At 59.5% G+C, this 56,644-nt stretch carries 53 protein-coding genes (1 of these 53 cut by a window edge); 32 read left to right on the top strand and 21 right to left on the bottom strand.

Annotated features, from left to right (window positions below):
• The 3 genes in view from HMPREF3155_RS01360 to HMPREF3155_RS01350 are tightly spaced (at most 57 nt apart) and all read left to right on the top strand, a layout consistent with a single transcriptional unit that may run on beyond the window.
• Positions 1-861, top strand: partial view of a 5-oxoprolinase subunit B/C family protein gene (locus tag HMPREF3155_RS01360; protein ID WP_070432388.1) — the 3' portion only. The gene continues 693 nt to the left of window position 1, outside the view; 861 of the gene's 1,554 nt are visible here — the last part of the coding sequence; its start codon lies off the left edge, out of view; it ends in the stop codon at positions 859-861.
• A gap of 9 nt (positions 862-870) precedes the next feature.
• Positions 871-2,631 carry an acetyl/propionyl/methylcrotonyl-CoA carboxylase subunit alpha gene (locus HMPREF3155_RS01355; RefSeq protein ID WP_070432387.1) on the top strand — a complete coding sequence of 587 codons (1,761 nt, stop codon included), beginning with the start codon at positions 871-873 and terminating at the stop codon, positions 2,629-2,631.
• Between the two features lie 57 nt (positions 2,632-2,688).
• Positions 2,689-3,303 carry a GntR family transcriptional regulator gene (locus tag HMPREF3155_RS01350; protein WP_070432386.1) on the top strand — a complete coding sequence of 205 codons (615 nt, stop codon included), beginning with the start codon at positions 2,689-2,691 and terminating at the stop codon, positions 3,301-3,303.
• Positions 3,304-3,519: 216 nt separating this feature from the next.
• On the opposite strand, the gene HMPREF3155_RS01345 is transcribed toward HMPREF3155_RS01350, so the two are convergent.
• Complete coding sequence (locus HMPREF3155_RS01345; RefSeq protein WP_070432385.1) at positions 3,520-4,314, bottom strand: putative hydro-lyase; 795 nt, start codon at positions 4,312-4,314, stop codon at positions 3,520-3,522.
• 12 nt (positions 4,315-4,326) lie between these two features.
• Positions 4,327-5,490: an NRAMP family divalent metal transporter gene (locus HMPREF3155_RS01340; protein ID WP_096336535.1), complete on the bottom strand. Its 1,164-nt coding sequence runs from the start codon at positions 5,488-5,490 to the stop codon at positions 4,327-4,329.
• 297 nt (positions 5,491-5,787) lie between these two features.
• Between HMPREF3155_RS01340 and HMPREF3155_RS01335 the strand changes: the two genes are divergently transcribed.
• Together HMPREF3155_RS01335 and HMPREF3155_RS13405 are read left to right on the top strand one after the other, a co-directional pair.
• Positions 5,788-6,951 carry a thiolase family protein gene (locus HMPREF3155_RS01335; protein ID WP_070432383.1) on the top strand — a complete coding sequence of 388 codons (1,164 nt, stop codon included), beginning with the start codon at positions 5,788-5,790 and terminating at the stop codon, positions 6,949-6,951.
• Complete coding sequence (locus HMPREF3155_RS13405) at positions 6,952-9,135, top strand: 3-hydroxyacyl-CoA dehydrogenase/enoyl-CoA hydratase family protein (RefSeq protein ID WP_070432382.1); 2,184 nt, start codon at positions 6,952-6,954, stop codon at positions 9,133-9,135.
• Between the two features lie 121 nt (positions 9,136-9,256).
• Here the strand turns inward: HMPREF3155_RS13405 and HMPREF3155_RS01325 are convergent, their stop codons facing one another.
• Complete coding sequence (locus HMPREF3155_RS01325) at positions 9,257-10,207, bottom strand: DUF559 domain-containing protein (RefSeq protein ID WP_070455539.1); 951 nt, start codon at positions 10,205-10,207, stop codon at positions 9,257-9,259.
• Between the two features lie 402 nt (positions 10,208-10,609).
• Positions 10,610-11,785, bottom strand: a complete 1,176-nt coding sequence (locus HMPREF3155_RS01320; RefSeq protein WP_070432380.1) for an acyl-CoA dehydrogenase family protein — start codon at positions 11,783-11,785, stop codon at positions 10,610-10,612.
• Positions 11,786-11,879: 94 nt separating this feature from the next.
• Here HMPREF3155_RS01320 and HMPREF3155_RS01315 point away from each other — a divergent pair, with 94 nt between their 5' ends.
• Positions 11,880-12,437: a TetR/AcrR family transcriptional regulator gene (locus HMPREF3155_RS01315; protein ID WP_062035733.1), complete on the top strand. Its 558-nt coding sequence runs from the start codon at positions 11,880-11,882 to the stop codon at positions 12,435-12,437.
• A 3-nt stretch (positions 12,438-12,440) separates the two neighbouring features.
• Here the strand turns inward: HMPREF3155_RS01315 and HMPREF3155_RS01310 are convergent, their stop codons facing one another.
• Both HMPREF3155_RS01310 and HMPREF3155_RS01305 read right to left on the bottom strand, forming a co-directional pair.
• Positions 12,441-13,502 (bottom strand): hypothetical protein, encoded by a 1,062-nt coding sequence (locus HMPREF3155_RS01310; RefSeq protein WP_062035734.1) that lies wholly within the window; start codon positions 13,500-13,502, stop codon positions 12,441-12,443.
• The gene (locus HMPREF3155_RS01305; protein ID WP_256374600.1) at positions 13,495-14,004 is read right to left on the bottom strand and encodes an RNA polymerase sigma factor; all 510 of its coding nucleotides are present in this window, start codon (positions 14,002-14,004) and stop codon (positions 13,495-13,497) included. The genes HMPREF3155_RS01310 and HMPREF3155_RS01305 overlap by 8 nt, the downstream gene beginning before the upstream one ends.
• A 290-nt stretch (positions 14,005-14,294) precedes the next feature.
• On the opposite strand from HMPREF3155_RS01305, the gene HMPREF3155_RS01300 reads away from it, so the two are divergent.
• Positions 14,295-15,341 carry a ribonuclease HI gene (locus HMPREF3155_RS01300; protein ID WP_062035736.1) on the top strand — a complete coding sequence of 349 codons (1,047 nt, stop codon included), beginning with the start codon at positions 14,295-14,297 and terminating at the stop codon, positions 15,339-15,341.
• A gap of 573 nt (positions 15,342-15,914) precedes the next feature.
• On the opposite strand, the gene HMPREF3155_RS01295 is transcribed toward HMPREF3155_RS01300, so the two are convergent.
• The 7 genes from HMPREF3155_RS01295 to HMPREF3155_RS12425 all read right to left on the bottom strand — a co-directional run bounded on the left by HMPREF3155_RS01295 (position 15,915) and on the right by HMPREF3155_RS12425 (position 22,130).
• Positions 15,915-16,307, bottom strand: a complete 393-nt coding sequence (locus HMPREF3155_RS01295) for a hypothetical protein (RefSeq protein WP_062035737.1) — start codon at positions 16,305-16,307, stop codon at positions 15,915-15,917.
• 102 nt (positions 16,308-16,409) lie between these two features.
• Entirely contained in the window at positions 16,410-17,648 is a 1,239-nt protein-coding gene (gene galK / locus HMPREF3155_RS01290; RefSeq protein ID WP_062035738.1) for a galactokinase, read from the bottom strand.
• Complete coding sequence (galT, locus tag HMPREF3155_RS01285; RefSeq protein ID WP_062035739.1) at positions 17,641-18,732, bottom strand: galactose-1-phosphate uridylyltransferase; 1,092 nt, start codon at positions 18,730-18,732, stop codon at positions 17,641-17,643. The genes galK and galT overlap by 8 nt, the downstream gene beginning before the upstream one ends.
• Positions 18,732-19,013, bottom strand: coding sequence for a hypothetical protein (locus tag HMPREF3155_RS01280; protein WP_062035740.1), 282 nt, complete (start codon positions 19,011-19,013; stop codon positions 18,732-18,734). The genes galT and HMPREF3155_RS01280 overlap by 1 nt, the downstream gene beginning before the upstream one ends.
• A gap of 13 nt (positions 19,014-19,026) precedes the next feature.
• The gene (locus tag HMPREF3155_RS01275; RefSeq protein WP_062035741.1) at positions 19,027-20,682 is read right to left on the bottom strand and encodes a sodium:solute symporter family protein; all 1,656 of its coding nucleotides are present in this window, start codon (positions 20,680-20,682) and stop codon (positions 19,027-19,029) included.
• Positions 20,683-20,700: 18 nt separating this feature from the next.
• The gene (locus HMPREF3155_RS01270; protein WP_070432379.1) at positions 20,701-21,549 is read right to left on the bottom strand and encodes an aldose epimerase family protein; all 849 of its coding nucleotides are present in this window, start codon (positions 21,547-21,549) and stop codon (positions 20,701-20,703) included.
• A 104-nt stretch (positions 21,550-21,653) separates the two neighbouring features.
• On the bottom strand, positions 21,654-22,130 hold the full coding sequence (locus tag HMPREF3155_RS12425; protein WP_082787630.1) for a YdcF family protein: 477 nt from the start codon (positions 22,128-22,130) through the stop codon (positions 21,654-21,656).
• Positions 22,131-22,161: 31 nt separating this feature from the next.
• Here HMPREF3155_RS12425 and HMPREF3155_RS01260 point away from each other — a divergent pair, with 31 nt between their 5' ends.
• The gene (locus HMPREF3155_RS01260) at positions 22,162-23,139 is read left to right on the top strand and encodes a LacI family DNA-binding transcriptional regulator (protein ID WP_070432377.1); all 978 of its coding nucleotides are present in this window, start codon (positions 22,162-22,164) and stop codon (positions 23,137-23,139) included.
• A gap of 23 nt (positions 23,140-23,162) precedes the next feature.
• Here the strand turns inward: HMPREF3155_RS01260 and purE are convergent, their stop codons facing one another.
• Together purE and HMPREF3155_RS01250 are read right to left on the bottom strand one after the other, a co-directional pair.
• Positions 23,163-23,663, bottom strand: coding sequence for a 5-(carboxyamino)imidazole ribonucleotide mutase (gene purE / locus HMPREF3155_RS01255; RefSeq protein ID WP_070432376.1), 501 nt, complete (start codon positions 23,661-23,663; stop codon positions 23,163-23,165).
• Between the two features lie 78 nt (positions 23,664-23,741).
• Complete coding sequence (locus tag HMPREF3155_RS01250) at positions 23,742-25,022, bottom strand: 5-(carboxyamino)imidazole ribonucleotide synthase (protein ID WP_070432375.1); 1,281 nt, start codon at positions 25,020-25,022, stop codon at positions 23,742-23,744.
• Between HMPREF3155_RS01250 and budA the strand changes: the two genes are divergently transcribed.
• Complete coding sequence (gene budA, locus HMPREF3155_RS01245; RefSeq protein ID WP_070432374.1) at positions 25,008-25,727, top strand: acetolactate decarboxylase; 720 nt, start codon at positions 25,008-25,010, stop codon at positions 25,725-25,727. The two genes, HMPREF3155_RS01250 and budA, sit on opposite strands and share 15 nt — an antisense overlap.
• 58 nt (positions 25,728-25,785) lie before the next feature.
• Here budA and HMPREF3155_RS01240 read toward each other — a convergent pair whose 3' ends face one another.
• Positions 25,786-26,226: a hypothetical protein gene (locus tag HMPREF3155_RS01240; RefSeq protein WP_070432373.1), complete on the bottom strand. Its 441-nt coding sequence runs from the start codon at positions 26,224-26,226 to the stop codon at positions 25,786-25,788.
• Between the two features lie 45 nt (positions 26,227-26,271).
• Here HMPREF3155_RS01240 and HMPREF3155_RS13360 point away from each other — a divergent pair, with 45 nt between their 5' ends.
• Positions 26,272-26,406, top strand: coding sequence for a hypothetical protein (locus tag HMPREF3155_RS13360; RefSeq protein ID WP_256365606.1), 135 nt, complete (start codon positions 26,272-26,274; stop codon positions 26,404-26,406).
• A gap of 110 nt (positions 26,407-26,516) precedes the next feature.
• Here HMPREF3155_RS13360 and HMPREF3155_RS01235 read toward each other — a convergent pair whose 3' ends face one another.
• Positions 26,517-27,347, bottom strand: coding sequence for a biotin--[acetyl-CoA-carboxylase] ligase (locus HMPREF3155_RS01235; RefSeq protein WP_070432372.1), 831 nt, complete (start codon positions 27,345-27,347; stop codon positions 26,517-26,519).
• Positions 27,348-27,401: 54 nt separating this feature from the next.
• On the bottom strand, positions 27,402-28,022 hold the full coding sequence (locus HMPREF3155_RS01230) for a hypothetical protein (protein ID WP_070432437.1): 621 nt from the start codon (positions 28,020-28,022) through the stop codon (positions 27,402-27,404).
• Between the two features lie 47 nt (positions 28,023-28,069).
• Here HMPREF3155_RS01230 and HMPREF3155_RS01225 point away from each other — a divergent pair, with 47 nt between their 5' ends.
• The 16 genes from HMPREF3155_RS01225 (at position 28,070) to HMPREF3155_RS01150 (ending at position 42,893) form a co-directional block, all read left to right on the top strand.
• Positions 28,070-29,062, top strand: a complete 993-nt coding sequence (locus HMPREF3155_RS01225; RefSeq protein ID WP_070432371.1) for an ABC transporter ATP-binding protein — start codon at positions 28,070-28,072, stop codon at positions 29,060-29,062.
• A 176-nt stretch (positions 29,063-29,238) separates the two neighbouring features.
• A complete protein-coding gene (locus HMPREF3155_RS01220) occupies positions 29,239-30,522 on the top strand; it encodes an ABC transporter substrate-binding protein (RefSeq protein ID WP_062035751.1) in 1,284 nt (427 codons plus the stop codon).
• Between the two features lie 198 nt (positions 30,523-30,720).
• The gene (locus HMPREF3155_RS01215) at positions 30,721-31,677 is read left to right on the top strand and encodes a carbohydrate ABC transporter permease (RefSeq protein ID WP_061920767.1); all 957 of its coding nucleotides are present in this window, start codon (positions 30,721-30,723) and stop codon (positions 31,675-31,677) included.
• Positions 31,677-32,498, top strand: coding sequence for a carbohydrate ABC transporter permease (locus HMPREF3155_RS01210; protein ID WP_070432370.1), 822 nt, complete (start codon positions 31,677-31,679; stop codon positions 32,496-32,498). Before HMPREF3155_RS01215 ends, HMPREF3155_RS01210 begins: the two co-directional genes overlap by 1 nt.
• Complete coding sequence (locus HMPREF3155_RS01205) at positions 32,498-32,863, top strand: hypothetical protein (RefSeq protein ID WP_070432369.1); 366 nt, start codon at positions 32,498-32,500, stop codon at positions 32,861-32,863. Before HMPREF3155_RS01210 ends, HMPREF3155_RS01205 begins: the two co-directional genes overlap by 1 nt.
• Positions 32,863-33,048: a hypothetical protein gene (locus HMPREF3155_RS13190; RefSeq protein ID WP_061920760.1), complete on the top strand. Its 186-nt coding sequence runs from the start codon at positions 32,863-32,865 to the stop codon at positions 33,046-33,048. Before HMPREF3155_RS01205 ends, HMPREF3155_RS13190 begins: the two co-directional genes overlap by 1 nt.
• Positions 33,045-34,559: a maltose alpha-D-glucosyltransferase gene (treS, locus tag HMPREF3155_RS01195; RefSeq protein ID WP_070432368.1), complete on the top strand. Its 1,515-nt coding sequence runs from the start codon at positions 33,045-33,047 to the stop codon at positions 34,557-34,559. Before HMPREF3155_RS13190 ends, treS begins: the two co-directional genes overlap by 4 nt.
• Before the next feature lie 346 nt (positions 34,560-34,905).
• Positions 34,906-36,210, top strand: a complete 1,305-nt coding sequence (locus HMPREF3155_RS01190) for an inorganic phosphate transporter (protein ID WP_061920756.1) — start codon at positions 34,906-34,908, stop codon at positions 36,208-36,210.
• An 8-nt stretch (positions 36,211-36,218) separates the two neighbouring features.
• Entirely contained in the window at positions 36,219-36,521 is a 303-nt protein-coding gene (locus HMPREF3155_RS01185) for a hypothetical protein (protein ID WP_061920753.1), read from the top strand.
• Positions 36,522-36,727: 206 nt separating this feature from the next.
• A complete protein-coding gene (locus HMPREF3155_RS01180) occupies positions 36,728-36,979 on the top strand; it encodes a hypothetical protein (protein ID WP_061920751.1) in 252 nt (83 codons plus the stop codon).
• 163 nt (positions 36,980-37,142) lie between these two features.
• Positions 37,143-38,756, top strand: a complete 1,614-nt coding sequence (locus HMPREF3155_RS01175) for an acyl-CoA carboxylase subunit beta (protein WP_070432367.1) — start codon at positions 37,143-37,145, stop codon at positions 38,754-38,756.
• Between the two features lie 119 nt (positions 38,757-38,875).
• Positions 38,876-40,177 (top strand): metallophosphoesterase family protein, encoded by a 1,302-nt coding sequence (locus HMPREF3155_RS01170; RefSeq protein WP_070432366.1) that lies wholly within the window; start codon positions 38,876-38,878, stop codon positions 40,175-40,177.
• 80 nt (positions 40,178-40,257) lie between these two features.
• The gene (locus tag HMPREF3155_RS01165) at positions 40,258-41,592 is read left to right on the top strand and encodes a carboxyl transferase domain-containing protein (protein ID WP_070432365.1); all 1,335 of its coding nucleotides are present in this window, start codon (positions 40,258-40,260) and stop codon (positions 41,590-41,592) included.
• A 13-nt stretch (positions 41,593-41,605) separates the two neighbouring features.
• Positions 41,606-41,800, top strand: coding sequence for an acyl-CoA carboxylase subunit epsilon (locus HMPREF3155_RS01160; RefSeq protein WP_061920746.1), 195 nt, complete (start codon positions 41,606-41,608; stop codon positions 41,798-41,800).
• A 23-nt stretch (positions 41,801-41,823) separates the two neighbouring features.
• Positions 41,824-42,420 (top strand): Maf family protein, encoded by a 597-nt coding sequence (locus HMPREF3155_RS01155; protein ID WP_070432364.1) that lies wholly within the window; start codon positions 41,824-41,826, stop codon positions 42,418-42,420.
• A gap of 50 nt (positions 42,421-42,470) precedes the next feature.
• Positions 42,471-42,893: a DUF3151 domain-containing protein gene (locus tag HMPREF3155_RS01150; RefSeq protein ID WP_061920742.1), complete on the top strand. Its 423-nt coding sequence runs from the start codon at positions 42,471-42,473 to the stop codon at positions 42,891-42,893.
• A gap of 88 nt (positions 42,894-42,981) precedes the next feature.
• Here HMPREF3155_RS01150 and HMPREF3155_RS01145 read toward each other — a convergent pair whose 3' ends face one another.
• Positions 42,982-44,079 (bottom strand): DUF4282 domain-containing protein, encoded by a 1,098-nt coding sequence (locus tag HMPREF3155_RS01145; protein ID WP_070432363.1) that lies wholly within the window; start codon positions 44,077-44,079, stop codon positions 42,982-42,984.
• A 163-nt stretch (positions 44,080-44,242) separates the two neighbouring features.
• Positions 44,243-45,295, bottom strand: a complete 1,053-nt coding sequence (locus HMPREF3155_RS01140; protein WP_070432362.1) for a Cj0069 family protein — start codon at positions 45,293-45,295, stop codon at positions 44,243-44,245.
• A gap of 397 nt (positions 45,296-45,692) precedes the next feature.
• On the opposite strand from HMPREF3155_RS01140, the gene HMPREF3155_RS01135 reads away from it, so the two are divergent.
• From HMPREF3155_RS01135 to HMPREF3155_RS01125, 3 genes are all read left to right on the top strand, one after another.
• Positions 45,693-46,544, top strand: a complete 852-nt coding sequence (locus HMPREF3155_RS01135; RefSeq protein WP_070432361.1) for a sulfurtransferase — start codon at positions 45,693-45,695, stop codon at positions 46,542-46,544.
• A 151-nt stretch (positions 46,545-46,695) separates the two neighbouring features.
• Positions 46,696-48,465, top strand: a complete 1,770-nt coding sequence (locus HMPREF3155_RS01130) for an acetyl/propionyl/methylcrotonyl-CoA carboxylase subunit alpha (protein ID WP_070432360.1) — start codon at positions 46,696-46,698, stop codon at positions 48,463-48,465.
• A gap of 18 nt (positions 48,466-48,483) precedes the next feature.
• Positions 48,484-49,047 carry a GNAT family N-acetyltransferase gene (locus HMPREF3155_RS01125; protein WP_070432359.1) on the top strand — a complete coding sequence of 188 codons (564 nt, stop codon included), beginning with the start codon at positions 48,484-48,486 and terminating at the stop codon, positions 49,045-49,047.
• Between the two features lie 89 nt (positions 49,048-49,136).
• Here HMPREF3155_RS01125 and HMPREF3155_RS01120 read toward each other — a convergent pair whose 3' ends face one another.
• Positions 49,137-52,568, bottom strand: a complete 3,432-nt coding sequence (locus HMPREF3155_RS01120) for a pyruvate carboxylase (protein WP_062035766.1) — start codon at positions 52,566-52,568, stop codon at positions 49,137-49,139.
• Between the two features lie 323 nt (positions 52,569-52,891).
• Here HMPREF3155_RS01120 and HMPREF3155_RS01115 point away from each other — a divergent pair, with 323 nt between their 5' ends.
• The 3 genes from HMPREF3155_RS01115 (at position 52,892) to HMPREF3155_RS01105 (ending at position 56,460) form a co-directional block, all read left to right on the top strand.
• Positions 52,892-53,299 carry a peptidase inhibitor family I36 protein gene (locus HMPREF3155_RS01115; RefSeq protein ID WP_158510261.1) on the top strand — a complete coding sequence of 136 codons (408 nt, stop codon included), beginning with the start codon at positions 52,892-52,894 and terminating at the stop codon, positions 53,297-53,299.
• 70 nt (positions 53,300-53,369) lie between these two features.
• The gene (locus tag HMPREF3155_RS01110; protein WP_062035768.1) at positions 53,370-54,065 is read left to right on the top strand and encodes an ABC transporter ATP-binding protein; all 696 of its coding nucleotides are present in this window, start codon (positions 53,370-53,372) and stop codon (positions 54,063-54,065) included.
• Positions 54,066-54,111: 46 nt separating this feature from the next.
• On the top strand, positions 54,112-56,460 hold the full coding sequence (locus tag HMPREF3155_RS01105) for a hypothetical protein (RefSeq protein ID WP_141748366.1): 2,349 nt from the start codon (positions 54,112-54,114) through the stop codon (positions 56,458-56,460).
• Positions 56,461-56,644 lie beyond the last annotated feature (184 nt).

Raw genomic sequence — 56,644 nt, 5'->3', positions numbered from 1 at the left:
GGCCTTGTCACCCTCTTCCAGGACCAAGGCCGCCCGGGTCGTGGCAACTTAGGCGTTACCCCTTCGGGCGCGGCTGACCAGGCAGCAGCGGCCACCGCCAACGTCGCGGTGGGCAACCCGCGCGGTGCGACGGTGCTGGAAAACATCGGCGGCATTCGCCTGCGTGCCCTAACTGATACCGTCATTTGCGTCACCGGCGCCCAGGCCCGCGTGGTCCTCGAGGAGATGCCGGTGCACCTCGCGCGCCCCGTACTAGTTACCGCGGGTTCCACCGTGCGCGTCGAGCCCGCCACCTTCGGCATGCGCTCGTACATCGCCATCCGCGGCGGCATCGTGGCCGATAGCGAGTTGAGCTCCGCGTCCACCGACGTGCTCTCCGGGCTGGGCCCGGCGCCGGTGCGCCTAGGCGACATCATCGGCGTGTTGCCGCGTTCTACCGCCATGACCGACGCGCAGCTAACGAACCCGCTGCGCGTAACCGAAGGGTCCCGGGGACAGACCGAGGGCGTGCTGCGCTGCGTGCTGGGTCCGCGTGATGACTGGTTCACCAAGGAATCCCTCGAGAAATTCTTAAATACCGAATGGGAAGTTACTCCACAGTCCAACCGCGTCGGCCTGCGCCTTAGGGCCAGCGACGATGCGACCTTGTCACGGGCGCGCTCCGGCGAGCTCCCGAGCGAAGGAATGGTCGCCGGCTCCGTCCAGGTTCCGCCATCGGGTGAGCCGGTAGTCTTCCTGCGTGACCACGCCGTCACCGGCGGCTACCCCGTTATTGCCACCGTCCTCGAAGAGGACATTGATATCGCCGCACAGCTTCCACCGGGAGCCACGGTCCGCTTCGAACTCGCTACAACTATTTAAAGGTTAATCATGATTTCTGCAGTCCTTATTGCAAACCGCGGCGAAATCGCCGTCCGCATCGCTCGCGCCGCCCGAGATCTGGGCATTCGCTCCATCGCCATCTACTCCGAGGCAGACGCAGGCGCCCTGCATACCCGCGTGGCCGACGAGGCCTACGCCCTGCCTGGCAACACCGCGGCCGATACCTATATGAATGTCCCGGCATTGCTGGACATTGCGGTTCGCGCCGGCGCCGATGCCATCCACCCGGGCTATGGCTTCCTTTCTGAAAACGCTGACTTTGCCCGCGCCGTCGCCAGTGCGGGCCTGACCTGGATCGGCCCAACCCCAGAATCCATCGAGCTGCTCGGTGACAAAATTGCGGCCCGCCGCGTGGCCGAGGAGGTCGGCGCTCCTCTGGCACCAGGCACCTCGGATCCGATTGATGACTGGCAGGAGGCCCGGGCCTTCGCCGAAAAGCACGGTCTACCGATTGCCATCAAAGCTGCATATGGTGGCGGTGGACGCGGCCTAAAGGTCGTGGAAAACTTGGAAGACATTGAGGCAGCTTTCAACTCTGCAGGCCGCGAGGCTAAGGAAGCCTTCGGCCGCGCAGAGTGCTACGTGGAGAAGTTCCTGACTCACCCACGCCACGTCGAGGCGCAAATCCTCGCCGATACCCACGGCAACGTCGCCGTGCTCGGCACCCGCGATTGCTCCACGCAGCGCCGCTTCCAGAAGCTCATCGAGGAAGCCCCTGCCCCAGCGCTTAGCGACGAACAGCGCAAGGGCATCCACGAAGGCGCACGCGCCATCTGCGCCAAGGTGGGGTATACCGGTGCCGGCACCGTGGAGTACATCGTTTCTGAGGACGGCACCATCTCCTTCCTCGAGGTCAACACCCGTGTGCAGGTTGAGCACCCAGTCACTGAGGTCGTGACCGGCGTGGACATCATCGCGGAGCAGTTCCGCATCGCAGCGGGTGAGCCACTTTCCATCTCGACTGATCCGGAATCCACCGGCCACGCTTTCGAATTCCGCATCAACGCCGAGGACATCCTGAACGGCTTTGCGCCATGCCCTGGCACCATCGTGCGCTTTGAGCCGCCGACGGGCCCTGGCATCCGCGTTGACGCCGGCGTGCGCTCCGGCTCCATCGTGCCGCCTTATTACGACTCACTGATTGCCAAGCTGCTGGTGTGGGGCCCAACTCGTGAGATCGCCCTGGCTCGTGCAAAGCACGCGCTCGAGGAGTTCGATATCGAAGGCGTGCGCACCGTCCTGCCTTTCCACCGCGACATGGTCTCCTCCCAGGTCTTGGCCGATCACGGCGATGCTGAGGCACAAGCCGGCATCTACACCGACTGGTTGGACCACAACTACCGCCCTTCTGCAGAGGCTACGAGCCACATCGCGCCGGTGGAAGCCATCTATGCCAAGCGCACCCAGGTGGCCATCGAAATCGACGGCAAGCTGGTTAGCGTTGGTCTGCCAGAGCGTCTGCTTTCCGGTGTGGCTGCCGGCGCTGCACCATCTGGCACGGCAGGCAACGCAGCATCTGCCGGTGAGGGCGGCAGCACGGAGGGTGCTGTCACCGCGCCTTACGACGCCAACCTCGTGGCCTGGAACGTCGCCGACGGCGACACCGTCGAAGAAGGCGATGACATCGCCACCATCGAGGCTATGAAGATGGAATCTGTTGTAAAGGCTCCACGCGGCGGCACCATCAAGCTGTTGGCCAAGGAAGGCGACCGCTTGGATCCGTCGAAGGTCATCGCGACTATCGACTAATGGCCGTGACCTTCTTTTTCGAGCGACCTCCGCGCCCAATGAGTTAAGCTGTCTGGCATGCTTTCTCAGTCCGTGGCGTCGAAAATTCGCGATGGCATCTCGGCCGGCGAGTTCATGCCTGGCCAACAGCTCAGCGAGGTGAAAGCCGCTGAGCGCTTCTCTTGTTCCCGCAATACTCTCCGCGAGGCCTTCACAGAGCTCGCTGCGCAGCGCCTCGTGGAGCGCATCCCTAACCGAGGCGTCTTCATTGCGACGCCGGATGCCGATTACGTGCGCGACCTGTTCATCGCACGCGCCGCTATCGAGCCATCCGGTGTGCTGTGGGGCGAATTCGCCGACCCAGCAGCGTTGATTGAGCTTGTCACTTCTGCTCGCGCCGCGCAGGACCGCGGTGAGGACCAAGAAGTATCCAACATCAACCAGCGTTTTCACCGCACGCTGGTGGCGTCGCTTAAATCCCCGACGCTTAACGAGCAGATGAACAACCTGCTCGCACGGATGCGGCTGAGCTTCTTGCTCGTCATCCCGCGTTACCCCACCTTGCATGCTGAGCACATTGAGGGAAACATTCGCTTGTCCCAGCTCGTTGCCGAAGGAAAACGCGAAGAAGCTGCCGCGCTCTTGCACGACAGCCTGCTGCGCACCTGCGAGAAGATGCTCGCGGTCATCTAGCTTGGGGTGGCTTGGCGGGGCGGCTTCCCTGCCCCCATTGCGGTTTGGTCCCATAGGTTGGGTCCCTTTGTGGGGTAAAGGGACCAGTAAGCCGAGTTTTCCGGCACCGGCCACTCGTAAAGAAACCCAACCAATGAAACCCAACCAATGGGACCAAACCGCGCGGCCGGTCGTAGCAGTTGCGGAGGAAGCCGCAAGCGCAGCCGCAGACCGGGCTTAAGGCACCTGGTAGTCCACGTCACGCGCGTCGGTGACGAGCATCTTGCCGGGCTGGTGGGTAATCGCCAAGCGCGGCTTCGAGTTCATCACCACTGCTTGTGGTGTCACGCCGCATGCCCAGAACACCGGGATGTGCCCCTCTGGGATGTCCACGGCGTCGCCGAAGTCAGGCCGCGAAAGATCCTCAATGCCAATAGCCTCAGGGTTGCCCACATGCACCGGCGCCCCGTGCACCGACGGGTAACGCGAGGTAATGCGCACGGCGTCGGCAACCTGATCTGCGGGAATCGGCCGCATGGAGACCACCAGCGGTCCGCTGAAAATGCCTGCCGGCACAGTCGCGATGTTCGTGCGGTACATCGCGACGTTGCGCCTTTGCTCGATATGGGCCAGCGTGATGCCATTTTCCTGCAGTGCCGACTCAAAAGTGAACGAGCAGCCGATGAGGAACGCAACCATGTCCTCAGTCCAGAACTCGGTGGCGTCTTCCACGGAATCGGTCAGCTCACCGTCGCGGAAGATGCGGTAGCCCGGAATGTCAGTGCGGATGTCGCCACCGGCGAGCAGTTCCGAGCTGTATTGGCCTGCCTCCAATACGCCCACAATCGGGCACGCCTTCGGATTACGCTGGGCAAACAGCAGGAAGTCGAATGCGTATTCCTGCGGCACGGCGAGCAGGTTCGCCTGCATGAAGCCGTCAGCGAAACCTGCCGTGGTCACCATCTGATTCTGCCGTGCATGCGCCCGTACGTTAGCGGGCTGCATCGAGGAAGGGTGCGCTGTGTAAGACATCGGCTATGGCCCTTAAGCCCAAAGTTTCATGATTCCGGAGAAAGAGTTGAAACCGATGTAGAACTCTAGGAGCAGGGCCAAGGTGCCCAGCACCAGCAACCAGGTGGGGTACTTGGAATCGCCGAGGAGGTCGCGGCGTCGGTAAGCAACCCACATCACCATCGCAAACGCGATAGGCAAGATGATGCCGTTGAATGCGCCGGCGAAAATCAGCAGCTTCTGCGGAGCGGAGTTTAGAAGCAGGAAAAGCAAGGTGCAGACCGCAATGAAACCAACGGTCAGGAAGTTGCGGGTACGTGGGGCAACCTTCTGTGTGGTCACGAAGGAGATCGAGGTATAGGACGCACCGATGACCGAGGACAGGCCTGCCGCAAAGAGCACCACGCCGAAGGCACGCAGGCCGAACTCGCCGGCCGCCTGACGGAACGCATCTGCCGCGGTGTTGTCCTCAGACAGTGCTACGCCAGTACTGACGACGCCGAGGACCGCCAGGAAGAGCAGCACACGCATGATGCCGGTGATGATGACGCCCATGACGGAGGTAGTGGTGATGTTCTTGATGTGCTCGCTACCAGACATTCCACTGTCGATGAGGCGGTGTGCACCGGCGAAGGTGATGTAGCCGCCGACTGTACCGCCGATCAGCGTGGTGATGACGAAGAAGTCAATCTCTTCTGGCATCACAGTGTTTTTGAGCGCCTCGCCTACTGGTGGCTGGGAGACGATGGCAACGTAGAGCATGAGCAGAATCATGATGGCGCCGAGGGCAGCCACCAAGCGGTCAAGCGCGATGCCGGCGCGCTTGGACAGGAAGACGAAGACGGCAATCGCCGCTGCGATGACGCCGCCGATTCGGGCATCGATGCCAAGCATCGCGTTAAGGCCAAGACCCGTGCCGGCGATGTTGCCGATATTGAAGACGATGCCGCCCAAGAAGACGAGCACCGCAAGGAACCAGCCGAGGCCTGGCAGAACGGTGTTGCCCAGTTCGTTGGCACGCATGCCGGAGACGCACAAGACACGCCACACGTTGAGCTGAATCGCGATATCCACGACGATGCTCAACAAAATGGCGAAGGCGAAGGCCGCGCCCATCTGGACGGTAAAGACGGAGGTCTGGGTCAAAAAGCCTGGACCGATGGAGGAAGTGGCCATGAGGAACATGGCGCCGGCCATGGCACCAATACCCTTGGGCGGGTTTTTGACGGCTACAGCTGTTTCAGCACTCACTAGGCTGTCCTTTCGTGACGCGGGTCGCACCGTTATGTGATGCGCATCATCTTAAGGCGTTGTTGAACAATTTGGAAAGAAAAACGGTCATTCACTCTAAATCTGCAGTTCACAGCCCTATAGGCAGATACCCCCTCTACCCCAGCCCACCAACTTTATTTCCGATGCACCATTGCACAATCCAAAATTGTGACCTAGGATTCACTTTTAACTAATAGTGATTCGTATTCCTAGGGGCTACACATGACCAAGAACGTCTACATCGCCAGCGCGGCACGCTTGCCCATCGGTAAGTTCGGTGGCAGTCTCTCTCGTCTATCACTGACGGAACTCGGCACGCTCGCTTCCCGCGAAGCGATTGACCGTTCGGGAATTCCGGCCGCAGACATCGATACGACAGTGGCTTCCAACGTCCTGCCGGTAGTTCCGAGCGATCTCTACATCGGCCGCAAAATAGCCCTCGGCGTCGGAATGCCGGACTCCTCAACCGCGCTCGGAGTCAACCGTTTGTGCGGCTCAGGTGTCCAGGCAATTATCTCCGCGGCCCAGCTTCTGCAAGCTGGTGACGGCACCACCGCCCTAGTCGCCGGCGTCGAGTCCATGAGCCAGGCACCCTATTCCGTCGACGGAATGCGCAGCGGCAAGAAGATGGGTGACGGCAAACTCTACGACTGGCTCACCGGCGCGCTGTCCTGTCCTTTCGGGACAGGCCACATGGGCGTAACGGCAGAAAATATTGCCCGTGACTACAGTATTAGCCGCGAGCGCCAGGACGAGTTCGCCGCCGAATCGCAGAGCCGCGCCGCGGCGGCGCAAGCAGAAAACATCCAAGCCGAGGAACTGGTCCCCGTAGGCGACCTGGATTTTGATGAACACGTGAGGGAAACGAGCGTCGACAAGCTGGCGCGTCTCAAGCCGGCCTTTGCCAAGGACGGAACCGTAACCGCAGGCAATGCCTCCGGCATTAACGACGGCGCGGCCGCAGTGGTGCTCGCAGGCCAAGAGGAGCTGGCGGCGCGTTCACTAAAGCCTCTGGCGAAGATCGTCAGCTGGTCCATCGCAGGCGTCGACCCCACCCGCATGGGCTTAGGCCCCATCGCCGCGGTGCCAAAAGCCCTGAAAAAGGCCGGTCTGAAGCTGGACGATATCGACCTCATCGAGTCCAACGAAGCCTTTGCTGCCCAGGCCATCGCGGTGCAGGACGAGCTTGGTTTCGCCCCGGCTATAACGAACATCTACGGCGGCGCCGTCGCCCACGGCCACCCAGTTGGCGCCACCGGCGTCATACTTGTCACCCGCTTGGCTTATGCACTGCGCCGGCTGAACAAGCGATATGGACTGGTCACCATGTGTATCGGCGGCGGGCAAGGCATCACGCTGATCATAGAAAACGAAGGAGCGAAGTAAATGTCAATCACCAAGGTTGCCGTCATCGGCGCGGGTTCCATGGGCTCGGGCATCGCGGCGCTGTGCGCGTCGGCGGGCCTCGACGTCGTCCTGCTCGATCAAAACGCCGAGTCCGCGCAGAAAGGCGTCGATATACAGTTGAAGCGCCGCGGCTTTTATCTCCCCCAAGACACCGAACGCGTGCGCGCTTCCGCCGACTATGCGTTGTTAGAAGACCGCGATTGGATCATCGAGGCTATCTTCGAGGACCTGGGAGCCAAGCACTCCTTGTACCAAGCCATCGAGCCGCATCTGAAGCCTTCAGCGATTCTCAGCTCGAATACCTCCACCCTCCCGCTCGCTCGCCTCAAGGACGGCGTTCCGGTCGCACGCCAGGAGCGCTTCGCCATCACCCACTTTTTCAATCCGCCCAAGGTCATGCGCTTGGTCGAGTTCATCGCTTCCGGCGAGACCGAGGCCACGCTGCGCTCGACCATCGAACAAACCCTAGGCAAGATTGCGCTCGAGTGCCGCGATACCCCAGGCTTTATTGCCAACCGCGTGGGTTGCTACTGGATGGCAGCCGGCGTCGCCCGTGCGCGCGAGAATGGCGTGAGCTACGAGCTTGCCGACGCCTCCTTCGGCCGCGCCTTCGGCATCCCCCGCACCGGTATCTTCGGGCTTTTGGACTACATCGGTTTGCAGCTGGTGGGGCCCATCTGGAACTCATTAGAAACCGCACTACCTGCCGACGACCCAATGTTGAAGGTTCCACTCGGCGAGGATGCTTTCATCGCGGGTCTGGTCGAGCGCGGTTTGACCGGGCGCACTGGCGAAGGCGGCTTCTACCGCGGGCGCGACGAGGTCATCAACGACTCGTTTGAATACGTCCCGCGCGCTCAGCCCGACGATCCAGTTATCGGTCTCAAGGACCCGCTCAAGGTCATGGAGACCGACAGCCCGGGCGGCCGCTTTGCCCGCGCGGTTTTCCTCGATACGCTGCGCTATTGCTGCGAGGTAGCGCCGGAAATCGCCGCGCACGTCGGGCTTATCGACGACGGCCTCACCCTCGGCTTCGGCTGGAAGAAGGGCATCTTCGCGCTTGCCGACGCCATCGGCATCGAGTGGGTTGCCTCCGCCTACGGTGACGACGTGCCGGCGTTGGTAGACGCGGCAGCCAAGGCCGGTGGATTCTTTGCTGACGGTCAGGCGCTTAGCGCTGACGGCAAGCTGCAGCCACTGCCTGCCCGCGAGGGCGTCGAGAGTCTGCGTTCGCTGGCGCTGGAGACCATAGTGTCGTTGCCCGCCGGCGCGGTGCATGCTTTAGAAACCGAAGCGGGACGAATCGGCATTGTGGATTTCCATACCCCAATGAACTCCTTGCCGACCACCGCTCTTGAGGTCATTCGTGCTGCGGTTTCTGCGGTAGACGAACACGGCTTGCAGGCGCTGGTCGTGGGCAACGATGCGCCGGTGTTCTGCGCGGGCGCGGACTTGGCTTCGATTGCTGCAGCGGGCGAGTCGGGCTCGGCGGAGCGCGTTGAGGAGCTCATTGCGGACGGCTCAAACACGCTGCGCCAGCTGAAGTTCACGCCGGTTCCCGTGGTCGCAGCGGTACGCGGTGTCGCCCTGGGCGGCGGCTTAGAACTGGCACTTTCCTGCGACCGAATCGTAGCCCACGCTGATAGCCAGCTGGCTTTCCCAGAGCTCAATGTGGGTCTCTATCCGGGCTGGTCGGGCACGATTTCCGCACTGGAGCGTCTCCGCACAGCTGGCGTGGCGGACTACCACCAGAAAGCCTTCGACTTCATCACCTCGACCAAGCCCTTCCCCAACGCTTTCGTGGCCAAGGAACAGGGCTTCCTCGCGGCAGACGACGTCGTATTGATGTCCCCTGACCACGTCCTGGCGCGTGCCATCGCGGAGACGGAGTCGCTCATTGAGGGCTACGCCCCGCCTGCCGATGACGCGATTGACCTTTACTCCGGCCCTGCCCTCGACCGCGAGTGGCCCCTGGAGAATGCCACTGAAAACGACCACGTCATCGCAGCAAAGTTGGCGCAGATGTACACCGGTGAGGGCTCGCTGAGCTTTAACCAGTTCGCCGACCGTGAGGTGGAATTCGACGTGCCGCTGGTGTTACTGCCCGCTAACGTCGAGCGCGCCAAGCACATGGCGGCGACGCGTAAGCCGCTGCACAACTAGCCCGCGGACCTGTCCCCCACCGGTCGGGCCGCTGGTCAGCCGGGGCCCGTCCCAACCATTCTTTCGGATTGGTCCCATAGGTTGGGTCCCTTTACGGGGTAAAGGGACCACCTAGCGGGTTTTAGCCGGCCTTCTTACTCGTAAAGGGACCAGTAGACTGGGACCATCCTCGCTGTTGGGCAGCTTCCAGCGCCTGGCGCACCTCCCGCACGACACGGGCTCTCTCCGTGAGTAGCTCCCGTGGGCTGTATCGCAGCACGATGAAGCCACGGTTCTGAATCAGCTTCTCGCGTCGTCGCTCCTCCACGATTGTTTGCTCGGCACTCTTGCCAAACGACGAGCCGTCGTATTTGACGGCACCGTCGATCTCGATCACGACGGCGTCGTCAATGCATGTGTCTGCGCGGAAGTTCGGCGGAATGAAGTACTGCGCAACCACCTTCTCTCCCAGCTTCTCCGCGATGGCGATGCCTCGAAAGTAGGACTCGAAAGGCGATTCCGAATGCGCGATGGCGTGCTCAATCGCCTTCCGCGCCTGCGGGGCACCGTGCACGCGACCCATGGCGATCAGCGTGCGGCGCAGCTCGTCCTTCGTGGTGAGTTCCTTCGCGAGCGCCGAATCCATGGCAACGAGTCCCTCTTCGAAGGAATGGTGCCTTGCGATGTCGATGCACGCTCGTGCCACAGTTGTGCAACGGGTGCCGAGCTGCTTGGAAATCATGTTGTCTGGCAGGTGCGTCTTGCGGTATTCGTAATCGGCTGGAATCTTCGTCTTTACTGGCAGAGATTTGGACTGCCTGGCCATTTCAATCTTTTCGTCGAAAGGCGGGAGGACCCAAAGGCCCCATAGCCTGGCTGCTGACTTTCCTATCATGATGGCTTTGTGCACGCTTTTGCCCGCGGCAATCACTTTGAGGCGCTGGCGTTCGTAAGTGGGTAATTGCTCGAAGTAATCCCGCGGGGTTGCGACCCAGGGCGCTATTCGCAGAAGCTCGCCATTGGCTATTTGCTCCCACACGTGGTGATCGTTGGACAGTGGACGTAAGTGAATGAGTCGTTGTGTTTGAGTCATACAACAATGTTCGCCAAGCGCGTGCGCCCGTGTCTAGAGTCAATTTTTTGCCTGTGGATAACTCTGTATTTGTGCAGATAGAAGCAGTGTTCCCTAGGGGGAGTTGGCGCTTTCGAGGCCGTCTGCCGGCTGGTGCCTCAGCGGCTGGCCTCTTACTGGCGAATGGGCGGTTTCAGCTGCCGCGATTTGGTCCTCCTCTAGCGGTCCCATTGGTTGGGTAGTTTTACGAGAACCGACTCCCGCGCAATGGCTCCTAAGGGTTTCTTTACCCCCTAAAGAAACCCAACCAATGGGACCAAACCCGGTAAGGGGTGGAGCGAGCGCCAAGCGAGGTGCGAGAGCGCCAAGCGAGGTGCGAGAGCGCTAGGCGGCACGCATGCCAAGCGGGGCGCGGGCAGGCTGCTACTTGTAGGCCGAGAAACCCGTAATGACCTTGCCCATGATGAGGCTCTGCACGGTGTCGGTTCCCTCATAGGTGTGCATGGCCTCGATGTCGGCAAAGTGGCGCGCGATGTCGTTTTCTAGCAGGATGCCCACGCCGCCGAGCATGTCGCGGGCGTCGGAAGCAATGCGTCGCGCAGCGCGGGTGTTGTGCAGCTTCGCCGCGGAAGCCTGCGGCGGGGTGAGCGTGCCGGCCTCCTCGCGGGCGGCAACCTCGCGGCAGGTCAGCATCATCTGGTTGAGGTCCAGCACCATGTTGGCCAAGCGCTGCTGGATGATCTGCGCTTTTGCCAGCTCACGGCCGAACTGGACGCGCTCCATGACGTAGTTGCGCGCGGTTTCATAGCAAGCCACGGCCGAGCCCAACGCCATCCACGAGACGCCGATGCGCGTTGCAGTCAGCACGCGGGAGACGTCCTTAAACGTTTGGCAGCCGGGCAACCGGTTGGAGGCAGGAATGCGGCAATCCTCCAAGACGATGTGCGCCTGGTGGATAGCGCGCAGTGACAGCTTGCCGGTAATCACCGTGGCCGAGTAGCCCGGCGCGTCCTGCGGAACGATGAAGCCACCCACGTTTCCGTCCTCCATACGGGCGTAAATCACGGTCACGCCACCGGAAGCACCGTTGCCGATCCATTTCTTTTCGCCGTTGAGAACCCAGGAATCGCCGTCGCGGACCGCGGTGGTCTCCAGTGCAATGGAGTCAGAACCGTGCAACGGTTCCGTCAGACCAAACGCGCCGAGCAGCGAACACGACGCCATCGCTGGCAGGTAGCGGGAGCGCTGTTCCTCCGAGCCAAGCATCGCGATGGAGCGCATAGCCAGGCCGGCCTGCACGGCAACGACAGTGCCCATCGAGGCGTCGGCACGCGTGACCTCCATGAGCGCCAAACCCGCGCCGAGTGAGGTCATGGACTCGTGGCCAGGAACGTCAAGGCCGTCCGTCATGAGGTCGAGCTCGCCTAAGCGGCGCACAAGTTCGAGGGGGTATTCGCTTTTCTCCCAATGCTCATTGATAACCGGAAGGCAATCTTCACGAAACGAGCGAGCACGTGCCCAGACCTCGGCGTCTTGGGCACTGATGCCGTCGAACGCGCCGAGAAAGTCAGTTGTAGAATCAAAGAGATTATTGGACATTGCGGGCCTCCGAAACGAATCACTATTAGTCTGCTATTGTGATACACGCCTCACCGCCTGTCAAGAGAACGTACCCAGCGAAAGGCACACCACCATGGCTAACCAGAAGCGCCGCGGCCAAATCGCCACCGCCGCCCTCGACCTCTTTGACCAGCGCGGCTACCACGGCACCGGCATGGAAGACATCGCAAAGGCAGTGGGCATGCGGGCATCGAGCCTCTACAACCACTACAAGTCCAAGCAAGAGCTGCTCGCCGAGGTCACCGTCTCCGCCATGGAGGAACTCCTACGTGCCAACGCCGCGGCGCTCGCCGGAGTCACGGGTTCCGAGGAAAAAATCCTCGCCACGATGCGCGCACACGTCGTCTTCCACGCCACCCACGCCAAGCGCGTCCGCGTGGTCAACAACGAGCTCAACAACCTCGAAGAACCCCACAAATCCGTGGTCCTGCAGCTGCGCCGCGACTATGTGGCGCGTTGGATGAACGTCGTCGACGAGGGCAGCTTCCAAGCCGAGAACCTCAAGATTGCCTGCTGGGCGCTCATCGACATGGGCATCGGCGTGGCCACGTGGTTTAGCCCCGATGGCCCGTACACCGCCGAGGAGCTCGGTGACATGTACGGGCAGTTCGCGCTCCGCCAGCTGACCTAGCCGCTACGCGCAGCCAATCTCCTCGGCCTCTTCGTGGTCCGGGTAGATGACACGGATGCGCGAGTACACCTTGGCGTTGTAGCCACACGCTTCACGTTTGTCGACGACCACCCGCACCGGCGTCTGCTTAAACTTGCCCTCCGAGCAGAAGGGGTCGCAGTCGTTTTCCACGGCCGTGCCCTCAGCCGTGGCCTCATCGGCACCCCAGTTGGACCACCTAAGGTCATTGACCAGGTAGTTGTTATCACCGCAGGCCAGCGAAATGCTGTCGGGGCCTTCCAGTCCGGTGACGGACACGCAGCCCAAGATGGCCGTGGCCTCCACGGTGGTGGTCACATTGGGGCCGACCAGACCGACCACGCGGACCAGCTGGCCGGTTGCCGGAAGGATGGAGAAGCTGACGTGGTCAGCGTCGCGAATGACGCTGATGAGGCCGTCCTCCCCCACGCCGTTGTGGGAGCCCTGCGAGGCCGAAGCCAGGTCGTTGCCGTCGGTGGCGGCCAGAATGTCGTAGACAATCTTCTGCTGCTCGCTGCTCAAACCTGGCTGCAGCAGCAGCTGCAGCGCGCCGAGGGCGCGGTTGGGGAAACGATCCGCAAGAGCTTCCAGCCCAGCGCGGTCGGTGGCCGCCATAAGGTCTTCTGCGGGGATGGCCGGCTGCGGGTCGAACCCCGGCAGCTCGCCTTGGGAGGAGATGTTCACGGTGCCGTCGACGCCCACCGAGTACTCGGTCGTGGCAGTAGACGAGCCATCGGTGTCCACGCGCTTGAGGTACTCCTTTGAGGTCACGCCTTTGTCCGCGGCGTCGGGCTGCGCGGCGGCAGCCTCGCCCGCGTGCGTGAGCACCTCCGCCACGGCGACCGGCTCGCTGTGGTTCACAAACGGGATGACCCCGCCCACCAGAGCTAGGACACCGACGCCCGCGGCCACGGCCTTCCACGGCGTGCGTGACCCCGAATCGACGATGCCGCTGAGCACCGCCTCGGAGCGGGTAAGGGCGGCGTCGTCAAGCGCAGCGTCTGGCACCGGATTTGCGGCGCGCAATTGGGAAAGCGGATCAGTCATCGTAGCCTCCGGTGAGCTCGGAAAGGTGGGTGCGGGCGCGGTGCAGGCGCACGCGGACGTTGTTAGGGGTGATGCCGAGGACCTCGGCGATCTCGGCCTGCGTGAGCTCCTCCCAGGCGAAGAGAGTGAGGATCTCGCGCTCGGCATAAGGAAGCTGCAGCAGGGCGCGGTTGATGTCGAGGGACAAGTCAACGGCGGCGGATTCGTCGGAAAGGGCGCCGTCGAAGTCGTCGAGGTTTTCGAACTCTCGGCGCGAGCGATAGAACTCGCGCATCACGTTGCGGGCGATGCCATAGAGCCATGGCAGCGGGTTCTCCCCTGTCAGGGTGTCGAAGTTGGCCCAGGCGCGCGCGAAGACGTCGGCAGCCAGCTCCTCAGCGTACTCCTGCGGCACGCGACGCCGTAAGAACGCCAAGACGGCAGGATAATGCGCGCGAAAATGCCGGGAGAACTCCCGCTTTCGCGCGCCGGGCAAGGTTAAGACGGACAAATAAAACTCCACGAGCCTGCTGGAACATACTTCACATAGAGTATGTTGCAGCAGGCTCGGAATTATTACAGACTAGTGCGCGACTTTTTCTTTAACCGGAATCAGCACTGTCTTGGCCAGGGAGGCGGCCATGCCCGCGGCGTCGACGCCCACCGCAGCCAACGGAATGATGATCATGAGGCCATTTCAGCCGCAAACAACCAAGGAGGAGCGCCGTTCTTTTGGGACTAAAGAGCCGCTTTGAGGCTGATTGAAAAGTCCGTTGTGCTTGGTGTCGGGCGCAGATGGTTTACTAGTAGACGATGGAACCGCTCGAACTCAGCGCGCTCACCGGCACGCAGTCCCGTACGTATGGCACCCGGAAGATCACCGACTCTATGGTGAACGCACCGGTCCATGTGGCGATCGCACTGTGGGACGAGCGCTGGGACTCGGCGCCGGGCGGCACTGTTGATGGCTGGGTCATCGCAGTAAACACCAGGCAGACGCGCTTCATACGCAAGGGCCAGACCAAGAGCGGCGACGTGGTGGAGATTGCCATCCGCGAATTCGAGAAGGCCACGAAGAACCTGAAGGGCCGAGTCTGGATTGTCACGGGGCGCCGGCAAAATGCGCTGCGGTCGGCGCTGGAACGGCGCGGTTATACGGTGACGGGTAGCTTTGCGGAGGAAAATAGGGCGTCGAAAAGCGCGAGCTCTGTGCGCCGCAAAGAAGCGGGCCTGACCGCGCGTAAGGCCAAGAAGTTGGGCGAGGCGCCGCGGAAGAAAGAGTCCACGCAGGTAGAGACCCCGAAGGCACATTGGTGGCCAAACTTCTCGCAGGCGTCATCATGGCCGGAGGGCGCCACGGTGCGCATTGCTACCGACGCCTCCTCCGACACCGTGTTCAAGGGCTCCATGTGCTTCGTGGCGGGCAATGGCGACTACCGGCTACGCACCCGCGAGACTAAGGCGGGTACTGACGAGCTCGAGCTGGAATCGCTGACCCTGGCGCTGAAGTACCTGCTCAAGGTGGGTGCAAAGAAGGCGATTATTGAAAGCGACTCGGTCGCGGCGCTCGAAGCAGTGGAGCAGTTGCGCAATAAGCAGTCGAAGGCGGTGCGCTCGCGGCGGACGTGGCGCGGCGTGACGTCAGGTGCGCGGTCGCGTTTCCAGCAGGCCTGGAACGACGTCGAGGGCGAATGCGAGGTGGAAATCCGCCGCGTGCTTGGCCATGCGGGCGATCCGCTCAACCGCGCGGCGGACCAGATTGCGTACATGGGGCTGCGTGCGATTGCGCATCCGATGAAGCAGTCGCGGGCCACGCTGCAGGAGGGCATCACCAAGGCGCTGGCCAAGCTTCAGGCTTAGCCGCCAAAAGATGATCAGGCAGGCAAACGCCACCGCCCACAGCCAACGGCGTTCGTGCAGCTTATCGCGATAGATGACGGACATTAACAGGTACCACGCCGACGGGATAATAAAGAAGAGACTGGTTCCTGGGGCCGCGCTAAAGCCAGTAAATCCGATTAAAAGGAAAACGCTGACAGGCCAGCTTTCCACCAAGAAAATGGGTAAAACTTGCCATCCGCCTCTGTTGACTCTGGCTCGTTAGCTTCGGTTTGAGCTGGTACGGCTTCGCTTGGCTCGTCTACTGGCGCTGGTTGGAAAGACTGCGTTTGCGGGGCTGTTTTCGACGCTTTCGTGTTGGTCCCCCTCTACGGGTTTCCCTCTAATGGTCCCTTTACGAGAAGCGTTGGCGACGAATACGGCCCATTGGGTTTCATTACCCCCTAAAGAAACCCAACCAATGGGAGCCAACCAATGGGACCAGTCTGGGACGTGCGGAAACCTCAGAAGGCGAGGGTCAGAGTGAAGGCCAGAGCGGAAGCCAGGCCGCGCGGGGCCGCGGAGGTCAGAGCGGAGGCCAGGCCGCGCGGGGCGCTAGTGACCGCCGTTTCCGCCGGACGCGAAGGTGAAGGTATCGGTCTCACCGGAATCGCAGGTCACGGTGTAGGTGTGGTAGCCGTCGGCAGGACCGGGGCCGATGTTGTCCGGCGCGGTTACGTAGCCCACCAGTTGGCCAAGGTCAGCTGCCGGCGACATCACCGTCGTCGCACCCCACGACGTGGTCAGGTTCGCGCGAGTGCCCGGGCAGTTTGCCGCGATAAGCAGCTCCTGGCCCGGCCCCAGCTGACCGTCAACAGTACTGGTCAGCTGGGTGCCAGCGGTGGTCTTCGCATCCTCGCTGAACGGGTTGAAGCCGGTAGCAACTGCAGCGCCACCACCAGCCAAAATAGCGCAAGCGGCGGTAGCAGCAACGAGGGTCTTTTTCATGATGACTCCTTAACTAGGAAGTTGATGTTCACCTAGTTAGTTGCACTACCGCCGCGTTTATTACAGGCGACCAGAAAGTTTTTCCAGCCGCCAGTAGGAGGCTTAACCGGCGATTCGGCGCGCGCCGTCGCCAGGGCTGGCCACAAGGAAGGTCGGCGCCGGGAAGCCGCGCTCAGCCGCGGCAGCAGCGATTGCCTCCGCCGTCGACTCCACATCGGCACGCTTAACCAGCGCAATCACCGCGCCACCGAAACCGCCCCCAGTCATACGCGCGCCCACCTCGCCGGCCGCCGCGAACGCGCAGTCCAGCTCAGGGGTCGTCACCTCATACTGGTCACGCAGCGAGACATGACTATCGCGCATGAGCTCCCGGAAACGGTCAAGGTTGCCGGCCTCCAAGTCGGAGGCAGCTTCCAAGGTGCGGGCGGTCTCCTCCACGACGTGGGCGACGCGGCGCTTAACGACGCCCTCATCCTCCCCCGCTTCCCTTGCCCACCGGGTGGCGGCCGCAACGGCATCGGGAATATCGCGGATAGTTCCGCCGCGGGCCCCAGAGCCCGCCAATGCAGACTGAACCGCGTCGATGACGCCACGGCGGGAGGCATACTGGCCGTCGTTCAAAGAGTGAGGGGCGTTGGTGTCCGCAATCAGCAGCACCATGTCGCGGTCCGCGATGTTAAACGGCACGCGGCGCACCTCACCCGTGGAGAAGTCCAAGACGAGTGCCTTGCCCTTTTGCCCAAACAGGCTGGCGTTTTGGTCCAAGCCACCCGTCGAGGCGCCCACGACTTCGTTCTCCGCGCGCATGCAGGCGAGAACTAGGCGGGTGCGGGCGGCGTCGTCAGGCGCGTGCCCTGTCGAAAGCTCGTAGGCCGCCACCGCCACCGAGCACTCCAACGCCGCGGAGCTGGAGAGGCCGGAGCCTACCGGAACGTCAGAGACAATCGCGATGTCGAGGCCCTCGCAGGAGGCTATGACGCCGTCCTCGAGGCTCGCCCACACGGCGCCGGCGACGTAGCCAGCCCAGGCGTCCGGGGTGCCGTTGGCCCAACCCGGGCCAACCTCATCCAGAAAAACGTCCACGCGGCGGACTTGGCCGCCAAACTCCGAGGCGATGCGCACGAGCCCATCCGAACGCGGAGCCACGGCCACGGCCGTGTTCTGCTCCAGCGCGAAAGGAATCGAGGCGCCACCTGCGTAGTCGACGTGCTCGCCGATGAGGTTTACTCGGCCCGGCGCGGCCCACACGCCAGCCGGGGCAACGTCAAAGGTGGAGCGAAACAGTTGAGTGGCGGCGTCGGCAAGCGCGGCGTCGGAGCGAGTGGAAATCCAGTTAAGCATCCCAGACCTCCTTGAACCGGTCGGCGATGCGCTCCGGGGTCGTGTCATTGATCCACACTGCCTGCGCGGACTCCGAGCCGGCAAGGTACTTCATGCGGTTCGGTGAGCGCATCAGCGAAAACAGCTGCAGGTGCATGCGCACGTCCCCGCGCAGTGTAGGGTCGGTCGGCGCCAAGTTCCAACCCGCGATATACGGGGTCTTCTCGACGCCGTCGAAGAAACGGTCCACAGCGGTATACAACTTCTTGAGCAAGGCGGCGAGGTCGTCGCGCTGCGCGCTGGAAAGCTCAGTGAAATCCGCCGCGTACTCGTTGGGCATGACCATCGCCTCGAGCGGCCACTTAGCGGCCGCGGGGACGAACACGGTGAAGTGCTCGGTCTCCGCGATGATGCGGGTGCCCGCTGCGCGCTCCTTGTCCAGGATGTCCTGGAAGAGATCGCCCTCGTAAGCCTGGGAGCTGGCCACGATAGCCTTCATGCGCGGCGAGAGGAACGGGTAGGAATAGATCTGGCCGTGCGGGTGCTGCAGCGTCACGCCGATTTCGGCGCCGCGGTTTTCAAACGGGAAGACCTGGGCCACCTCAGGCAGCGCAGACAGCGCAGAGGTGCGGTGTGCCCACGCCTCGATCACGGTACGGATGCGGCTGACCGGGAGATCCTTGAAGCTGGATTCCGGATCAGAGGTAAAGCAGACCACCTCGCAGCGCGCCTTGGCAGGCTTGCGCGGGACCAGGCCCATCTCGTCTACGTCTTCCTCGTAATCCTCCATGCCCATGGCAAAAGACGGGAAGCGGTTTTCGAAGACAACGACGTCATAAGAAGGCGAGGGAATCTCCGTGGGCAGCTGGCCCGGCAGTGTTGGCGCCAGCGGGTTTTCATTAGCTGGCGGCATGAACGTGCGGTTCATGCGGTGAGCGGCAAAAGCCACCCAGTCCCCGGTCAGCGGGTCGCGGCGCATCTCTGAGGCCGGCGTAACCTGCGGCAGATCGCGGCTGTCTTCTAGGACGCGATCGGTGTGTGGGGTGTCGTCGAAGTAGATGATTTCGCGGCCGTCGGCAAGCGCGGCCTTGGTGATCTCTACCATTACTTGGCCTCCGCCAGCTTCGATTCGTCGATCTTGGAAGGGTCAACGATGATGGGGCGCAGCTTAGCCCACAGCATGAAACCTGCTGCTACGACTGCCATGACGACGCCCGCCCAGAGGTTGTCGGAAGATTCCTTCGCCATACCGGTTTCCGGGTTTACACCCGGGTCGAGGGCAAAGGAGCAGATGATAAGCACGATGCCGTAGAGACCAAGCAGGGCACCGATGACGTTGCGAAGATCGAAAGCGCCTGCGTGCTGAGGAGAAGTCTTTTGAGTCATGATGGTTGCTCCTTTAGGCAAAGATGACGTTCAGGCCGATTGCAATGACCAAGCAGATGACGCCGAGCGGAACGGTCTGCTTGTACCACGGAAGGTTCTTCTCGGTGTAGTCCTCGAAGTGGTCCTTCGGTGTAACGGAAGAAACAAAGCCCACGAGCTCCTCGTCCGGCTTCGACTGAGTAAACATGGTGACGATGACGGAGACGATGATGTCTACCGTAAATGCCACGCCGGCGGCCACGAATGCGGTGCCCTGGCCCGGCAGGTTGAATATAGATGCGGTGGCGTCGGTGAAGGTAGCCACATACCAGAACGCAATCGCGGAAGCAGTACCTGCCACGAGGCCGGACCAACCTGCGTGCGGGGTCATGCGCTTCCAGAACATGCCCAGGATGAAGGTTGCGAACAGCGGAGCGTTGAAGAAGCCGAACAGGGTCTGCAGGTAGTCCATGACGTTGCCGAAGTTCTGGGCCAAAAGGGCGGTAAAGACGGCCACGCCGGTGGCGACGACGGTCGCGATGCGGCCGAACTTCAGGTAGTAGCCATCCTCGCGATCCTTGACCACGTAGGTCTGCCAAATGTCATAAGAGATAACGGTGTTAAAGGCCGAGATGTTGGCGGCCATGCCGGCCATGAAGGAAGCGAGCAGGCCCGCAATTGCAACGCCCAAAAGGCCGTTCGGGAGCAGGTCGCGCATGAGCAGCAGGATGGCGTCGTTTGGCTTGGCGGTCTCTTCCATCAAGTCAGCGACGGAGACGGAGGCAATCATGCCTGGGATAACCACGAGGAAGGGCACGAACATTTTCGGGAAAGCACCAATGATTGGCGTCTTGCGCGCTGCGGAGATCGACTCCGATGCCATGGCGCGCTGGACCTCGACGAAGTTGGTGGTCCAGTAACCGAAGGAAAGGACGAAGCCTAAGCCCAGGACGATGCCGATGACGGACCAGACCGGATTCTCGAAGCCGGATATGTCAGTGCCCGGCCAGGTGTGGAAGTGGGAATCGTTCGCCACGGAATCCTTCAGCCCCTGCCAGCCGCCGACGCGGTTCAGGCCGATAATCGTCAGCGGTGCAAGCGCAGCGATGATGACGAAGAACTGCAGCACCTCGTTGTAGATGGCAGCGGACAAGCCGCCCAGGGTGATGTAGGACAGGACGATGATGCCGGCAACAACGAGCGCGACCCACATAGGCCAGCCCAGCAGGGCCTCAACGATGGTGGCCAGCAGGTACAGGTTCACACCGGCGATGAGCAGCTGGGCTACGGCAAAGGAAATGGCATTGACCAGGTGCGCCGCACTACCGAAGCGCTTGCGCATGAACTCCGGCACGGAACGCACCTTGGAGCCGTAGTAGAACGGCATCATCACGATGCCCAAGAACACCATGGCCGGGATAGCGCCGATCCAGAAATAGTGCATGGTCTGGAAGCCATACTCCACGCCGTTGGCGGACATACCGATGATCTCCACCGCGCCCAAGTTCGCCGAGACGAATGCCAGGCCGGTCACCCATGCGGGCAGTCCGCGGCCGGAGAGGAAGAAGTCGATGGAGGAGGAAACGCGGGCTTTGGCAGCCCAGCCGATTCCCAAGACGAAGAGGAAGTACAAGGCAACGAGCAGGTAGTCCACCCAGGTTGCGTCGAGTCTCAATACTGAAGGTTCCATGTGGAGAGCTTTCTTTTATTAGATTGCGCTCAAGCGAAGCTCGTAGGCAATCGGTTGATGTGCGTTAATTTCGGCAAGGTCGATGCCACTGCGCAGTGCGTTCGGTGGAGCGCTCATGGGTTCCACCGCGAGTGCACGGCCGCGGCCGGGGTAGTTGTCCGGGGTATACATCTGTACCCAGTCAAGGCCCGGCCCCATTGCGAGGCGAACGCCTTTGCCTGCGGAAACGTAATCCGCCGTGAGGGGTCCCTGTCCGTGGAAGCAATCATCCCAAGTCACGTCAGCGATACGCTGCTGCTTGACGACGACGCTTTCCACCACGCCCGTGGGCAAGTTCCGGGTATCAAGAAGGTGGTGTTCGGTGACGCCGAGGCTAAGAATTGAGGCGTTGGCAGCCGCGCCGCGGGCAGAAAGATAGGTATGAAGGCCAAACGCGAAGGGGCAATCCTGCTCCGCGTGGGCCTCAAAGCGGGCGTGAAGCCCAGTTTGATCGAGGCTGTAAGTGGCGGTGAGCTGAATGGGCCACGGCCAAGGGGCCTCGATCTGGATAGTGAGCTGCACTTGGTTCACGCAGTAGCGCTTTAATTCCCAAGCCTTGTCGCATACAAAGCCATGGATGGCGTTGTTGCGCTCAGGCTCATTGACGGGCAGACAGTAAACGCTCCCCCGCCAGTTAAAACGGCCATCTGCAGTGCGGTTAGGCCACGGGGCAAGAACTACGCCGGCGCACATGGGCGGGAGATCCTGATAGGTCTCCACCAGCGGCTCGCCGGCGAAGGTCAGCGACTTAATACCGCCACCGAAGCTGGCAATTTCTGCCTCATATGCGCCATGCGCTATCCGGTAAGTAGGTGCCTGACTGGTCATAACCTAAGGCCTTCCTTTTCCGTGTGTAACTCACTACGTGGCTTAGGTTAAGACGCTGTTCAAACGCTAGTCAAACGTTTGCATAAACTTGCATAATGAATTTGCTAACGCCCTAAAGCGCTGATGACTGGTAATAAACGGCGCCACATAATCCGTGCCGCGGAGTGCGGAGTGGCAAGGACCTCACGCAAATAGTTTTCTGGTTTTAGCGCCCATGGCGTGAAAGCAGAATGCACGCGAATCGGGATTCCGAGGTGCCACGACCATAGCTTGGTACGCAGTGCATGGAAATCACTGGTGACTACATCGAAGTAAGGCGGCTTGCTCATCGCATAGGCATTTTCGAGATTCTCGTTGGTACTCGTGGCACGTGGTTCGACGATTATCTTCTCGCGCGGAACTCCCCTGCCCACCAAGTACTCGGCCATGACTTCGGCCTCGCCATAACCGGAGACGATGATGTCTTGTCCCCTCCAAATACGAAATGCATGCTCGAGCCTGCGCTCAAGCATGGGGCCAGGCACGCCGCCTTGTACGCGGGCTCCCAGGACCAAAATGGGGACTAAGCTAGGGCCGAACATAATGCAAAAGCCTAATTGAGAAAGGACTTCCGTGGCCACACCGACTTTGAAGGACCTCGCCGCGGCCACGGGGGTTTCCATCTCCACCGTCTCCCGCGCGCTGGCCAATCACCCTGCGATTTCTCCGGCGACCACACAAAAGGTGAAGGCTGCGGCCGAGCAGCTGGGCTATCGCCCGAATGCGCAGGCCCGCGCGCTGCGCGGTTCACGCTCCGATGCTATCGGCGTGGTGATTCCGAACCTGGCGAATCCTTATTTCGCGCTCATTGCTGCCGCGATTGAAGCCGAGGCCGAGCGCGTTGGCATCGCTGCCATCATGACCACCTGCTCTGAGTCACCTGAGCACTTAGCCAAAGCACTCGACGCACTGACATGGCGGCAGGTAGACGGCATCATCACCGTCCCGGTTGAAGGCGCCGAAGCAGCGCTAAAAGACGCCGCGAAATCCCGGCCGCTGCTGCTCATCGACCGAGAGCTGCCGCCCTTCCCCGCCGTTACCTCGGACCCGCGCCCGGGCATGTTCGCGGCATTAACGCAGCTGCGCCAAAAGGGTCACCGCGTGGTCGGCTATATTCCAGGCCCGCAGCAAACTTCTACGGGTAGGCAGCGGCTGAAAGTCTTCCGCGGTGCAAGCAGCGAGTTTTCCGCGCATTATGCACAAGGCGGCTTCCGCCGCAAGGACGGCTACGTGGGGGCATTAGAGCTTTTTGAAAAGGGCATTACCGCCATCGTGGCGGGCGATTCCATGATGACGGCTGGTGCGCTGGCCGCCTGCTATAACGCCGGCAAGGCCATCGGTGAAGACATCGCGTTGGTGGGCTACGACGACTTAAATCTCTTCCGCCTGCAACCGGTGCCGATCTCGGTGGTGGACCAGGACATGGCGGCGCTGGGCCGGCTAGCAGTCCAGCACCTGACCAAGGCGATTACGCATAACGCAACACCGACCGGGGTAAAGATTCCCACCTCTTATATCCCCCGCGTTTCCACCGCCCGGCAGTTCTCCTAAGGGCGGTAGCTCCAGGAAATCGCCTATTCCCCCAGCAGCTGGGCGCGCAGGTTTGCGTCCTTCTTCTCCACCTCGGCGGCCATATTTTCTTGGTACTGCGCCATCTTCTCGGTTAGTTCGGGTTCCCCTGCGCCAAGGATACGAACGGCAAGAAGGCCCGCGTTCTTAGCGCCGCCGATAGACACGGTCGCCACCGGCACGCCACCGGGCATCTGCACGATAGACAGCAAGGAGTCCAGGCCATCCAAGTCCTTCAGCGCGCGCGGAATGCCGATGACCGGAATCGGAGTCGCCGCAGCAACCATGCCCGGCAGGTGCGCAGCACCGCCGGCGCAGGCGATGATGGCTTTCAGGCCACGCTTATGCGCGTCCTTGGCATAAGAGAGCATCTTTTCTGGGGTGCGGTGTGCACTGACGACGCCCACCTCGAAAGGCACGCCAAACTCCGCCAAGACTTCGGCAGCAGGTTTTACGGTAGGCCAATCTGAATCAGAACCCATGATGAGGCCAACGAGTGGTTCCATATCTTCTCCTAGGTAGTTGTTACTGGGGGCAGCAAGAAGGTTGCGGGAATCTGCGGAAAACTTATGCAGGCAGAGCTTTTAGAGCCAGGCCGCGTGCACGAGGAAGTGCGCAGCATCTGCCGCGATGTGGCGGGTTTGCTCGACGTCCTCACCCACGACGTTGACGTGGCCAATCTTACGGCCGGCGCGGTAGTCCTTGCCATAAAGGTGAATCTTGGCCTGCGGGTAACGCTCCATCACGGCACGTACGCGTTGCGGCATTGGCATTTCTGGATCTTCCGGGCCACCAAGGACGTTAGCCATGACGGTTACGGGAGCAAGCGCTGTGGTCTCACCGAGCGGCAGATCCAAGACTGCGCGTAGGTGCTGCTCGAACTGAGAGGTAACGGAACCGTCCTGGGTCCAGTGCCCCGTGTTGTGCGGACGCATCGCGAGCTCATTTACAGCAATATCTTCTACTGCCCCATCGCTTGGGAAACCAGCAGCGGAGGCTGCGGCAGCCGAGGCCGCGCTACCCCAGTTGTCCACTTCAGCGACGGAGTAAGCAAAGAGTTCAACTGCCAGCACGCCTGTCACTCCTAGCTGGGTGGCCACTAGCTCGCCGACCTCGGCGGCGCGCTGCGCCAGCTCTGGGCTCAGGCCCGGCGCGGGTGCGAAGGCCTCGGCGCAGATTCCATCACGCTGCACGGATTGGGTAATCGGCCAAGCCTTCACCTCACCGGAAGGACGGCGGGCGACTAGAACCGAGAGCTCGCGGGTGAGGTTAACCTTCTCCTCTACCATCAAAGGCGTGCCGGCTTCCAGAAGCTCAGCGACCAGGGAATCCAGCTCCTCTGCAGCGGGGAACCACACGCCGTGGCCGTCGTATCCACCGCGACGCGCCTTCAAGCAAACGCGGCCTTCTACAAGCTCGGCAAAATTACGCGCATCCTCAACAGAGGCGATTTGTGCAAAACGCGGAACCGGTGCGCCCAGCTCCGCCAGCTTTTGGCGCATAAAGAGTTTGTCCTGGGCATACAGGAGCGCGGAAGGCTGCGGCTGGACGTTATAGCCGGCGTCGATAAGCGCTTGCACGTGCTCGGTGGGCACGTGCTCGTGCTCGAAGGTCAGCGCATCGGCATCTTTGGCTGCAGAAACCAGCGTCTCGTAGGCATGGTAATCACCCAAGACCACGTCTGGAATGACCTGCGCTGCGGACTGCTCCTGCGAGGAGGCAAGAATGCGCAGGTGGATGTCGAGCTCGGCGGCAGCCGGCTGCATCATGCGTGCGAGCTGGCCGTCGCCATAAACGGTAACGATGGGCTTTGCTGTATGACTCACCCATCCAATACTAGCCTTAACCTTATGATCGTCAGGCATACCATCTTCCAGAACTCCCTCCTGGCCGCTCTGTTGGACGGCATTTATGACGGCGAAATGACCATTGGTGAGCTGCTCGGCAAGGGCAACTTTGGCATCGGTACCTTCGATGCGCTCGACGGCGAAATGTTGATTCTCGACGGCATCTGTTACCAGCTGCGCGGCGACGGAACTGCCACCATCGCGGACCTGGACCAGGGAACGCCCTTTGCGGTGGCCACCAATTTCGTACCCCGCATCAAAGTGCAAGCACCGCGCGGAATGCGCCGCGAAGAGCTTTCGGCCTTCGTCGATGAAGTCGAGCCTTCCGCCAACTACATGTACGCGGTGCGGATAACGGGGCGCTTCGAGTCAGTGCGCACGCGCACCGTGGTCAAACAGTCCAAGCCCTACCCGCCCATGGCGCAGGCGGTGGGCGGCGATAAGGAGCTGTACTTTGAAAACGTCGAGGGCATCATCGGTGGTTTCCGCACCCCAGTGTTTGAAAAGGGAATCTCGGTGCCAGGCTGCCACGTTCACTTTATCGACGCCGCGCGTTGCTCCGGCGGGCACGTACTGGACTACGTCGTCGACGAAGCCACCATCGAGCTCTGCCCCGGCACGGATCTTGAAATGCGGCTGCCGCTTACCCAGGAATTCAAGCAAGCCAACCTCGCCCCGGCTGACCTTGACCAACAGCTGCATACAACCGAAGTCAAGAAGTAGGATTCACGGCGAGATCCGCAAATAGCCGGCTGCAACCGCCGTTTAAAGCAACGGCCGCTTAAAATAGTGGAGCCTCGTTGAGAATTTCTTCTACGCGTTTGGCCCTGGGGATGGAAGAGAAATACATTGGCCGCTCATAACCGTGGATGGCCAGCGAGATCCCACCGCGGCGCCGCCTAGCACCGCGAATATCCTGCAGCGGGATGGAATCAATGTGCCCTCCCTCGCGGGCGATAACGCGCAGGTTAGTAACGATGAAGCGGCGCCGGCGCGCGCGGTAGAGCGGGATACCGAAACGCCACAGCGATAGCAGCGCCCAGATTAAAACAATACCGTTACGCAGGTTTCTATCTAGGCCGTGGACATCCGCCCAGCCGATGCCCATCCATACCACGCCGGTAATGAGGATGAGCTCAAGGAAAGGAAAGATCAGCGCGCGAAACGGCGCTGTCATATCCACGCGGACTACTTCGCCGCGCCCCATCTTCATCAGTCCCATAGGGGTGCATGATACCCGCCGGAGACGGCGAAGGACTTCAGCAACGTGGCCTATTCCGCGGCTGAAATCACCAACGGCGATTCCTACACCGTCACCGTCGGCGGCACTGTCGCTGAGGCGACTGCCGGTGAGGTCTCCCAGGGAATGGGCGGCGGTCCGATGAGCGGACAGTGCCCCTAAATAGACGCAATTTGCCAAATAGGAATGCCTACCACGCTCTGCGGCGGGCCCTATTTGGCAAATTGTGCTTTAAAGCGCCCCGCCACTCCACTCAGCGCAGCAACGAGTCGCTACTGCACAGGACGCAGGTGGGTGACATCACCTGCCGAGTAATATTCGCCGCCAACGTTGATGCGGCCGTCGTCGCCAATGCCCTCGACGACACCCACGACGTCGCCAGTCGGCGCTTCGAGGCGAACTTCCTGGCCGATCGATGAGCACACCGCACGGTAATCCGCCATGAGCTGTGGGTCTTGGTTCTCCCACTGGGTGATGCGACGACGCAGGTTCTTGAGCAGGGCAATCGCCAATTTCGTGCGATCCGTATCGCGACCTTCCAGCATGAGCGAAGTGGCTTTTTCGATAGGCAGCTGCTCACGAGTAAGCGTGACGTTTAGGCCCATGCCCACAACCACGCGCGCGGAAGGCGCCGGCGCGGCCTGCGTTTTCGGGGCGACCTCAGCCTTGTTTACCTCAGCCTTGCTGACTTCGGTCTTGGGCGCGGACTTGAAGGCGGCACCCACGGGGCCAGCCTCGGCAAGGATGCCGCAGAGCTTATTGCCGTTGATGTGAACGTCGTTCGGCCACTTCAGAACGGAGCCCTCGACGGTGTCGGTGACGGCCAGGCCCGATGCCAGTGGCAGGGTGCCTAGGTGCTCGAGGGAATCTGGAAGGATAAGAACAGAAAGAATAAGCTGCGAACCAGCTGGGCTTACCCAGGTGCGACCTAACCGGCCCTTACCGGAAACCTGCTCGTTGGTCAGCAACACCGTGCCATCGGCAACGTTTTCAGCCTTCATAAGATCGGTGTTGGTTGAGCCGGTCTGCTCAACATATTCAACTAGAGCAAAGTCATCCGCCAGCGCGGTACGAATGCGTTCAATATCAAGTGCAGCTGTCATGCTCTAAGAGGGTACTCGACTATGCCGCATGCATGTTTACACGCAGAACAAAGGCTAGAACCAGTTTGGCTTATGCAGGATTTCCTGCGCGGACCTTTCATCCAAGCAGCTAGTCAAGACTGCCTGCGGCAGCGCCTTTTCCACCTGTTCCGGGGAGATGGTTATGCCTCGGTTGCCCGGCAGCCATTCCACGGTGTCAACAATGAGCTTGTCGTAGATAAAACGCTTATCCCCCGTCAGCGAGCGGCCATCGCCTTCCATGACGACGGTGTAGCGAATTTCAGGATCCACCCATTCACAAACCCACTGGCCATATTCAGTGACCTCAGAATCGGAGATGTTAAGCCCCGCGGCAGTAAGACTGTCCTTCATAAGGGCGCGATCGAAGTGGCCGTTTTCTTCCAAATAGCCGCGCGCAGCGTTCGCATCAGCCTGCTCACCGAAGATCTTTTTGAAAGTGGTATCGCGCGGTGCGGGTGTCGCAGAGCTGGAAGGCTTTTCCGATTCTTTCGTCGGCTCGCTACTCGGCGCGGCAGAAGTTTGAGCGGATTCGGAAGAAGTCTGGGATGCGGCGACGGTGGTCATTGGTGCGGCAACGTCCTCAGAAGCAGCGCCGGAGCAGCTGGCTAAGGGGAGAACAAAAAGAGGGACAAAGAGAGGAATAAGCTTTTTCATGGCGCCAACCAGCATATGTGATTTAACGGGGGTGCTAGTGTAGGCGCATGGCAAAGGTCACTTTTGAAAAGGTCAACATCACCTACCCCAACGCCGCAGCCCCCACGGTCAAAGACCTTGACCTGGAAATCGCAGACGGCGAATTCTTGGTGTTGGTCGGCCCCTCAGGCTGCGGAAAATCCACGACGCTTCGTTCGCTTGCAGGTTTGGAGCCGACCTCGAGTGGCCGCATTTTGATCGACGATAAAGACGTCACCGGTTTGGAACCTGGCGATCGCGATATCGCAATGGTCTTCCAGAACTACGCCCTTTATCCGCACCTCACCGTGGCTGAGAACATGGGTTTCGCGCTAAAGCTGGCGAAGATGCCAAAGGATGAGCTCAAGAAAAAGTTAGAAGAAGCTGCCGATATCTTGGGCCTTAGCGAGTACCTGGACCGCAAACCGAAGGATCTTTCCGGTGGTCAGCGCCAGCGCGTGGCCATGGGCCGTGCCATCGTGCGTAATCCAAAGGTCTTTTTGATGGATGAGCCTTTGTCCAACCTTGACGCCAAGCTGCGTGTGCAGACCCGTTCGGAGCTAGCCAGCCTGCAGCAACGCCTCGGCACCACCACGGTTTATGTCACGCACGACCAAGTCGAAGCGATGACCATGGGCGATCGCGTTGCTGTGCTCAAAGATGGTGTCCTGCAGCAGGTGGCCTCCCCGCGTGAGCTTTACGACGCCCCGGTCAACGAGTTCGTCGCCGGCTTCATCGGATCGCCCGCGATGAATATCTTTGACTACGACGGCGGCCGCATCGGCATTCGCCCAGAAGACATGCGCATCATCGACGGCCCGGTCGGCATCCCCGGCACCGTCGACATCGTCGAGGAACTCGGCGCCGAGTCCTTCGTCTATATCAATGTGGGCGAGCAGCGCTTCGTGGCCCGCGCTGACAAGGGCCGCACTCCACAGCGCGACGAGGAAGTCCTTCTCTCTTTTGATGTGAAAAATGCGCACCATTTCGACCCCGAAACGGGCGAACGCATCGAGCGATAGTCCAAAACTGCAAAGAGTTGTTGGGGGGTAATAACCACCCCCAACTTTTCCTTTTCTGCAGGCCTTTTGCAGGAAGGCTCATTTCCACTTAGTGAATTAGGTCAAAAATTCCACGAAGTGTGGACACTGTAACTTATTTTTAAGGCACAAGAAGTTTTCCGAAAGGTTTATTGCCCATGAAGAAGTCCGTACTTCGCTCTCACCTTCGTACCGTCCAGAAGGGCGCCGTCGTAACCACCGCTGCTCTTGCGCTGGCTCTGGCAGGCTGCTCCTCCGACGAAGGCTCATCCGATTCCGCCGCACAGGGCTCCGTAGACGGTGCCGACGGCCGCGGCCCTATCACCTTCGCGATGGGTAAGAATGACACTGACAAGATCCAGCCGATCATTGAAAAGTGGAACAAGGAGCACCCAGAAGAAAAGGTCACCTTGAAGGAACTGGCCGGTGAGGCTGACGCACAGCGCGACACCTTGGTTCAGTCCCTGCAGGCAGGCAACTCTGACTACGACGTCATGGCACTCGACGTCGTCTGGACCGCAGAGTTCGCAGCCAACCAGTGGCTCGCACCGCTGACCGATGACCTTGAGGTTGATACCGATGGTTTGCTGGATTCCACCGTTGAGTCTGCAACCTACAACGACACCCTCTACGCACTGCCGCAGAACACCAACGGCCAGCTGCTGTTCCGTAACACCGACTTGGCAGACAAGGCTCCGGAGAAGTTCGCTGATCTGAAGTCCGCGTGTGAGGCGCTCAAGAAAGACACCTCCTGTCTGACCACCCAGCTCAAGCAGTACGAGGGTCTGACCGTTAACACCGCCGGCTTCATGGAGGGCTGGGGCGGCTCCGTTCTTTCTGATGATGGCGCTCCTTCCGTGGATTCCACAGAGTCCAAGGCTGGTCTGCAGGCACTTGTCGACGCCTACAAGGACGGCGTCATCTCCAAGGACTCCACCGCCGCCACCGAGGAGGAGACCAACCTAGCCTTCACCGAGGGCAAGTCTGCTTTCGCAATCAACTGGCCGTACATGTACACCAACGCTGAAGATGCTGGCGTGAAGTTCGAGGTCCAGCCGCTGGTAGGCAAGGACGGCGTCGGTGTTTCCACCCTGGGTGGCTACAACAACGGCATCAACATCAACTCTGAGAAGAAGGCCACCGCACTGGACTTCATGAAGTTCATCATCAACGAGGAAAACCAGAAGTCCTTCGCTGAGGCTTCCTTCCCGCCGGTTCTGGCTTCCGTCTACGATGACCCAGCCCTCATTGAGCAGTTCCCGTACCTGCCAGCTCTCAAGGAATCCCTCGAGAACGCAGCGCCGCGTCCGGTTTCCCCGTTCTACACCGCTATTTCCAAGGCCGTGCAGGATAACGCTTATGCAGCTTTGACCGCTGACAAGTCCGTGGACGATGCAACCAAGGACATGAAGGCCGCCATCGAGGCTGCTTCCCAGGGATAAATTTTAAGCTCCTTGCAGCTCCTTTCTTCTTGTAGGAAGGCTCAAGAAGGAGGTGCCATGCGGGGCGTGGGTGAGCTTGTGTGCTCGCGCACGCCCCGCATTGTCTTTGATGTCAGGCACACCAGTTAGACTCTTACCCAACCAGTTAATCTCCAGCAGAAAGGCGTCCCCAGCGTGGCAGTAACAACGCCCACCGCCATGAAGCGCAAGCAGAATTTGCATGCCGCGGGACTTATCGCGCCGGCTCTCCTTGTGCTCGCCGTCGTCATCGGTTACCCAATCTTGCGTGCCATCTGGCTTTCTTTCCAGGGAAACCGCCACCTCAACCCCAAGACGGGAATCTTTGAAGAAGGCGGCTTTGCAGGCCTTGAGAACTACCTGTACTGGATCAATAACCGGTGTGTTTCCGGCACTGGGCAGATAGCGCAATGTCCTCCGGGCGTGATTGCCACGGATTTCTGGCCGGCGCTGAAGATCACGCTGTTTTTCACCGTGGTCACCGTCCTGCTTGAGACCATCCTCGGTATGTTCATGGCCATCATCATGAATGGCGAGTACAAGGGCCGCGGCCTAGTGCGCGCCGCAGTCCTAGTGCCGTGGGCTATTCCTACTGCCGTTACAGCAAAGCTGTGGCAGTTCATGTTCGCACCAGATGGCATCGTTAACTCCCTGCTCGGCACCGACATCGCTTGGACCACCGATCCTTTCTACGCACGTCTGGCAGTCATCATCGCTGATGTGTGGAAGACTGCCCCTTTCATGGCCCTGCTTATCTTGGCAGGCCTACAGATGATTCCGCGGGATGTCTACGACGCAGCCCGCGTCGACGGCGCAAGCCGAGTACAAACCTTTTTCAAGATCACGCTGCCGCTGGTGCGCCCGGCGCTGATGGTTGCGATTTTGTTCCGCACGCTCGACGCACTGCGCATGTACGACCTTCCTGTCATCATGATTTCGGCTTCTTCCAACGCCCCTACTGCCACTATCTCCCAGCTAGTGGTTGAGGATATGCGCCAAGGCAACTTCAACTCGGCTTCTGCGCTGTCCACTCTCATCTTCTTGCTCATCTTCGTCGTGGCCTTCATTCTGGTTCGCTTCTTGGGGGCCGATGTTTCTGGCAGTAAGCGCGGTGCGAATAGGAAGGCGGCCAAGTAATGAAAAAGTTCGGACACTACGCAGGCATCATCTTCATCATGTTCTGGGGGCTTGCGCCCTTCTACTGGATGGTCATTACTGCGCTTCGCAATAAAGACCACACTTTCGACACCACGCCGTGGCCTACCCATGTCACCTTGGAGAATTTCCAGGATGCACTGGCTACTGATAAGGGCAATAACTTCCTTGCCGCTCTCGGAAATTCCATGGTCATTTCGCTGGCCACCACCGCCATCGCGGTCGCAGTAGGCGTATTCACTGCTTATGCTTTGGCGCGCTATAACTTCCCCGGCAAGGGTATCGTTACCGGCATAATTCTGGCGGCTTCCATGTTCCCCGCCATCGCCTTGGTTACCCCGCTTTTCCAGATGTTTGGCAACCTCGACTGGATCGGCACCTACCGCGCGATGATCATCCCGAATATTTCCTTCGCGCTGCCGCTGACGGTTTATACCTTGCTAAGCTTCTTCCGGCAGCTGCCCTGGGAGCTAGAGGAAGCCGCCCGCGTCGACGGCGCTTCCCGCAGCCAGGCTTTCCGCCTGGTTCTGCTCCCGCTCGCGGCACCGGCACTGTTTACCACCGCCATCATTGCTTTCATCACCACGTGGAATGAGTTCATGTTGGCGCGCCAGCTCTCGAATGATTCCACTGAGCCGGTCACCGTGGCCATCGCCCGCTTCTCCGGCCCTTCCGCGTTCGAATACCCTTATGCCGCTACCATGGCCGCCGGCGCGCTTGTCACTATCCCGCTCATCATCATGGTGCTCATCTTCCAGCATCGCATCGTCGCCGGTCTCACCGCCGGAGGTGTAAAGGCCTAATGCTTAAAAACCTAGGGATTGCCGTATTTTCTGCTTGTCTAGCTCTAGCCAGCGCTGCGTGCGCGCCTTCGGAGGAGGAGCAAGTCGCAGCAAGCCAAGCTGAGTCCGTGGGCATGCCTGCCCCACTCATCTTGAGCCCAAAGGAGCTATCTGGTCAGACCTTCGACCTAAAAATCGATGAGGTCCTCGTCATCACCGAGTCCGCAGGTCTCGATGCCGAGATTAGCAATCCCGAAGTCGCTGAATTTTCCCCGGCGCGCACTGATGGCGCCACGGAATACAACGCCAGCGTTCGCGCATTAAAGGAAGGCGCTACCGCCATCCAATTGTCCGACGGAACCGCGTTCAACCTCAAAGTCAGCTAATGCGTCGGGCTTTATTGTGGGACACTGCTCTAGGCTTTGTTGGCTTCTTTGCCTTCCTTGCCTTAATCCAAGCAGTAATCAATCTCTTCTCTGTCTCTCCCGCCATCTGGCCCGGTTTATTGGCCGGCGGCCTATGCACCATTGAATATCTACTCTGGCGCGCAAAAAGAAAGGACCTCGCATGAATTGGTACGAAAACGCCATCTTCTACCAGGCCCTCGTCGGCTCTTTTAAGGACGCGGGTCCCAGCGGCGGCCAAGGCGTCGGCACGCTCCAAGGCGTCATCGAAAAGCTTGACTATCTACAGTGGCTCGGCGTCGATTGTCTCTGGCTTTCGCCTTTCTATGCCTCCCCTTTGAAGGATGACGGCTACGACATCGCCGATTACTACGCCATCCACCCCGATTACGGCACAATGGAAGACTTCGAGCAGCTCGTAGCCGAGACCCACAAGCGCGGCATGCGTTTAATGACGGACCTCGCTCTCAATCACACCTCGACCGAGCACGAATGGTTCCAAGCGTCCCGCCGCGATCCTGCGGGCCCTTACGGCGATTACTACGTGTGGGGAGACGATCCGAACCGGTATCCCGAAATCCGCATCATCTTCACCGACGTCGAAGATTCCACTTGGGCCTGGGATGAGGTGCGCGAGCAGTACTACTTCCATCGCTTCTACTCGCACCAGCCGGATCTCAACTATGACAATCCTGCAGTCCACGAGGAAGTCTTCCGCATCGTTTCTTTCTGGATGGACAAGGGCCTAGACGGCTTCCGCTTGGACGCCATCCCCTATCTCTATGAGCGTGATGGCCAGGGAGGCGAATCTCTTCCGGAGACCATCGCGTTCGTCGAGAAGCTACGTGCCTTCATGGATGAGAACTATCCGGAGGCTGTCATGGTGGCCGAAGCCAACCAGCCGCCGAAAGAAACCATGGAGTTCTTCGGCACCGGCAATCGCGTCCACATGGTCTTCAACTTCCCCCTGATGCCGCGTATCTATGAGGCACTTGCGCTTGGCGACGCCACCCCCCTCTACGCCATCATGGATGAAATCCCCGAGCTACCTGCCGGCTGCCAGTGGGGCACCTTTCTGCGCAACCATGACGAGCTAACGCTCGAAATGGTCGACAATGCCAGCCGCGAGCTAATGTATCGCCATTACCTTCCGGATGAGCAGATGCGTGCCCACGTGGGTATTGCCCGCCGCTTGGCTCCGCTTCTGGGAAATGACCGGCGCAAGATTGAGCTTTTCTTCTCGCTTTTGCTTTCCATGCCGGGTTCGCCTTTCTTCTACTACGGCGATGAAATCGGCATGGCGGATTCTCCTTCACTTCCAGACCGCGACGCAGTGCGCACCCCTATGCAATGGGCCCCTGGCGACGGCACTGGCTTCACCACGGCCCCGCACCCGCGCCGCCCAATCGTGGGCGGCACGAAGATCAACGTCGAAGAGCAAAAAACGGATCCGACATCGCTGCTCAATACCGTGCGCGAACTCATTGCCCAGCGAAAGGCCTTCCCCGAGCTAGCAAGCGCCCCCTTCGAGGCGGTTGAAACGGGCGAAGCAGGCATCTTTGCGTTCCAGCGGGGCGGCCTTCTGTGTCTGCACAACTTCACCGCGGACGCCGTCGATCTGGGCCCGGTGGAATTAGGGCCATTTGGCTACGCTTGGCTGCCCATCGAGGACCAATAAGCCAGTGAATAAATAGGACTGAATAAATAGGACCTAAACGGAAAATGAATATCAGTCGGGGGTGCACTCCCCCGCCTTAGGTAAACAATAGGTTAACGCGATATGTATACAGCGGGAATCTTCACCAAAGACCGACTGTCTAATGATTTAAATGCCGAACATAAAGCGCAAAACCCAAGGTCATGGCAACCATTGAGAGATTAGACCCAATCCCATGAGGGGTTTACTCTATACCGTTGTTAGTTAGGAACGCGGTTGCGACACTGTCGCCGAGTTTGATCTCGGCCGTCACGCCACGCTCCCTCGCTCGAGAAGAACCGAAGAACCTTGGAAAGGGGTCGCGCCCGTGACAGCGACACTAATCATCTTGGCCATCGTGATCGTCACTGCCCTTGCCTTTGACTTCACCAACGGCTTCCACGACACCGCTAACGCAATGGCCACCTCCATTGCCACCGGCGCCCTAAAGCCATTTACCGCAGTCACCATTTCCGCATTGCTCAACCTGCTCGGCGCCTTTCTTTCCGTTCATGTTGCCGCAACCGTGGCAAAAGGCATCGTCAACCTTGATTCCTACGATCTCTCTGTCGCAACCGATGGAGAAGCACTCCTAATGGTCGTATTCACCGGCCTCATTGGCGGCATCTTCTGGAACCTATTTACATGGCTCCTCGGAATGCCATCCTCTTCTTCCCACGCCCTTTTCGGCGGCCTCATCGGTGCAGCCTTTGCTGCCCTCGGCAGCGGCGGCGTTGCATGGTCTTCCATCGCCGGCAAAATCATCATCCCAGCAATCGCATCCCCTTTCATCGCCGCCATGGTTTCGGCCTGCGGCACCGCGCTGGTCTACTGGGTTACTAACACCATCCCGGAGCGCGTAAAGAACGAGCACTTCCGCCACGGCCAGATCGTCACCGCATGCCTAGTTTCCCTGGCACACGGCGCAGGCGACGCACAGAAGACCATGGGCGTAATCTTCTTGGCCCTCGTCGCAGCTGGTGAGGCAAATGCCGATCAGCGCATCCCAACCTGGGTCATCATTGCCTGTGCAGTGGCAATCGCAGCCGGCACCATGTCTGGCGGCTGGCGCGTCATCCGCACCCTGGGCAAGGGCTTGGTGGAAATCGAGTCCCCACAGGGTATGGCCGCCGAGGCTTCTTCCGCAGCCATCATCCTCACCTCCGCCGCTGGCGGCATGGCACTGTCTACCACCCACGTTTCCACCGGTTCCATCCTCGGTACCGGCCTGGGCAAGAAGGGCGCACAGGTCCGCTGGGGCGTTGCAATGCGCATGGTTTCCGCATGGCTAATCACCCTGCCTTGCGCTGCTGCAGTCGGCTTCGCCACCTGGTGGATTGCACGCCTGGTTAGCGGTGCAACCAACACCCTGACTGGCGCCATCGTCGACGCCATAATTTTGCTCGCCATGGTCGCCGTAATCCTGCTGCGCGCTCGCCGCAACCCAGTGGATGCATCCAACGTCAACGATGACTGGGACGCTGACGCTGAGTCTGTTGACTCCTCCATGCAGGCTCACGACAAGGTTGCCGCCGGCGTTGCCACCGGCAACGCCCCGGGCGCCGCGAATGGCGCACACGGCGTCGTCGACGACGCTTCCAGCTCCGCCCACGAAGTCTCCCAAGGAAAGTAGGAATCGCCATGACCGCAATGGAAATTCTCGTCGCTATCACCCGCGTCGCCGGCTTGGCACTAGCCTTCGGCGCTGGCATCCCGCTCCTTTTCGCCTTGGGCATGCGTTGCATGACCGGTGACCCAATCCGCAACAGCGACGGCGTCATCGTCGGCGACACCGAGGCCTCCGCCCAGATGAAGGTTTTGGGCTGGACCGTCTACGCAGTCTTGGGCGTAATCATCCTGATTGCCATCTCTTGGATTGCTAAGGATTCGATTCACAATTACTTCGGAATTGAGCTCTTCCCGGGTCTTTCCAGCAAGCATTAAGACAGGACTTAAAACAAAGTTCCTCAAGCGTTAAGTTAACGAAAAGTTAACTAACACGGAACTAAAGGTTGCTAAACTAGCGGACCGAGCGTACCATCGAGTACTTATCAGCTCGTCCGCTAGTTTCTTTGTTTTTACCTACATTTATTTTCCCTACCCCTAGCGGCCGAAGATTCATTGTCCAGATCGAAAGAAGGTGAGCATCAATGAATACCATCAACGGACTGATTAACTCGTTCGCAACCACATTCAAGAGCGCCACCGGCACGGGCCTTGACGCCTTGGACGCAACCCCTATGGAAGCCCTCGTCACCGAGGAGCTCGTCAACCGTGGCACCACACCGGCCACGACGGATGACATCATTTCCGTATTCAACTCCATCGCCGGCCGCGCACCGCGCACCGAAGAGGTCTACGAGGTGGAGCTCTTCCTCATGGATTTCGGCCTCGCAGCCTAAATCCCCCCAGCCCCAAACCGTAAAGTGCCTAGCTTTTCTACGAAGGAAAGCTAGGCACTTTTCTTTGCCCCACATCACTTAGCAGCACAAACTAGTTTTGTGAGGGAAATCACCTGTGTTTCGAGGTGTAAAACCACGAGGGCATTCTTTAAACTCTGAAAACATGACTATTTCCTCACATTTGACCTCCCTCGAGGATGAGCAAGCTGCCACCACTGCCGGAAAAATCGCCGAACTTAAGCGACGCCGCGAGCAAGCCGCCGCTCCGCTCAGCAAAAAGGCCTACGAGAAAGTCCACGCCGCTGGCCGTTTGACGGCGCGCGAGCGCCTTGACTACCTGCTCGATGAAGGCTCATTCGTCGAAACCGATATGCTCGCCGTGCACCGCACCTCCGATTTCGGCATGGGCGCGAAAAAACCATTAACCGACGGAATCGTTACCGGCTGGGGAACCATCGATGGCCGCGAGGTCTGCATCTTCTCCCAAGACGGCACCGTCTTCGGCGGCGCGCTCGGCGAGGTTTATGGCGAGAAGATGGTAAAAATCATGGAGCTTGCTGTAACCACCGGCCGCCCGCTCATCGGCCTTTATGAAGGTGCCGGTGCCCGCATCCAAGATGGCGCAGTCTCCCTCGACTGGATCGCGCGCACCTTCTACCAAAACGTCAAGGCCTCCGGCGTGGTCCCACAGATCTCCGTCATCATGGGCGCTTGTGCCGGTGGCAACGCCTACTCCCCTGCCTTGACTGACTTCGTCGTTATGGTCGAGGAAAAGTCCAAGATGTTCGTCACCGGCCCCGACGTCATCAAGACCGTCACCGGTGAAGAAATCACCCAGGAGGAACTCGGCGGCGCCTCCACTCACATGCAATCCGCCGGTAACTCCCATTTCACCGCCGCCACCGATGAAGAAGCCCTCGACTGGGTCCACGACCTTTTGACCTATCTCCCCTCCAATAACCGCCAGCGCGCACCTTTTGAGCCCTATGAAGAACTCGGCGATGAAACCGCCGATGACCTCATTCTCGACGAGATCATCCCTGATTCCCCTACCCAGCCCTACGACGTCAAGCACGTCATCGAAGCCATCACCGACGACGGCGAATTCCTCGAAATCCAGGCAGAACGCGCCGAAAACGTCGTCGTAGCCTTCGGCCGCGTCGAAGGCCAAACCGTCGGTTTCGTGGCCAACCAGCCGCAGGTCTTCGCTGGCTGCCTTGATATCGACTCCTCCGAGAAGGCGGCGCGCTTCGTCCGCGCCTGCGACGCCTTCAACATCCCCATCGTCATGCTCGTCGATGTCCCGGGTTTTCTGCCCGGTGCCTCCCAAGAACACGACGGCATCCTCCGCCGCGGCGCCAAGCTTCTCTACGCCTACGGCGAAGCCACCGTACCGAAGATCACTGTCACCCTGCGCAAGGCCTACGGCGGTGCTTATTGCGTGATGGGCTCCAAGGGGCTTGGCGCAGACGTCAACCTCGCATGGCCGACCGCCCAAATCGCGGTCATGGGCGCCGCCGGCGCCATCGGCTTCATCTACCGCAAGGAGCTCAAGAAGGCCCGTGAAGAAGGCCTCGACGTCGAAGAGCTCGCCAAGTCCTTTGAACGCGAGTACGAAGACCACATGCTAAACCCCTACAAGGCGGCAGAACGCGGGCTAATAGACGCAGTGCTCCTTCCTTCTGAAACCCGCAGTGCTATCACTCGGAACCTGCGCCTTTACGCTGACAAGAACGTCCCCCGTCCAGCGCGCAAGCACGGCAACGTCCCGCTCTAGATAGTTTCTCCCTATTCTCCTATTCTTCATCTGGCGGCCATTGCCCGGATACCAAAGCGCCCTAGTCTCCAACTGTATTTCAAAAATTTCTTATTCAATAAGGAGACTAGGAAAGCTCTATGTCCAAGATTAAACGCCGCAATTTCCTCTCAGGTGCCTCTCTTCTCGGGCTTGGCGCCGTAACTTCAAACCGGAGCACAGCAGTCGCGCAAGATGCTTCGTTTCCCTTAGATAGCCCCTCGCAAGGCAATCAAACGCCATCTCGTCTGGAATTCAATTCCGACGGTTCCTTTAAAGTCATTCAGTTCAATGACACTCAAGATGATCACCTAACCGATAAGCGCACAATCGAGTTCATGGAGCACGTTCTCGACGCAGAAAAGCCAGGGTTTGTGCTTATCAACGGCGATGTCATTTCCGCCGGCCCAACCACCCCAAAGCAGGTCTACCAAGCCATCAATAACGTGGTGCTGCCAATGGAAAGCCGTGGTATCCCCTGGGCCGTTACCTTTGGCAACCACGACGAAGATTCCGCAGAGGAGGGCGGCACTGGCGTGCGCCACCAGCACATGACGCAGTTCGTGCGTTCCTACCGCCACAACCGAAACGCGCCTGCCTCGTCCGGCGGCTATGGTGCTTCGAATACGCATCTTGCGCTTTACGACGCCGCGACTGCTCGCTTCAGCTTTTGGCTTCTCGATTCTGGCCGCTATCACCCGGAGACCATCGGTGGACAAGATGCAGCAGATCTGCCGGCCTATGATTACATTCACCCAGAGCAGATTGCGTGGTACGCACAGCAGTCGGATGCGCTGGCCGCGGCGACAGGTTCTCAGGTCGAAGGGCTTATGTTCTTCCATATTCCTACCTATGAGCACCGCGACATGTGGTTCGGCGGCCGGCTCAAGAACGGTCTGCTTGACCACGCGAAAGCGGTAGAGAAGCATGGAATCAAAGGAGAAAAGAACGAAGACTGCTATGTAGGCGCCTTCAATTCTGGTATTTATGCCGCGGCCCAGGCCCGTGGCGACATTCGCGGAATCTACTGCGGCCACGACCACATCAACACCTACATGGGCAACTATTACGGCATCGAATTGGGCTACGGCCCGGGCACCGGTTTCGGGGCCTACGGTCTCCGCGACGGCACATTAGCGCAGCACTCATTGCGTGGCGCACGCGTGTTTGAGTTTTCCGCCAATGCTGAGTCTGTCTATACCGGCACCCGAGTAATCTTTGCCAAAGACATTGGAATGGACATGGCCCCTGCCAAGCAGCCGCTTAAAGAACCAGCGGCGCTTCCGGAATACGTGAAGCTTCCGGAAGTCGATGATGCTTCCGGTTCCCCAGGCGAACCTGAAGAAAACGGATCTTCGCAATCTTCGTGGGGGCTTTCTAGCCTAAGCTCGAGTTCGTCCTAGCACTGGGCGCCATATGATTTCACGCCATGCGTTCACCGCGAGGTGAGCGTATGGCGCCCAAGCTTGTAGACTGCATATCTATGACTGACATGAAGACCACCGCTGGCAAGATTGAGGACCTGAGCAATAAACTCACCGAGTCCCGAGCGCCACAGGGCGAGGTCCCTGCCGCACGTAGCGCGATTACCGCGTTATTCGATGCCGGCTCCTTCGTCGAAACCGACGCACTGGCGCGTCACCGCTCCACCGACTTCGGCCGCGAGTATGACCGCCCTTATACCGATGGCGTTATCACCGGCTATGGCACGGTTGGCGGCCGCAAGGTATGTGCTTATGCACAGGACGCGACCATCTTTGACGGCACCATGGGCGAGGTTTATGGCGAGAAGATCACCAAGCTTTATGACCTTGCCATTAAGACCGGTGTTCCTATCGCAGCCATGGTCGCCGGCGACAAGCCCCGCGCCCAGGAAGGCATCGTTTCCTCCGCAATGCAGGCGCGCATCCTGGCCCGCGCCACCACGGCTTCTGGCCTTATCCCGCAGGTCACCGCGGTCTACGCCGATTCCAAGGATGCTTCGCTGGTCGCTGCGCTTGCCGACGTAACCATTGCTCCCGACGGCCATCTCAGCGCCAGCTCCGAAGCCAATGAGATCGCCTTGATCCAGCAGGTTTTGAGCTATCTGCCGGCGAATAACCGCGCTGAGGCCCCGCGCACGGATGCCCCGCTCATGGTGGGCTCCGTCGAAGAAAATATGTCTGCGGACGACGAAGCCCTCAACAGCATCGTCAGCGATTCCGGCGAAGTTGACCTGCACGCAGTCGTCGAAGCAGTCTGCGACGATGTCTTCGAGCTCGAAGCTAAAGTTGAAGGCGTCTTTACCGGCTTCGGCCGCGTCGAGGGCCGCACCGTGGGCATCATCGCCAACCGTGCAACTTTCGACGCCGCGGCCTCCGCCAAGGCGGCACGTTTTGTCCGCCTCTGCGATGCCTTCAATACGCCAATCCTCGAATTCGTGGATGCTCCTGCCCTGCAGCTTGAAACCGCAGCGCTGGCGAAGTTCGTGCATGCCTACTCCGCCGCGAGCGTCGGCAAGCTCAGCATCATCGTGGGCCGTGCGCACGGTACTGGCTACATCGCTTTCGGCTCCAAGGACCTGGGCGCAGACTTGTCCTACGCCTGGCCGACCGCCGAAATCGCAGTTGCCGACGCCGCCGCATTGGCCCAGGAGCTCGAGATTTCTGAGGAAGAAGCAGCCGAGTACCTAAGCCCGTATCAGGCAGCCGAGCGCGGCCTGGTGGATGCGGTTATCACTCCCGCCGCGACCCGCGCTTCCATCATCGAAGCGCTGCGTCTTCTGGAACGTAAAATTGTCCCTACTTTGCCGAAGAAGCACGGCAACATCGTCTTGTAATAAGGAGAACACCATGACCGCTCCCCTGATTAAGGTCCTCAAGGGTAACCCCTCTGACGAAGAAGTCGCAGCGCTTTCCGCAGTTTTGACCCAGCTGGATGCCGATGCCCGCGCCAAGGCCGCAGATACCCGCGCTACCCGCGATCTCTGGGGCCAGCCGGGACAGACCTATAACCCGTCCGCGTTCCGTAACGTGCGCTACTACTAAGCGCCAAGGTTGAAGCCGAAATCATGCGAATTGTCCTCGCTTCTCAATCCCCGTCCCGCGCCTCCATCTTGCGCGGGGCCGGGGTTGAGCCCGTTTTAGCCCCAGCACACGTCGACGAAAAGGCCATCGAGGCGTCGCTAAGCAGCACCCCGCCTGCCGACGTCGTCGCGGCCCTTGCCACCGCAAAGGCCGAAAAGGTAGCGCCCGATTACCCCGCAGACGTTGTCATCGGCGGCGACTCAATGCTGCTTTTGGATGGCCAGCTGCAAGGCAAGCCGCACACCGAGCAGGCCACCGTGGAGCGCTGGCGCGCCCAAGCCGGCCACTGCGCCGAGCTGTTAACCGGTCACTGCATCATCCATGGCGAAAAGCGCCACGTGGAGACCTCCCGTACCAAGGTCTTCTTTGCATCTGCCACCGAGCATGACATCGCCGCCTATGCGGCAACGGGCGAGCCCTTGGAATGCGCCGGCGCCTTCACCTTAGAGGCTCTCGGCGGCTGGTTCATTGACCGCATCGAGGGCGATCCCTCCTCCGTCATCGGGCTTTCCCTGCCGGTAGTCCGGCGCGCGCTATATTCCTTTGATCTTCATGCCTCGGACTTCTGGAACGCGGCTTAGTTTCCCTAGCCATCTGCACCACCAAGCGGATTGGCGGTAGGGTTGCGGGCATGGAAATGAAAGACATGCTAGCCCCTGCCCCTATTGAGTTGCCTGCCGATCCAGGCGCGGATTCCGTTTCCGACCTGCAGGCCGGAATCGTCGCACACCCTAATTCCCCACTGCTGTGGGCGCTGCTGGCGGAGCAGGAGCTAACCCGCCTGCGTGAGGACGAGGCCCTGCCGATTGCCTACATCACCGCTTATGCCTACGCACGCACGGGCTACCACCGCAGCCTCGACCGCCTGCGTGGCAACGGCTGGAAGGGCTGGGGCCCAGTTCCTTATGCCCACGAGCCGAACCAGGGCGTTCTGCGCGCCATCGCGGCTCTCGCGCACGCTGCACAGGCAATCGGTGAGCAAGACGAGTACGACCGCCTCCGCCAGATGCTTTCCGACGCCGACCCAGACTGCGTAGCCCGCCTCCTCGACTAAATCGAATAGCTAAAACTTAAAAAGCCTCGGTCTCGGCTCTTGAAAAGAGCACATGAGACCGAGGCTTTTTAGCTGGCAGATGAAGGGCTTACTTATCCGCTTCTGCCAGTTCGACGAGTTTCTTAGCGTTCTCCGTGGTCTGGATGTTGGAGACGAAGAACTCAAGCACGAGGCGAACCTGAATGAGGTAAATCAGCAGACCCAGGGTGCCGAAGATGAGGTGGCCCAGGATCATCATTGCAGCCATGCCACCGCCAGCAGAGGACGAGCCTGCAAGATCGCCCATGATGCCGGTTAAGGAGCCGCCCGTGACGGCCACGAGGAGGCCACCGATCCAGGACAGAACACCGACCACAACTGCGATCACGTAGATGATGGATGCAAACTTCACGGTGATGAAGCTGGAGAACTTGAAGTCAAACAGGGACTTAAAGAAGTTATCCTTCGGCGCCTGCGGGTACTGGTTGAAGCCCTGCATTTGTGGGTTGTAGCCTTGCTGGTTCTGCTGGCCCGGCTGCCCCTGTGGCTGGAAGCCACCGAAGCCCTGCTGGTTCTGCTGGCCCGGCTGCCCCTGTGGCTGGAAGCCGCCAAAGCCCTGCTGGTTCTGCTGGCCTGGCTGGTTCTGTGGCTGGTTCTGCGACTGGAACTGCTGGTTGAAGCCGCCCTGGTTGAAGTTGCCGGCCGGCGGAACTGGCTGACCAAAGCTGGACTGGCCAAAACCATTGCCTGCGTTGTTATTGCCTGTGTTGTTCACGCCGTTTGCGCTACCTGCATTATCAGCGCTGTGACTGTGGGAGCCCAATGCAGAGCTTGCGGGCTCGGCGGAAGCGCTGGCAGCCTGAGCGTTCTCAGAGCCAAAGCCCTGGGCATAGTCGGAGCTGTTGTAGGAGGCTCGGTTGAAGTCGGACTGGCCGAAATCAGAGGAAGTCTCACCGAAGTTCACGGTTTCTTCGCTGCCGGTGCTGTGCGCGCCGCCGAAGCTCGATGCCTCGGAGGAATCAGAAGCGCCGAAGGAAGAAGCACCGAAATCGGACTGGCCAAAGTCAGACTTGCCAAAATCAGAGTTTCCAAAATCGGAGTTGCCGAAGTCGGAATTACCGAAGGAAGAGGAGCTCATTGCGTCCTCAGCAGCGTGCTGTGGATTCTGGTCGGAGTTGTTTTCTCCGAACTTGTCTGGGTTGGTCATATGAGAGACGTTCCTTTCAATTTATTAAGTACGCACAAAAGAAACTACAACACGCTGCACGATTCGGCAGCCCAATGGGAAATACTCCCTTTATAAGGGGCATATAAAAACCCTGCTTCCACCACCTTCGGGGAAACAGGGTTTGCAAAAGTAAGAGGAGACCTTAAGCGCGCTTTGCCTCAACTCGCTTGATGGCTTCAGCAGCAACCTTCTGCTGAATGCCCATGTCGAGCTCGGAAGTAAAGCCCACGCAGGAGCAGTTGATCTCGCCAAGGACGTAGGTGTCCTCGCCATTCTCGCCGTCGGCAAGCATGAAATCAGCAGTCCAGATCAGCGGGATGTTGTCACCGCCAAGCTTTTCTGCAATGACCGGACGAACCTCGGCAAACATGTCTACAAGTTCCTGCCAAGCTTCGGGCTTGTCATAGGTGTACTTAGCGCCGGAAAACAGTGTGGCGGAGAAGTTGTCGCCGCCTTCAGCCGGCTTCTTGTGCACCACGAAGACTGGGTCAGGGCCGACTAGGAGGATACGGATTTCTCCCTCGACGATGCGCGGCATGAAGCGCATATCAACGAGCATGCCGTTGTCACCGATAATGTACTGGTCACAGAAATCCATGAACTCGCCGAGCTCGCGAACCTCGGTGTGGTTATCCACTGCCTCGGTGCACTTAAGCTTGGTCTCTAGCGGCAGTGCGGTGCCAGGTTCTACCTCAAGGGACTTGTCCTCGAGCTGGACACGCCAGATGCCTTCGCCCGTCGAACCACGGTTTTGCTTCAGCACGCGCTCGCCGTAAGACAGCGAGGTGGGGAAAGTGTCGTGGAATGATTCAACGTCGTAATATGCCGCGGTATCGGAAGGTACAAGCTCAGTGTCATTGAGCTTGACCAATGCATCCTTAGCACCGTAGGCCATCATCTCATACGGAGTGAACATGCCAACCAGGCCAGCTTCAGAAAGCTTGGTCAGCAGATCGAAGTAGCCTTTCTCGCCGCCTGGGATATTACCCGGGTTCACGCGGGAGATATAAGCGTCGAAGTTTTCGGTGACGTACTCGAAGATGCGCTCAGACCACTCTGGACGGAAGAAGACGACCTCAGAGTGCCAGCCTGCGTCCTTGATGGACTCGACGATGGGCATGGTGTCCTTGCGGTGGCCGTTGAGCTGCTTGTCAGATCCGCCCTCGACCTCGAAGACGACGATTGCCTTGTGCACAGCAATTCCCTTTCGTTTGGGGGTTGTGGGTGATGGTCCGGTACGCCAGCGGCTTTCTGTGGACGCTTCGTGTTTTAGACAGTATTTAAGCGATTCAAGCGATTTACGCAGCGTTTTGTACCGCACCACACCCTAAAAATAACGCAGGTTTGCACCTCCTCGCTGGGTTGTTAACCCCGCATTAACCCCGGTACGTTTTCGCCGCTAAAGACGTATTTAGGCACTTGACCTGCAGGCTTGTTATAACCAGTGATTGTGAGGCACGACCATCAGCAAGAAAATGTATGCAACGCCACAATGTTCGGCTCAAGGTGACCAATTTAAGGGCTTAAGCGTTAGAGTTGTTGTGTTTAGAGAGATCTCTTTTATAAACCCCATTTAGAAAGGAAACCGGACCGTGGCCGAGTTCGATCCACATCCCCCATTCCAGGAATATGCGCACCCAGAGCGCCTCGTTTCCGCACCTTGGCTCTCCGCTAGGCTCGGCACCAAGGGCCTGCGCGTTATCGAAGTAGACGAGGATTCCCTCCTCTACGACATCGGACACATCCCGACCGCCTCGCGCATTAATTTCCAAACCGAGCTGCTCGATCCCCTCACCCGCGACGTCGTCGATGCAGCCTCCTTCTCCCAGCTCATGCGAGACAAGGGCATTAAGCGGGAAGACACCGTTGTTATCTACGGCGACAAAGCCAACTGGTGGGCAGCCTACGCCCTGTGGGTATTTGAACTTTATGGCCACCCTGACGTCCGCCTGCTCGACGGCGGCCGCGACGCGTGGGTTACCGAAGAGCGCGATACCTCTTTCACGGTTCCAGACTTCCCAGAGTCCGATTACCCAGAGGTAGAACGCGACGACGCCACCTCCCGCGTCTTTGTAGACCAGATGCGCGAGACCGCAGCAAAGCTCGTCGACACCCGCACGCCTGAGGAGTACGGCGGCGAGCCTTCCACCGGCGAGTCCACATATGGCACCACCATGCGCCACGGACACATTCCGGGCGCCGCCAACTTGGAATGGGATCGCTCCGTTTACCCGAATGGCTGTTTCCGCGCGCTTTCTGAGCTCAGCGTCAACTATGGCAACCTCGAGCCAGAAACCGAGACCATCCTCTACTCCCATGTTGGCGCGCAGGCCGCCCACACTTGGTTCGTGCTGACCTTCCTGCTGGGATTCAAGTCCACGAAGGTCTACGACGGTTCGTGGGCCGAGTGGGGAAACATGGTTCGCATGCCAATCGAGAAGTAACTTCTCCGTTCAACACGCCGATTTACTCCCGTATCCTCGCTGGTGCGGGAGTATTTTTGAGAGCAAAACCAGAACTTGACGGTTTACTCATGTTTTTGTGTGCAAGAATAGTGAACAGTCCAATACGATTTTTATCAGGAGGGTTCCTGCCGTGGCAGTTGAAACCAAGAAGATCACCAAGGTGCTAGTTGCTAACCGCGGTGAGATTGCAGTCCGCGTCATCCGTGCCGCGCGCGACGCTGGCATCGCCTCCGTCGCCGTTTATGCAGAGCCAGACGCCGACGCACCATTTGTTGCGCTTGCCGACGAAGCCTTCGCCCTAGGTGGGCAAAACTCCGCCGAGTCCTACCTTGTCTTCGACAAGATTCTCGACGCCGCCGCCAAGTCCGGCGCAGACGCCATTCACCCGGGCTACGGCTTCTTGTCTGAGAACGCCGACTTCGCGCAAGCGGTTATCGACGCCGGACTTATCTGGATCGGCCCTTCCCCACAATCCATCCGCGACTTGGGCGACAAGGTCACCGCTCGCCACATCGCTGAGCGTGCCGACGCCCCGATGGCGCCAGGCACTCCAGACCCGGTTAAGGATGCAGCCGAGGTAGAAGCCTTCGCCGACGAACACGGCCTGCCAATTGCCATCAAGGCCGCCTTCGGTGGCGGCGGCCGCGGAATGAAGGTCGCCTATGAGCGTGACGAAGTAGCAGAGCTCTTCGAGTCCGCTACCCGCGAGGCCACCGCCGCATTCGGCCGCGGCGAGTGCTTTGTCGAGCGCTATCTCGACAAGGCTCGCCACGTCGAGGCACAGGTACTGGCTGACCAGCACGGCAACGTGGTCGTCGTCGGCACCCGCGATTGCTCCCTGCAACGCCGCTTCCAAAAGCTGGTGGAGGAAGCCCCTGCCCCGTTCTTGAGCGATGAGCAGCGCACCGCCATCCATGAGTCGGCCAAGCGCATTTGCCGCGAGGCTGGCTACTTTGGCGCTGGCACCGTCGAGTACTTGGTCGGCTCCGATGGACTAATCTCCTTCCTCGAGGTCAACACCCGCCTGCAGGTGGAACACCCAGTCTCTGAGGAAACCACCGGCCTGGACCTGGTGCGCGAGCAGTTCAACATTGCAGAGGGCGGTGAACTTTCTATCACCGAGGATCCCACCCCGCGCGGCCATGCTTTCGAGTTCCGCATCAACGGCGAGGACGCAGCAACAGGCTTTATGCCAGCACCGGGCACCATCGTTTCCTACAGTGAGCCCTCCGGCCCAGGCGTCCGCGTGGATTCCGGCGTGCGCGAGAACACCGTCATCGGCGGCCAGTTCGACTCCATGCTGGCCAAGCTCATCGTCTGGGGTCCAGACCGCGAGACCGCGCTTGCCCGTGCACGCCGCGCCCTGACTGAGTACACCGTCGAGGGCCTTCCGACCGTCATCCCGTTCCACCAGGCCATCGTCAACGACCCTGCGTTTAGCGCCGAGAACGGTTCCTTCGATGTCTACACCAAGTGGATTGAGGAAGAGTGGGTAAACGAACTGCCTGCCTACGTCGACGTTGAAACCCCAGAGGAAGAGGAGGCAGCAGCCTCCCAGAAGTTCGTCGTCGAAGTCGGCGGTCGCCGCATCGAGGTAGCACTCCCAGGCAATCTCCTGCTGGGCGGCGGCGCACCCCGCAAGAAGTCCAAGAAGCGCCGCGGCTCTAGTTCTAAGACCGCCGCGTCTGGCGACGCCGTCGTAGCACCGATGCAGGGCACCGTCATCAAGGTTGGCGTTGAAGAAGGACAGGAAGTCGCAGAAGGCGACGTCGTGCTCATCCTCGAAGCCATGAAGATGGAAAACCCAGTCAAGGCCCACAAGGCCGGCACCGTCACTGGCCTCAGCGTCGAGCAGGGCGCCCAGATCAACAAGGGCGCCCCATTGCTGGAGATCAAATAGCACACTAGAGTCGGTGGAATGACCGCCAACGACTCTTTGTATGTGGTCCGGCTGGCCAAGGAGCCAGACCGGACCTACCTGTCTCGTCTGCTCTTCCTCGCTGATGTTTTAGGCGACGAAGAGGCCGCCGTCCCTGACTTCCACACAGCAGACGTGGGCCTGTACATCGACGAATGGTCGCCGCTTGTCGACGGCGGCTGCATCGCCGTTTCCAGTCATAACGTACCGATGGGCGGTGCGTGGCTGCGCTACTACACCGGTGCGCGCAAAGGTGCGGCGTACCTGGGCAACCCGGAAGCAGAGCCTTTCGACGAATCCCAGTGGGCAACCCGTTTTGCCCCGGAGGAAATCCCCGAGCTATTCATCGCGGTGGAATACCGCTACCGTGGCTTAGGCGTGGGCCGCCGCCTGCTGCGCAACATTTGCGACCTCGCTGAGGCCCAAGAGGCCCCCGCGATTGCACTGTGGGTCGACCCCGAGAACCCTGGTGCCCGCAAGCTCTACGAATCCGAAGGCTTCGAAGACATCACTGTCCCCGGTGATTCGGAGGCGCCCACCATGGTCAAGTACTTCGCCCACTAGGTTGCAACCGCGCAGAATAGAGCGCCCTTCCCGCCGACGCTTCAAAGGTCAGCGGAAGGGGCGCTCTTCTGTTGCCAGCTTTTAGCTGATTAGTTAATGACCACGATGAGGTCGCCACCTTCAACCTTGGTGGCCTGGCCGATGGCTACGCGCTCGACCTTGCCGTCCTTGGTTGCGGAGATGGAGGCTTCCATCTTCATGGCCTCGATGACGGCGACTTGGTCGCCGGCCTTGACCTCGTCACCAGCCTTCACGGTGGCGTTGACCACGCCCGCGAACGGCGCGGCCACGTGGCCGTCGTTGGACGGGTCGGCCTTCTCCACGGTGGCCACCGAGGACTCCACGTTTTTGTCGCGGACCTTCATCGGGCGAATCTGGCCATTGACGTTGAGCACAACGTTGCGCATACCCTTCTCATCCGGCTCGCCGAGGGCGTCGAGACGCAGCGTGATCGTCTTGAGATCCGCACGATCGTTGGAGCCATCCGGGAAGTAGTGGACGATGTACTCGTTGCCCTCTTCCAAGCCGTAGAGGAAGACGGTGTCCGTGAGCGCCTCAGTGTTGCCAAAGGTGCGGCGGAACTCATTGAACTCCTCGAACTGCTTCGGGAAGAGCAGTCGGTTCAGGGACGCACGGCGCTCGTCAGAGTTGTCGGAGACCAGGTGAGCTTTCTCCTCTTCCGGTACTGGCTTGACGGAGACGTCGCCAGGCGCGCGGCCCTCAAGGACCTTGTCGCGCAGCGGTGGCCAGCCACCTGGAGGGGTACCGAGCTCGCCGCGAAGGAACGCGATGACGGAATCTGGGATGTCGTACTTGGTCGGGTCGGCCTCGAAGTCTGCTGCGTCGACGCCCGCACCCACGAGGTGCAGCGCGAGATCGCCGACGACCTTCGAGGACGGAGTGACCTTGGTCGGACGGCCAAGCATCTCATTGACGGCGGCATAGGTGTCCTCGATGACCTCGAAGCGGTCCTCCAAGCCCAAGGCCGTGGCCTGCGCGCGCAGGTTAGACAGCTGTCCACCGGGGATCTCGTGGCGGTAGACACGGCCGGTCGGGCCAGGAATGCCCTTCTCAAACGGACGGTAGAGCTGGCGGACAGCCTCCCAGTAAGGCTCGAGATCGGAGACGGCTTTCAGATCGATGCCGGTGTCGCGCGAGGAGTTGGAGAACGCCGCGATGATGGCGGACAGCGAAGGCTGCGAGGTGGTACCAGCCAGCGGTGCGGAAGCACCGTCGACGACGTCCGCACCAGAGAGCGCCGCAGCGTAATAGGTAGCCAGCTGGCCACCCGCGGTGTCGTGAGTGTGGACGTGAACCGGCAGGTCGAATTCCTTGCGCAGCGCCATGACCAGCTTGGAAGCAGACTCAGGGCGCAGCAGGCCAGCCATATCCTTAATGGCCAGCACGTGGGCGCCGGTGTTCACGATTTCCTCAGCCAGCTTCAGGTAGTAGTCCAGCGTGTAGAGCTTCTCCCCCGGCGAGCACATGTCGCCCGAGTAGGCCATGGCAACCTCGGCCACGGTGGTGTTGGTCTCCAGGACAGCGTCGATAGCCGGGCGCATCTGGGTGACGTCGTTCAGCGCATCGAAGATGCGGAAGACATCAACTCCGGACTTGGCAGCTTCCTGAACGAACGCGTTGCACACGTCGTTTGCATACGGGGAGTAGCCGACGGTGTTGCGGCCACGCAGCAGCATCTGGATGTTCTGGTTCGGCATTGCCTCACGCAGCAGATCCAGGCGGACCCATGGGTCCTCCTTGAGGAAGCGCATGGCGACGTCGTACGTTGCGCCGCCCCACGCCTCGACGGAGAAGAGCTCCGGGGTCATGCGCGCGACAGCCTCAGCAGCGGTGACCAAGTCGGTACCGCGCACACGGGTGGCCAGCAGGGACTGGTGCGCATCGCGGAAAGTGGTGTCGGTGACAGCCAGCGCGGACTGGGCACGAATCTTCTCAGCCCACTTCTTTGGACCGAGCTCCAGCAGCTCATCGCGGGAACCGCGCGGCAGTGGCTGGGACTTGTCGAAGGTAGGAATCTTGTCGAAAGGACGCAGCTTGGTCGGGCGCTCGCCGTTTGGCTTATTGACCGTGACATCAGCGATGTAGTCGATGATGCGGCCGGACTCATCCACTGCCGGCGGAGCCTTGAGCAGGTCTGGGTGCTCCGGGATGAAGCCGGTGTCCACGCGTGTGGCTACGAAGTCAGGCTCGCGCAGCAGGGCGCGCAGGAAGCCGATGTTGGTGGCCACGCCGGAGACGGTGAACTCGTTGAGCGCACGCTGCGCACGAGCAACTGCTTGCTCGAAGGAAGCGCCACGGCAGGTCATCTTGACCAGCAAGGAGTCGAAGTTCGGGGAAATCTCCGCACCGACTGCGGTTGCGCCGTCGAGACGTACGCCTGCGCCGCCCGGAGAGCGGTAGGTGGTCAGGGTGCCGGTGTCTGGGCGAAAGCCGTTGGCTGGGTCCTCAGTGGTGATACGGCACTGAAGAGCAGCGCCGGTAAGGGCGATCTCTTCTTGGCGCAGGCCGAGCTCCTCAAGGGAGACACCAGCGGCGATCTGCATCTGGGACTTCACAATGTCCACGCCGGTGACTTCCTCGGTCACGGTGTGCTCAACCTGCACGCGCGGGTTCATCTCAATGAAGACGTGGTTGCCCTTCTCATCCACGAGGAACTCAACGGTGCCGGCACCTTCATAGTTGATGTGCTGGCAGAACTTTACGGCATCGGCACAGATGCGGTCGCGCAGCTGCGGATCCAGGGTCGGGGCGGGAGCGATCTCGACGACCTTCTGGTGACGGCGCTGCACGGAGCAGTCACGCTCGAAGAGGTGTACGACGTTGCCCTGGGAGTCCGCCAGAATCTGCACCTCAATGTGCTGGGGCTTGATGACGGCCGTCTCGAGGTAGACGTGGCCGTCGCCAAAAGCCGCCTCTGCCTCGCGGGAAGCCTCAGCACACTTGGTCTTGAGCTCGGCCTCGTTCTCGATGAAACGCATGCCGCGTCCGCCGCCACCGGCGACGGCCTTGACAAATACCGGGAAGGTGAAGTCCTTGGCGTAACCGGCCAGTACATCGGGGTCCGTGGAAGGCTCGGAGTCCTGCAGTGTCGGCAGGCCAGCTTCTTTCGCCGCGCTGACCGCAGCAGCCTTATCACCGGTTAGGTCCAACGTGCTTGGCGTTGGACCAATAAACTTAATGCCATTGTCCTCACACGCACGGGCGAGATCCGCGCGTTCAGAAAGGAAACCGTAGCCTGGGTAGATGGCATCCGCCCCGGACTTCTTGGCGGCGCGAATGATTTCATCAATATCCAGATAAGCCTTCACCGGCTGGCCCTCAGTACCGATACGGACAGCCTCATCAGCGAAGGCGCGGTGGAAGGAGTTCCGGTCCTCACGAGGGTAGACCGCGACGGTCTTAGCCCCAGTCTCAAAGGCAGCACGGAATGCGCGCACGGCAATTTCGCCACGGTTGGCTACCAGAATCTTTTTGAACGATGGAAGCGCGGGATTAGCCACTTCTGTGTTCCTTTCAACTCGGAAGGCGCTGAAATACAGCGTCTCCACTCGGGTGATCCGCATCTCAGTTTAGAGAGCTGCCCCTAAAATGTCTGCCCTTTTCTACGCCGAATTCGCCACACATACCAGCAGTGGAGTGACGCCCTAGGGGATTTCTGCAGCTCGACCAGTAACAACAGACTTACGACCCCTGTAAACCTTGCAAATTTTTTCCTCAACAAGATTCAGCGGACCCCACCTTAGGTTTACGAAGAATTCACCTTCTCTACATGAAAGTTTCCTTTTAATTAATTCCTATTTATATTCAGAGAGTTATTTTCTTAGTGCGCACTCAGCGCACATTCCACCAGTCTCTAACAAGGAGAGAAAATGAGAATAAAAAACTCGCTACAGCTAGCGCTATTATCGCGGCACTAAGCGGTATCGCTGTACCGACAGCCAACGCCTCGGCAAGTGAATGCGGCGGAGGCCTTGTATGCATTTTCAATGAAGCGAACTTCGGAGGGTTCCTGGGATCCCGTGGCCCAGGAATCGGAATTATGAATGTTTCGCGCAACGCTAATGACAAGACGTCATCGTGGATCAATAACACCGGAGGCCATGCCGCTTGGTATCAGCACGCCAATGGCGGCGGCAAGTGCCACACCATGACCCCATTTTCCAATAACAATTATGTGGGCTGGTGGGACAACGACACCCTCACCTCCTGGCGCACCAATCGGGGCTGCTAAGTAATCAATCGTTAGCTGGGAAGAAGGACGAAATTCACCTTTCTTCCCAGCTTCAATACTTCAGAATGAAATGACCCATATTCGCATTCACCAAGTTCATAAAACGCTCGGCTCCGGCCCTAAAGCTACTCACGCACTCAAAGGAGTTTCTTTAGAAGCAGAAGCTGGAGAATTCATTGCCATCTCCGGAAAAAGCGGTTCAGGAAAAACAACCTTTTTGGACGCCCTGTCCGGACTAATATCCGTCAACTCGGGCTCCATCACGGTTGACGGAATCAGGGTAGACACCGCGTCCGAAAAGGACTTGCTTCGACTACGCAGGGAGGTTGTTGGCGTTGTCCACCAATCCGATCTCATCATTCCCGAGCTAACCGCGGCAGAAAATGTACAACTCGTCCTCTCAGCGGCAGGATACGAGGCTACAGAAGCTCGAACGGCGGCCGAATCCCTCCTAAAACAGGTAGGACTCGAGGGGTTAGAAACTCGATACCCCGACGAATTGTCCCGCGGGCAATGCCAGCGGGTGGGTATTGCCCGTGCATTGAGCGGGAAACGGTCCGTCCTATTGGCAGACGAGCCTTCTGCTGCCCTGGATGAACAAAACTCGCGAAGCGTATTCGCCTTGTTCCAAAAACTCGCTAGCGAAGGAACGACCATCATTACCGCTTCCCATGATCCGATCGTACTGGAGTATTGCACGCGATCTTTCACCCTGATCGACGGCCTACTGCACAACGACCAAGAAGCGGAGAAGTCACTTGGTTAGTCAACTTCTGTTTAAAATCACCAAGCAGCAACCCAAAGTGCGCCTTATGTACGCACTAGCCGCGCTCAGTATTCTTCTCCTTGCTGCAACGGCCACAAGCTCAATGCTTATGACAATGTCCGTCGAGCAACACGTCGCATCCAATCTAGGCGATAACCAGCAGAGAGCAGACGCACCCTGTTCACTTGCTCTAGGCGACAAAATCGACGATTGCCTATCCTCACCGGAAGATCCCGAACGGTTCTCTCGTGAACTTATATCGCAGGATTTCTACACGGACGCTGACCCCGGTCGCAGGATGACATACGCAGAAGGTGATTGGGAAAGCCACGGTTCCAGCTACGGCTTAACCTTGAAATCAGGGCGGTGGCCAACTTCACCCGGGGAAATAGTTGCAACCACGCCTAGCGGCATTTCCGAGGAAACAGAGGTCAGTGCCTTTAGCAGCAACCTCAAGGTAAACGTGGTCGGCACCGTCACAAATGAGTTTATGCCGAAGGCAAGCGCTGTTTATGCGGCCCCAGGTACCTGGGATCTCACTACTTCACCTGTATCTCCATCAAGCGTTGGAGCACGCCCAATGCTTTTGGATAACCAGTCCTCGAACCTGAGCGAACTGGAAAAGACAATGAACCGCATTGCACACAGTGATAATGCCGAGCTCAGTGCCAAAGAGGCAGTGAAACTGTCATACCTCTCTAAGCAATCGCTGGAAGAACAACCTCCCAAAAGCCTCCTTGATGAATACTCGTTTTTCTTCGGTGCGTTTGCGTTTGTCTTGCCGCTGTTCTTCTCCGCTTTCTTAACGACTACTCAACGCCGCGCACTCAAAACTCCAGCTACTTCACTACATCAACTCGGAATTGCCAGAAAGAAGTTGTGGAGTATCTTTCACCTCCGTCTTCTTTTCCTAGTTCTATCCATTTCAACCTGCGCTATTGTCACCGGCGCACTCATTCCCCACCTCTTTAGGAACCAACTAGCAAAGCTGGGATCCGTACCCGGGCGAGATTTCGCACTCCCCTGGAAGTGGTGTTGCTTGCTGCTCGTCTCCGCAGTACTTCCGCCAATTTTTAGCGCGCTGACAACCGTGCTTCCAGTACGATTTCATAAAACTCACGCTGCTGAACATAAGCTTTCCTCGAAATGGAAAAGAGCGTCGGCTGGGATCATCCCCACTTTGTGCGGCATAGCACTAGCAACCGTGCTATTCGCAGGGGTAGTCGGTCCGGAAATTTTCACAACCCTAGCCCCGATCCCCACGTTGGCGCTCGCTTTTGCGGTGGCGCTCCTTTTGACTATTTCGATTAAAAGCAATGCCCCCACGTCACCGAGTCGTCTTGCTCGGCGGTTTTTGAGTTCACACCGTTTTCTTCCACTTATTGGGCTGGGCTTATTATCCAGCACGGTTGGGATAGCCATTTTTAGCAGCAGTCTGGCCGCTAGCATGACCGCTTCGGAAGCTGAATCCTATGCACCAATTGTCCCACCTGACCAGGCAATCTTAACTCTGCCAGCTGAGACGGACTCCGTAAATGGAACTGCACAGAATTCTTTAGTCGCCCAAGGTGACCTGCCCGAGCCTATTTCCGTGCAGCGACTTTCCGCAGGACTACCGATGGATCCCAATATCTCAGGAGCTTTTGGCGTTCTATCCGTTCACGATATCGATAGTTGGGAAAAGCTTACCGACGAAAGACTAACTTCTGACGAAAGGAAAACTCTTGAACGCGGCGGCGTTCTCGTACGCGACGAAAAGCTTGTCGACGCCTCCCACACACAGATCACTGATTCAAGCGGAAAGTCGCACATCCTCGATGCCCAAGAGAGTTCTTTTGGACATTACTGGGGCAGACAAGTTGGAGGTGTCGTTTTAGAAGCTACGGCTCAGCAGCTTGGGCTTCCTACTAATTCACCCCTCTGGGTATTCGACGGATTATCCGCCCAAAAGGCAGAACGTGTGCCAAAAGTCGCAAACGAACTTGGCATACCGCCCGAAGACATCCAGCTTTCCAAAGGTTACGAAACCGAGACCCCCTTATCGTTCTACATCAGCCTTACGGCAGCTCTACTTTCCGCTATTGCCATAGCCTTGGTGGTTTCACGCGGACTGAGTAGCAGTATGAAAGCGTTACATACCGCCTTTTTCCATCTAGGGCTTAGCCGTGATTGGAGCATCAAATCTCTTTCGTGGGCCATAAGCTTTATCTGTTTTAGCTCCCTAGTAATCGGAACCTTTAGCGGTCTCGCTCCTTTAGCAGGATTTAGCTTTCTACTTGGCGACGGCTTTCTATTCGCCATCGATTGGACAGCAATGGGATTAACCATAATCGCAGTTCTACTTGGCACTGTCATCGGAACATTCGCTCAACGAAACCGTCTTAACCAGCGCTAATTGCCGATTCACTCAGCCCGCAGTCACATCTACCGTTGACCGTGGGCACCTTCCGTTATGTGGTTACCCACATAGGTAGTAAACCCATAAACCAGAAAGGGAATCTCTATGCCACTTTCACAGAGGTCTGCGTAATGAGTGACACCCGGCCTGTCAGATGCGAGTTTTTGGTACCGGTGTTCTG

It is taken from the genome of Corynebacterium sp. HMSC06D04, assembly GCF_001807315.1.
GTDB lineage: Bacteria > Actinomycetota > Actinomycetes > Mycobacteriales > Mycobacteriaceae > Corynebacterium > Corynebacterium simulans.
This window is presented reverse-complemented; position numbering and strand designations above follow the sequence as displayed.

Bases quoted from the DNA above. Each gene is read 5' to 3' on its own strand.
- HMPREF3155_RS01355 (WP_070432387.1), top strand. From the start codon at position 871: ATGATTTCTGCAGTCCTTATTGCAAACCGCGGCGAAATCGCCGTCCGC.
- HMPREF3155_RS01350 (WP_070432386.1), top strand. From the start codon at position 2,689: ATGCTTTCTCAGTCCGTGGCGTCGAAAATTCGCGATGGCATCTCGGCC.
- HMPREF3155_RS01345 (WP_070432385.1), bottom strand. From the start codon at position 4,314: ATGTCTTACACAGCGCACCCTTCCTCGATGCAGCCCGCTAACGTACGG.
- HMPREF3155_RS01340 (WP_096336535.1), bottom strand. From the start codon at position 5,490: ATGGCCGGCGCCATGTTCCTCATGGCCACTTCCTCCATCGGTCCAGGC.
- HMPREF3155_RS01335 (WP_070432383.1), top strand. From the start codon at position 5,788: ATGACCAAGAACGTCTACATCGCCAGCGCGGCACGCTTGCCCATCGGT.
- HMPREF3155_RS13405 (WP_070432382.1), top strand. From the start codon at position 6,952: ATGTCAATCACCAAGGTTGCCGTCATCGGCGCGGGTTCCATGGGCTCG.
- HMPREF3155_RS01325 (WP_070455539.1), bottom strand. From the start codon at position 10,207: ATGACTCAAACACAACGACTCATTCACTTACGTCCACTGTCCAACGAT.
- HMPREF3155_RS01320 (WP_070432380.1), bottom strand. From the start codon at position 11,785: ATGTCCAATAATCTCTTTGATTCTACAACTGACTTTCTCGGCGCGTTC.
- HMPREF3155_RS01315 (WP_062035733.1), top strand. From the start codon at position 11,880: ATGGCTAACCAGAAGCGCCGCGGCCAAATCGCCACCGCCGCCCTCGAC.
- HMPREF3155_RS01310 (WP_062035734.1), bottom strand. From the start codon at position 13,502: ATGACTGATCCGCTTTCCCAATTGCGCGCCGCAAATCCGGTGCCAGAC.
- HMPREF3155_RS01300 (WP_062035736.1), top strand. From the start codon at position 14,295: ATGGAACCGCTCGAACTCAGCGCGCTCACCGGCACGCAGTCCCGTACG.
- HMPREF3155_RS01295 (WP_062035737.1), bottom strand. From the start codon at position 16,307: ATGAAAAAGACCCTCGTTGCTGCTACCGCCGCTTGCGCTATTTTGGCT.
- galK (WP_062035738.1), bottom strand. From the start codon at position 17,648: ATGCTTAACTGGATTTCCACTCGCTCCGACGCCGCGCTTGCCGACGCC.
- galT (WP_062035739.1), bottom strand. From the start codon at position 18,732: ATGGTAGAGATCACCAAGGCCGCGCTTGCCGACGGCCGCGAAATCATC.
- HMPREF3155_RS01280 (WP_062035740.1), bottom strand. From the start codon at position 19,013: ATGACTCAAAAGACTTCTCCTCAGCACGCAGGCGCTTTCGATCTTCGC.
- HMPREF3155_RS01275 (WP_062035741.1), bottom strand. From the start codon at position 20,682: ATGGAACCTTCAGTATTGAGACTCGACGCAACCTGGGTGGACTACCTG.
- HMPREF3155_RS01270 (WP_070432379.1), bottom strand. From the start codon at position 21,549: ATGACCAGTCAGGCACCTACTTACCGGATAGCGCATGGCGCATATGAG.
- HMPREF3155_RS12425 (WP_082787630.1), bottom strand. From the start codon at position 22,130: ATGTTCGGCCCTAGCTTAGTCCCCATTTTGGTCCTGGGAGCCCGCGTA.
- purE (WP_070432376.1), bottom strand. From the start codon at position 23,663: ATGGAACCACTCGTTGGCCTCATCATGGGTTCTGATTCAGATTGGCCT.
- budA (WP_070432374.1), top strand. From the start codon at position 25,008: ATGATCGTCAGGCATACCATCTTCCAGAACTCCCTCCTGGCCGCTCTG.
- HMPREF3155_RS01250 (WP_070432375.1), bottom strand. From the start codon at position 25,022: ATGCCTGACGATCATAAGGTTAAGGCTAGTATTGGATGGGTGAGTCAT.
- HMPREF3155_RS01240 (WP_070432373.1), bottom strand. From the start codon at position 26,226: ATGGGACTGATGAAGATGGGGCGCGGCGAAGTAGTCCGCGTGGATATG.
- HMPREF3155_RS01235 (WP_070432372.1), bottom strand. From the start codon at position 27,347: ATGACAGCTGCACTTGATATTGAACGCATTCGTACCGCGCTGGCGGAT.
- HMPREF3155_RS01230 (WP_070432437.1), bottom strand. From the start codon at position 28,022: ATGAAAAAGCTTATTCCTCTCTTTGTCCCTCTTTTTGTTCTCCCCTTA.
- HMPREF3155_RS01225 (WP_070432371.1), top strand. From the start codon at position 28,070: ATGGCAAAGGTCACTTTTGAAAAGGTCAACATCACCTACCCCAACGCC.
- HMPREF3155_RS01220 (WP_062035751.1), top strand. From the start codon at position 29,239: ATGAAGAAGTCCGTACTTCGCTCTCACCTTCGTACCGTCCAGAAGGGC.
- HMPREF3155_RS01215 (WP_061920767.1), top strand. From the start codon at position 30,721: ATGAAGCGCAAGCAGAATTTGCATGCCGCGGGACTTATCGCGCCGGCT.
- HMPREF3155_RS01210 (WP_070432370.1), top strand. From the start codon at position 31,677: ATGAAAAAGTTCGGACACTACGCAGGCATCATCTTCATCATGTTCTGG.
- HMPREF3155_RS01205 (WP_070432369.1), top strand. From the start codon at position 32,498: ATGCTTAAAAACCTAGGGATTGCCGTATTTTCTGCTTGTCTAGCTCTA.
- HMPREF3155_RS13190 (WP_061920760.1), top strand. From the start codon at position 32,863: ATGCGTCGGGCTTTATTGTGGGACACTGCTCTAGGCTTTGTTGGCTTC.
- treS (WP_070432368.1), top strand. From the start codon at position 33,045: ATGAATTGGTACGAAAACGCCATCTTCTACCAGGCCCTCGTCGGCTCT.
- HMPREF3155_RS01185 (WP_061920753.1), top strand. From the start codon at position 36,219: ATGACCGCAATGGAAATTCTCGTCGCTATCACCCGCGTCGCCGGCTTG.
- HMPREF3155_RS01180 (WP_061920751.1), top strand. From the start codon at position 36,728: ATGAATACCATCAACGGACTGATTAACTCGTTCGCAACCACATTCAAG.
- HMPREF3155_RS01175 (WP_070432367.1), top strand. From the start codon at position 37,143: ATGACTATTTCCTCACATTTGACCTCCCTCGAGGATGAGCAAGCTGCC.
- HMPREF3155_RS01170 (WP_070432366.1), top strand. From the start codon at position 38,876: ATGTCCAAGATTAAACGCCGCAATTTCCTCTCAGGTGCCTCTCTTCTC.
- HMPREF3155_RS01165 (WP_070432365.1), top strand. From the start codon at position 40,258: ATGACTGACATGAAGACCACCGCTGGCAAGATTGAGGACCTGAGCAAT.
- HMPREF3155_RS01160 (WP_061920746.1), top strand. From the start codon at position 41,606: ATGACCGCTCCCCTGATTAAGGTCCTCAAGGGTAACCCCTCTGACGAA.
- HMPREF3155_RS01155 (WP_070432364.1), top strand. From the start codon at position 41,824: ATGCGAATTGTCCTCGCTTCTCAATCCCCGTCCCGCGCCTCCATCTTG.
- HMPREF3155_RS01150 (WP_061920742.1), top strand. From the start codon at position 42,471: ATGGAAATGAAAGACATGCTAGCCCCTGCCCCTATTGAGTTGCCTGCC.
- HMPREF3155_RS01145 (WP_070432363.1), bottom strand. From the start codon at position 44,079: ATGACCAACCCAGACAAGTTCGGAGAAAACAACTCCGACCAGAATCCA.
- HMPREF3155_RS01125 (WP_070432359.1), top strand. From the start codon at position 48,484: ATGACCGCCAACGACTCTTTGTATGTGGTCCGGCTGGCCAAGGAGCCA.
- HMPREF3155_RS01110 (WP_062035768.1), top strand. From the start codon at position 53,370: ATGACCCATATTCGCATTCACCAAGTTCATAAAACGCTCGGCTCCGGC.
- HMPREF3155_RS01105 (WP_141748366.1), top strand. From the start codon at position 54,112: ATGTACGCACTAGCCGCGCTCAGTATTCTTCTCCTTGCTGCAACGGCC.